Origin of the sequence: Streptomyces sp. SA15 (genome assembly GCF_002291145.1) — a bacterium.
Lineage (GTDB): Bacteria > Actinomycetota > Actinomycetes > Streptomycetales > Streptomycetaceae > Streptomyces.
Genome location: NZ_NTGE01000211.1, coordinates 56,878 through 114,548, shown reverse-complemented (window position 1 = coordinate 114,548; position 57,671 = coordinate 56,878). Strand labels below are relative to the sequence as shown.

The following is a 57,671-nucleotide window of genomic DNA, read 5'->3' as shown; positions in this document are numbered from 1 at the left end:
GGCGCGGCCGTTCTGGGCCTGGCCATCGGTTCCGTCGGCTACGTCGCCGCGAGCGACGGGGGGCAGGAGAGCGACTCCTCGTCGATCAGCACCCAGGGCGGCTCCGCGGTCGGAGTGCGGGGAGCCGCCGGCGACCGGCTGGCCGCGGTCGGCCTCACCGGCGACCAGCGTCTCGTCAGCTTCCGCGTCGACCGGCCGGACCGCGTCCTCCCGCTCGGCAGGGTCGGCGGCCTCAAGGGCGACACCAAGCTGGTCGGCATCGACTACCGCGTGCAGAACGGCAAGCTGTACGGCGTCGGCGACAAGGGCGGCATCTACACGATCCGCGAGATCGGCGCCAAGGCCACCAAGGTCTCGCAGCTGAGCGTGGCCCTACAGGGCGCGAACTTCGGCGTCGACTTCAACCCGGCCGCCAACCGGCTCCGTGTCATCAGCGACACCGGCCAGAACCTCCGCCACAACCTCGACGACCCGGCCGGCGCGCCCGCCGCCGGAACCACCGCGGTCGACGGCACCCTCACCAACCCGCCCGTGCCGCCCGCGACGACCGGTGCCACGGCGACCGGCGTGACGGGTGCGGCGTACACGAACAACGACCTCTCCGCGACCACCGCCACGACCCTCTTCGACGTGGACACGGTGAACGACCAGGTCTCCGTCCAGTCCCCGGCCAACGCGGGCAACCTCGCGCCCACCGGCAAGCTCGGCGTCGACGCCGGCCCGCGCGCGGGCTTCGACGTCTACACCTCACGGCGCACCGGCTCGAACACGGCGTACGGCGTCCTGACGGTCGGCGGCGCCCAGCGCCTCTACCGCGTGGATCTGCTGAACGGTTCGGTCACACGCACCGGCACTTTCGACGGCGGCCGGGCGGTCGTGGACATGGCGCTGCCCCTGAAGCAGGGCTGAGGGCCGCGTCAGCGAGCCAGGTCAGCAGCCGGTTCCCGGCGGGTGCTCCCTGGTGAGTCACGCCTCGGCCTTAAGGAAACAGCTCGGGCTGGAGGGCCGTTTTGCGGTGCGGCCGGCGACCGATGCTTGATCAACATCTGCCCGAACCGGGCATCGGCCGCCGGCCGGACACGCGCTGTCCTCTACACCCCCGCGGTCACCGTGCCCGGGGGCCGGAGTTGTCCTCCACGGTGCACTCGGTCTTGCGCTCGGTCCGGCCGAGGGGAAGGTCGATGACCGTGCCGAGGCTGCCGCAGGTCTGGTTCTGCCGGCCGTTCTGTGCGGTGTTGGTCTCGGATCCGACCACCAGGTCGGTGTCGGTGGAGGCCTGGCCTCGGCGGGTCGCTGCGGGACCGGAACGGCGGGAGTGGTCGGCGGCGACGCAGGTGGTGTGCCTTCGGACGGTGCCCAGGACGTTGATGGTGACCTTGTCGGCGGAGTTGCCGCAGTTGAGGTTCTGCCGGCCGGTCTGCGCGGTGTTGACCTGGGGGCCCAGGGTGACTCCGCCCTCCGTCCGGGCGCCGCCGACGTGTTCACCGCGGCCGTGTCCGCGGTCCCTGCCGGAGGCGTGCCGGCGGTCCTTGGCCACGCAGGTGGTCTCCTGGTTCATGGTGCCCAGGACGTTGACGGTGACCATGTCGGCGGAGTTGCCGCAGTTGAGGTTCTGCCGGCCGGTCTGCGCGGTGTTGACCTGGGGGCCCAGGGTGACTCCGCCCTCCGCCCGGGCGCCCCCCGGGGGGCCGCTGTACCGACGGGTACGACCGTCGGTGTCGACACAGACCCGCTTCCGGTTGACCGTCTCGACGAGGTTGACGCGTACCAGGCGGGCGGAGTTGCCGCAGTTCAGGTTCCGCTCCCCGTCCTGGTCGGTGTTCTGCTGCCCGTTGAGCGGAGCGCTGAGCGCGTCGGCGAAGGCGCTGCCGCCGACCGCGGACACCAGCGCACCGGCGGTGAGCACGACTGCCACCACCTTGCGGACCTTCTGCGCCGCTGTACTGTCCGCCGAGTTCCGTCGCCGGCGTCCCATCATCATGATCCCCTGCCGTTGAAGTCGAGTCCGCTGTGCCGCGGCCTAGCGATCTGCCGCGCGGTGGCGACCGTTGTCACGGTCGAGAACGCCCAGACGATCGAAAAGTGACGGTTTGCCGGAAATGGAAACGGCCCCATCCGGGGTGCCGGGTGGGGCCGATCAGGCGTGGGACCTTCGCGTCTTGTGCCGTGACTACCGGTGGACGGTGCCGATGTTCCTGGACTTGTCGACGGCGACACACTGGGCCTGGGCGCCGCCGGAGGTGATGACGGCCAAGCCGTTACGGCTGCCGCAGTTGTTGTTCTGTCGGCCTTCTTGGGCGGTGTTCTGTTGGACCAGGTGACCTACCAGGCCGGAGCCGCCGGTCGCCCTGGCGCCACCGCCCTCGCTCACGGTGTGCTCGTTGCGGGAGTGGTCGAGCGTCGCGCAACGGGCCTGCGCCTCAGTCGTCGTCGTGGTGATGAACGTGTCGTTGTGGTTGGTGCAGTTGTTGTTCTGCCGGCCTTCCTGGGCGGTGTTCTGCTGGACCAGGTGACTGACCAGGCCGGAGCCGCCGGTCGCCTTGGCGCCACCGCCCTTGCTCACGGTGTGCTTGTCGTGGGAACGGTCCTGGTTGATGCAGCGATCGTCCGGTCGGCCGTGGGCCAGAACGATGTCGGATTGGTTGGGGTTGGTGCAGTTGTTGTTCTGCCGGCCTTCCTGGGCGGTGTTCTGCTGGACCAGGTGACCGACCGCGCCGGAGCCGCCGGTCGCCTTGGCGCCACCGCCCTTGGTCGCGGAGTGCTCGTTGCGGGAGTGGTTCTGGTTGCTGCAGAAGCTGTCCGTCAGGCTGCCGCCCGTCGAGACAAGGGTGTCGTTGGGGTTGGCGCAGTTGTTGTTCTGCCGGCCCTTCTGGGCGGTGTTCTGCTGGACCAGTTGACTGACCGCGCCGGAGCCGCCGGTCGCCTTGGAGCCACCGCCCTTGGTCACGGTCCGCTTGTTGAATGAGGCATCGCCGGTCGCGCAGCGGGTCGCCGTAGGGCCTCCCGGCTGAACAATCACGGTGTTCGGGTTGGCGCAGTTGTTGTTCTGCCGGTGCTCTTGGGCGATGTTCTGCTGGAACAGATTCCCGATGGCCCCATGGCCGCCTGACGCGGTGGCGCCGTGGCCGTCGGCGGAGGCGATTCCAGGACCCCCGGACGTCAGGCAGCCCACCGCCAGAGCCATCAGTGTAGCCCTCCTGATTTTCTGCACCTGCACCCTTCCTCTAGGACGGACTCGAACTCTTCGGAACGCAATTGCCCCTTTCTTTTCAACGACGTCCCAGCCCACCCGGAAATGGCGTCACCCGGCTTTCCCCCGTACGGCCCACGAAAGGCCGCTCGCCGCACCCTCGGGGCCTCGCGCGATGAACAGCGCGGGCAAAAGACCCTTTCACGCGGCACGCGAGGCGAGGGGTGCCCTACCTCAGATGGATCGTCCGGCAGCGCGCACCGCGCCTGGTGCTGTTATGACTGAACATCAGATGGAAAGTTGAGCCGGCGAGCCTGAGGGGCCTTCACATGGCCTCATCAGTGCTATCGGCATCGAATATCGCCAACTGGTCCGCCTCGTCTACGGTAGGAGTTGCGCTTGCGTAACGTAGCAATCGTTGGCATGGGCTGTAGATTTCCAGGAGCCCGGAATCTCCCCGAGTATTGGCGGATGCTCCGGAAGGGTGAGCGCCAGTTTCGCGCAGTGCCTCCCGAACGCTGGGATCATGCACCCTTCCATACGCCGCAGGACAGGCGTGCCCGCGCCGGAACTTACACCGACACCATCGCTCCGCTCTCCGCCGTCGACCAGTTCGACGCCCGCTATTACCAGATGTCACCACGCCGCGTGCAAGGAATGGACCCGCAGCACCGTCTTCTGCTGGACGCGTCCCGCGAGGCGCTGCAGGATGCGGGCTGGGAGCGGCAGGGGTTCGACCGCCAGTCGGCCGGTGTGTTCTTCGGCCTGGGTGTCAACGATTACATGGAGCTCGTGCCCGACGTCCTCACCATGCATCCGCTCTCGCTTCCGGGGGCGCTGCTGAACATGGCGGCGGCGAATGTGAGCCGGTTCTTCGACCTGCAGGGCCCCAGTTTCACCGTCGACGCCGCGTGCTCCGCGACGTTGGTCGCCCTGCACCAGGCCCTGAGCCATCTGGCCACCGGCGAGTGCAGCGTGGCGCTGGTCGGCGGGGCCTATCTCACTTTGATGCCGCGCACGCTGCTGGCCTTCTCGAAGGTGAGTGCGCTCTCGGCAGCCGGCGTGTGCAGGCCTTTCGACCGGAACGCCGACGGTTTCGTACTGGGTGACGGCGTCGGGGTGGTCGTGCTGCGCCCGCTGCGGGACGCGCTGGCCACCGGCGACCGGGTCTACGCGGTGATCCAAGGCATCGGCATCAGTAACGACGGGGCGTCGGAGGGCCCGATGACGCCGAGCAGCGCGGGCCAGCTCACGACGCTGCGCCGGGCCTACGCGGATGCCGGATGCTCCCCCCGCTCGATCGGGGTCTTCGAGGCACACGGCACCGCCACGGTGGTCGGTGACGCCGCGGAGCTGGACGCGATCACCAAGCTCCGCGAGGAGGCCGACGGCGGGGACCGGGACGCCGTCGCCTGCCTGTCCTCGGTGAAGTCGCTGATCGGCCACTCCCTGGGGGCCTCCGGTGCCGCATCCCTGATCAAGACCGCGTTGGAGCTGCACCACCGCACCATCGTGCCCATGCCGGACACCGATCCCGCTCGTCCGGAGGACCTGGCCGCGTCGAAACTGCGGATTCCGCGGGCCGTTGAGCCCTGGGAGCACTCCGGGGACCAGCCGCGCCGCGCCGGGGTGAGCAACTTCGGCTTCGGCGGCACCAATGTGCACGCCGTACTGGAGGAGGCACCGGACCCCAGCGCGCTGCCACGCGGCGCCACGTCGCCGGCCGCCGGCCGCCGGGCCACCGTAGCCGCGCACGTGCGTGAGACGCCGCAGGCGCAGGACTGCGGGCCACAGCTCTTCCTCTTCTCCGCCGGCGATGTGAACCGGCTGGAGTCCCACCTCGTCCGCTTCCTGGAGACGCTGCAGGACACCCCCAGCATGCCGCTGACCGCCATCGCGCGGACCCTGGCGAGCAGGCGGCTGCTCACCGCCCGGCTCGCCCTTGTCGCCGGCAGCCACGCAGAGTTGCGTACGCGGGTACAGCAGGCCCGGTCCGCACTTGCCCAGGACAGAGTGGGCGCGCTGGGCGAGGGGGTGTACGCGGCGGTCGCGCCGCTGCCGGTGACGGACCGTAAGATCGCCTTCGTCTTCCCCGGGCAGGGCAGCCAGCATCCCGGGATGGCGCGGGACCTGTACGAGCGCTTTCCCGCCCTGCGCTCCACTGTCGACGCCTGGGACGCGCTTGCCGTCTCGGAGAACGGAGCGTCGCTGCTCGAGGCGGTGTACGGGCCCGCCAGCCATACCCCGGAAGGGCTGGAGCGGCTCACAGGCACCGACGTCTGCCAGCCGGTGCTCGGCGCGTTCGGTGTGGCGCTCGCACGCTTCGCGCAGTCACTCGGTGCGGTCCCCGCCGTCAGCTTCGGCCACAGCGTGGGAGAGTTCCCCGCCGCGGTCCTCGCCGGTGCCCTGGACGATTCCGAGTGCCTCCGGCTGCTCTTGGCACGCGGCGCCCGCATGCGCCGCGTCGAGTCGGTGCGGCGTGGCGGGATGCTCGCCGTGCGAGCCTCGCAGGACGAACTCGCTCCTGTGACCCAGGGGCTGGAAGAGGTATGGGCCGCCTGCTTCGACCACCCCCGCCAGCTGGTGTACAGCGGCACGGCCGGGGCGCTGAAGGAGCTGGCGCGGCGCTGCGCCCAGGCAGGCCTGACAACCGCACCGTTGCGGGTCTCCAACGGCTTCCACTCCCCGATGCTCCATCCCGCCCTCGAAGATCTTGTGGCGGACCTCGCGACCCGCAGGATCACCCGCCCCGGGAACGGATTCGTCTCGTCGGTGAGTGGTGCGGCCGAGGACGACCCCGCCGTGCTGCGGGAGCTGTGGGGCCGCCACGCCAGCGCCCCCGTCCGGTTCGGGGACGCCGCTCGCGCCGCGTATGAGGCCGGCGCGAGGGTGTTCGTGCAGGTCTGCGGGGGCAGCGGCCTGCTCGGTGCCGTACGGCACAGCGTTCCGGAGCCGGGCGCGGTCCGGTGCGTGTCGATGACCGACGGCGGTCCCGACCAGGCCCGTACCTTTCTCGCCGCGCTGGGCGAGCTCGCCGTGCTCGGCGTGGACATCGACGCCGCCGCGCTGGTGCCCGACGGGACGCCGCTGGTGACGCTGCCGCCCTCGCCGCTGACGACGAAGTCGTACTGGTACCCCCGCGTGGCCACCCGGTTCCCGGCCCCGCCCACGGTCCCTGGTCCGGGCGCCATGGAGGGGAATCACCAGCAGACCGCCACGGAACCCCGCCGGTCTCCGAACGGCCGGCCGACTGCTCCGGCCCCCCTGCCCGAGCGGCACACCTCAGGGGCGGTCCAGGCGCCCTCGGCTGCTCCCTCTGCCCCTCGTTCCTCCGATCAAAAGGATTTCTCGATGCATGACGTCGTGACGCTGTTGCGGGAGCAGCTGAGCCTGCTGCAGACCTTCGGCACGTCCGCCCCCGCAGCGGACCGCCCAGCGGCCTCGCCGCTCATCCCGCAGCGGGCCGTCGGCATGGATCTGCTCAGCCTGCCCGCGGACGAAGACCCTGCGGACGAAGACGGTGACGCCTGCGGGCCGGCCGCGGGGGCGGACTACGACCAAGTGCGCGCTCGCGTCTACGCCGAGCTGTCGGCCGTCAGCGCCTTCCCGGTGGAGCAGCTGACCGATGAGCTGCTCATCGTGCAGGAGTTGGGCTTCGACTCGCTGATGACCACCGAGCTGCTGGTGCGGCTTCGGCGGGCCTTCCCGGAGGTCGCCGAGCGCATCACCGGGGGACTCCTTCTCCGGCGGCCCACCATCGCCCAGGTCGTCGACGCGATGGCCGAGCTGCTCGAGGTGGATCGTACGGTCCCGGCCATGGCTGCCGTCGCGTCCGTCGCGGCGCTCCGGGCCCGAGCCGAGGGTGCTGTGAGTCCGTCGCCGAACGGCCACGGCCACGCCCGCGCCGCCGCCGAGGGCGCTGCGAGTACGTTTCCGAACGGCCACGCGGTCGAGGCCAGGGTGGTCACGGCCGAGCCGGTCCCAGCCGCGCCGGTGCGACCGGAAACCCGTATCGAGGACTTCCCCGAGTTGCTGGAGATGGAGCGACGCGGCGCGTCCCTCGGACGCAGCCCGTACTTCCTGCTGCACGAGGGCACGATGCGGGACACCACCCGGGTCGACGGCCGGGAGCTGATCTCCTTCTCCGGATACAACTACCTCGGCCTGTCCGGCCACCCCAAGGTCGCCGCCGCCGTCAAGGCGGCCGTCGATCAGTACGGTACGTCGGTTTCGGCGAGCCGCTTCCTGTCCGGCGACCGGCCGCTGCACCGTGAGCTGGAGTCGGAACTCGCCGCCCTGAACGGCTGCGAGGCGGCCATCGCCCTGGTCAGTGGACACGCCACCAACGTGACCGTGATCGGCCACCTGATGGGCCCGGAAGACCTGATCCTGCACGACGCCCTCGCGCACGACAGCATCCTGCAGGGCTGCAAGCTCTCCGGGGCGAGGCGCCGTCCCTTCCCGCACAACGACATGGCCGCGCTCGACACGATGCTCGGGCGGATCAGGCACCATTACCGCCGCGTTCTGATCGTGGTCGAGGGCGTCTACAGCATGGATGGCGACATCGTCGACCTGCCGGCCCTGATCGAGGTCAAGCAGCGGCACGGCGCCATGGTGATGATCGACGAGGCGCACAGCATCGGCGTCGTCGGCCCCCACGGCGGCGGAGTCGGCGACCACTTCGACGTGGACCGGACGGCAGTGGACCTGTGGTCGGGCACGTTGTCAAAGTCCCTTGCGGGGTGCGGTGGTTACGTGGCCGGCACGGCACGGGTCGTCGACTACCTCAAGGCCTCCGTGCCCGGGTTCGTCTACAGCGTGGGCATGACCCCGGCCAACGCCGCGGCCTCGCTCGCCGCGATCCGGGTCATGCGCGAGGAGCCGGAGCGGCTGCAGCGGTTGCGCGAGAACGCCGACCACTTCCTCCAGCTGGCCCGGCGGGCTGGGATCGACACAGGGGACAGCCTCGGTTCGCCGGTCGTACCAGCGATCGTCAAGGACTCGTCCAAGGCCCTGCGTCTGTCGGCGGCACTGTTCGACGAAGGGATCAGCGCCAACCCGATCCTGCACCCGGCGGTGGCCGAGAAGCTGACGCGGCTTCGGTTCTTCATCACCTGCGAGCACACCCCGCAGCAGATCGAGTCCAGCGTGTCCACGCTCGCCGCCCTCTGGCAGTCGCTCAACAGTTGAGTTCTCGGTGTCCCGGGCACGCGGACGCCCCCGACCGAGTAGTTCATACGAATCGAGGAACAGGCCCCGGTGAAGCCTCCCCCAGTAACATCCCCCGAGTCCACGACGGGGACAGCGAGCGACACGTCCGGCGAGGCGTCCGCCGGCCCACCACACCAGGACGGGCCGGTCCGGCTTCCGCTGCCGCTGCGCGGCCCCCGTACTGTCCTGACGGTCTGGCTGTTGCTCGTGGTCCTGGCCGGGATCGTGGCGAGCGGCACGCTCAACGTACTGAAATCCGGGGGATTCGACGATCCCTCATCGGATTCCGCGGCAGCCATGAGGTTGCTGCGGGAGAAGTTCCCCACCGCCCAGCCCAACCTGTTCGTGCTGGTACGGGACAAGGGCGGGGACGCGAGCAGTACAGCGGCCACCCGTGCCGGACAGTCCGTGCTCGAGGAGCTGTCCCGCGAGAGCGGCGTGCACATCGTGGCCTCCTATTACCGCACCCCCGACCCGGCGTTGCGCTCGGCCGACGGTGCGGGTCTGACCGCGATCAGCGTCACCGGCGACGAGGATGCCGCCACCCGCAAGGTCAAGGACCTGCACACCAAGCTCGCCGGAGAGCGAGACGGCGTCCAGGTGCGCTTCGGCGGCATCACCCAGATCAACAACGACCTCAACGACCGGACCGCGCAGGACCTCAAGCTCGCCGAGTCGGTGGCGATCCCGCTCACGTTGCTGCTGCTGATCCTGGTCTTCCGGGGCGTCGTCGCGGCGCTGCTGCCCCTGGCGGTCGGGATGTCGGCCATCGTCGGGGCGATGGCCGTGCTGTGGTGCCTGGGCCGGCTGACCTCGGTCTCGGTGTTCTCCACCAACCTGATCATCGCGCTCGGCCTTGGCCTCGCGGTGGACTACAGCCTGCTGATCGTCGCCCGCTACCGGCAGGAGCGTGCCGCCGGCGGCGACGACACGGCGGCGCTGCGGCGTACCCTGAGCACCGCCGGCCGCACGGTGATCTTCAGCGCCGTGATCGTGGCCAGCGTGCTGCTCACGTTGCTGGTCTTTCCTTTGTACTTCCTGCGGTCGTTCGCGTTCGCGGGCGTGGCGACGGTGGCGATCACCGTGCTGGGCGCGCTCGGGCCGCTGCCCGCCATGCTCCTGCTGCTGGGGAACCGGGTCGACAAGTGGCCCGTGCTGCGGGCCCGCGCCGAGCAGGCCGATCCCGAACGGCGGCTGTGGGGCCGCATCGCCGGCGGCTCCATGCGCCGCCCCGCGCTGTGGGGTTTGGTGGCGGTCGCCGGGCTGGTGGTGCTGGCCCTGCCGCTGGGCCACGCGCAGTTCGGCATCCCGGACGAGCGCGCCCTGCCCAAGGACACCGAAAGCCGGCAGGTGGCCGAAGCGCTGCGTACGGGCTTCGCCGACGGCGCCGGCGGTGACACGATCAGCGTGGTCGTGCCGGTATGGGACCGGGACCCCTCGGGGACCGCTCTGGCCACGTACGCCCAGGCGCTGTCCCGCGTGCCCGGCGTCGACCGGGTGAACAGCCCCTCCGGCGGATTCGCCCATGGCCGGCCGCAGAAGGCGACGACGGGGGCGGACAGCGCCGCGGCAGGCCTGCGCAACGGTCGGACCGTACGGCTCGACCTGCACACCCGCGTCGTGCCCTACTCGCCCGAGGGCAGCCGGCTGGCCGAACGGGTACGCGCGGTACCGGTGCCCGGCGACCGGCAGGTGCTCGTCGCCGGCCTGGCCGCGCAGCTCGTGGACACCACCAGCGCCTTGGCCGCCGGTCTGCCCTGGGCACTCGGCCTGACCGTGCTGATCACCCTTGTGCTGCTTCTGCTGGCCACCGGCAGCGTGCTCCTCCCGGTCAAGGCGGTCCTGCTCAACGCGCTCGGGCTGGCAGCAGTCGTCGGCGCGATGGTGTGGATCTTCAACGACGGCCACCTGTCCGGACTCCTCGGCTTCACCCCGTCGCCGCTGGCCATCACCATGCCGGTGCTCCTGGTGTGCGTCGCGTACGCACTGTCCATGGACTACGAGATCTTTCTCCTGTCCCGCATCAAGGAACGGCACATCGCCGGAGACCCCACCGAACTGTCGGTCCGTGCCGGGCTCGGCGAAAGCGGCCCCCTCATCAGCGCGGCCGCGGGACTGCTGGCCGTCTCCTTCTTCGCCATCGCACTGTCCGGGGTCTCCCTGGCCAAGTTCTTCGGCCTGGGCACCGGCATCGCGATCCTCCTGGACGCCGTGCTGATCCGCGGCGTGCTGGTCCCGGTGTTCTTCCGGTTGGCCGGTCCCCGGGCCTGGCAGGCGCCGGGTTCCGTGAAGGCGCTGACGCGAAGGATCGAGATGGCCGCCGACCACTGACCGTGACAGCTGACAGATATTGATATCTGTCAGCTGTCATGTCATGGTGGGTGTCATGACGATGCAAACTCGCACCCTCGGCAGCACCGGCCCCCAGGTCTCCGCCCTCGGCCTCGGCTGCATGGGCATGTCCGCCCTGTACGGCGAGGCCGACCGCGCCGAGTCGATCGCCACGATCCACGCCGCCCTGGAGGCGGGCGTGACGCTGCTCGACACCGGCGACTTCTACGGCGTGGGCCACAACGAACTGCTGATCGGCGAGGCGCTGCGGTCCGCGCCCGCCGCCCGGCGCGAACAGGCCCTGGTCAGCGTGAAGTTCGGGGCGCTGCGCGACCCCGACGGCGGCTGGTCCGGGTACGACGGCCGCCCGGCCGCCGTGAAGAACTTCGCCGCGTACTCGCTCCAGCGCCTCGGCGTCGACCACATCGACGTCTACCGGATCGCCCGGCTCGACCCGGACGTACCGATCGAGGAGACGGTCGGTGCGATCGCCGAACTGGTGGAGAAGGGGTACGTCCGTCACGTCGGCCTGAGTGAGGTCGGCGCCGAGACGATCCGCCGGGCCGCCGCCACCGCGCCGATCGCGGACCTCCAGATCGAGTACTCCCTCATCTCGCGCGGCATCGAGACGGAGATCCTGCCGACCACCCGTGAACTGGGCATCTCCGTCACGGCGTACGGCGTCCTCTCCCGGGGGCTGATCTCCGGCCACGTCACCTCCGACCGACCGCTCGCCGCGAACGACTTCCGCAACTTCTTGCCCCGCTTCCAGGGTAAGAACCTCCAGCACAACCTGAACCTGGTGGAGGCACTCCGGAAGATCGCCGAGCAGAAGGGCGCCTCGGTCGCGCAGATCGCCATCGCCTGGGTGCTGTCCCGGGGCGAGGACATCGTGCCGCTCGTCGGCGCGCGGACCCGGGAACGGCTGGGGGAGTCCCTGGGCGCACTGGACGTCACGCTGGACACGGCCGATCTCGCCGCCATCGAGGAGGCCGTACCGCCCGGTGCCGCCGCCGGCGAGCGCTACGGGGCGGCTCAGATGGCGCACGTCGAGCTCTGACACCGCGCGCCGGGTACTTTTCCCTCATGCCACCGACCAGCGAGACCCTGACCGCCGAGCGCATCCTCGAAGCCACCGAGGAGGTGCTGCGCCGTCACGGTCCGGCCAAGGCCACCGTGGTCGACGTGGCCCGCGCGCTCGGCGTCAGCCACGGCAGCGTCTACCGGCACTTCCGGACGAAGGCGGCGCTGCGCGAGGCGGTGACCAAGCGGTGGCTGGACCGCACCTCCGAGGCCCTGTCCGGGATCGTCGCCGACGAGGCCCGCGCCCCGGAGGCCCGCCTGCGCGACTGGCTCGCGGCCCTGTTCGAGGCCAAGCGCCGCAAGGCGGGTGACGATCCCGAGCTGTTCGCCACGTACTCGGTGCTGGTCGGCGAGACCGGCGAGGTGGTCGGAGAACACATCACCGACCTGACCACGCAGCTCACCCGGATCGTCCGGGCGGGCGTCGACAACGGCGCCTTCACCACCCCCGACCCGGCCGGCACCGCCCGCGCCCTGTTCCAGGCCACGGGCCGCTTCCACGACCCGTGCTACGCCCACGAGTGGGAACAGCCGGGGGTGGAGGAGGAGTTCGAGGCGGTCGTGGACCTGGTGCTGCGCGGGCTGCGGGCCTAAGGGGTCCTTGCGCTGTGAGCTCCGAACAGAGCTCTATGCCCCCACCGCCGTACACCGCCAGAAGTCCCGCATCACGTCCGGCGGTGTCGGGCTCTGCATCTCCACCTGGGTCAGGAGGATGGTGACCGTGTTCGTCGTCGGGATGACGTGGGCCGTCGTGCCCGTGCCGCCGACCCAGCCGTAGCGGCCGGGGACGTTCCAGGGGTCGATCGGGGTGACGTCGACCTGGCCGCCGTAGCCCCAGCCCTGGCCCTCCAGGAAGAGGAAGCTCAGCTCGCGCTGGCAGGCGGTGAGGTGGTTGCTGGTCATGCGGCTCACCGAGGTCGGGGTCAGCAGATGGTGGCCGCCCGCCGTGCCGCCCGCCAGCAGCATGCGGGCGAAAGCCAGCCAGTCGTCGGCGGTGGAGACCAGGCCGCCGCCGCCCGAGGGGAAGGCCGGGAGGGCGGCCCATGCGCCGTGCGGGGGGTCCGACAGTTCCAGGGCGCCCATGTCGGCCGGGCGGTAGAGGCTCGTGAAGCGGTCGCGTGCGGCCGGCGGGACCTCGAACGCCGTGTCCGTCATGCCCAGCGGCTCGAAGATCCGCTCCGCCAGGAACTCCGGGAGCGTCCGGCCCGAGGCCCGGGCGACCAGGATGCCTTGCAGGTCGGAGCACGTCTGGTACAGCCAGGCCTCGCCCGGCTGGTTCAGGAGCGGCACCCGGGCGAGGGTGGTCAGCCAGGTGTCCGGGTCCGGGTACGCCTGCGGGGCGCGGCCGTCCTTCTGGACCTCGAACAGCGCCCGCACCGCAGGCAGCGAGAAGTCCGACGGGAAACCCCAGCCCGCCCGGGAGCTGAGCAGGTCCTCGACCGTGATCGGGCGGTCCGCCGGGACCACGTCGTCGACGGAGGCGACCGGGGTGCGCACCACCATCGGCTTCGACAGCTCCGGCAGCCACTCGTCCACCGGGTCGTCCAGCCCGATCCGCCCGTCCTCCACCAGCATCAGCACCGCCGCCGCCGTGATCGGCTTGGTGATCGAGGCGATACGGAAGATCGAGTCCCGGGCCATCGGGGCGGTGCCGTCGGCGTCCTGGAAGCCGACCGTCACCACCTCGACGTCGTCGCCTCGGGCCACGAGGCCGACGGCTCCCGGAACCGTCCCGTCGGCGACATGCCGTCGCAGGGTGTCGTGCAGAGCGCTCATCGGTGGGCCTTCCGGTGCGTCGCGGTCCAGCGGTCGTAGGGATACGACTGCTGCCGCGGCCGAAAGTCATCGGTCCGGCGGACCGCTCACGCCCCGGCCGGGTCCACCGTCGCCTGGTGCGCCTCGGCGAGGTGCTCCTCCGCTTTCAGCCAGGGCAGGAACTGCGCGGCCTTCTGCCAGCCGCACGTGTCGCATCTGATCGTGCGCTGTATGCCGGTGCGCTGTACACGGACGACGTGTTCGCGCCCGTGCTGGTCCCAGCGGCTCACCTTGCTCGTGTTGATCTCCAACATGCTGCCTCCAGAGGCCGCGCCCTGTGAGTCGGTCGACGCAGCTGTCGACGCAGCTACGGAGTGTGCAGCAAGACCAACATCAACAGGGGATCCTTCACAGTGAGTTGGCCAAGCCGTGCTCAAGCTCTCAGTGGCTCTGCGCCGAGGTACTCGCCCGTCACTCGCCCGGAACTCGCCCGGACCTGGGATGACTCTCCGAAGTGCGGGAACTCGGGCCGTCCGGAAGGTGAGGTCCTGATCCGAGGAGAGTCGAGAAGACCATGGCTGAGCAGAGGGTTGAGGAGAGGGCCGAACAGAGGGCCGAACAAAGGATCCCGCGGCCGCTGCGGGCGGCGACCTCGGTGCTGAGCAAGGTGCCCGGCGCCGGGCTGGTGGGCCGGGCGGCCGAGGGCACGCTGGACAGGATCGGAGCGGTGTCGCCGCGCGGGCGGCGGATCGCGGTGTACACGGGCGCCGGGGTACTCGGCGTCGCGGGCGTCGTGGAGTGGCCGGTCGCGATCACGGGGGCGGCGGTGGCGTGGCTCACCCAGCCGCGGGGGAAGAACGCGGAGGAACAGAGCGGCGAGGCCACCGGCGATACCGCGTGGAGTGGTGGATCCGGGGGCGCATCCGGGGGCGCCGAGGGCGAGTCGCCCACGCCGCGCGTGATGCCGTCGCACCTCCCGTCCTCCGTCAGGTCGTCCGCAGGGACCTCCGGCAGGTCGTCCGCGGAGGAGGCGAAGGACGTGCAGGAGGCGGAGGAGACGCGGGATACGGCGTCACCACCTGTCACGCCCTCCGACAAGTTGCCCACGCACGCCCATACGAACGGCTGAGGGCGAATGATGAGCAGTGGACTTCTCACCCTTCCGTCGGCGGCGGCCGCAGGGGTCGTCCTGGCCGGCCCGCGCCTGCTCGCCCGCGGCACGGTACCCGCGGTGGGCGTGGCGGCCGGAGCGGCGGCGGGCACGGCCAGGGCCGGTGTCCGGACCGCGGACTTCGCGCTGCGTCTGGCCCGAGTGGCCCGTACGGCCCTCCCGGGTGCCCCCCACGACTGGCGCTCCGGCACTCGAGCCCACCTGGCCCTGCGGGAGGCCACAGCGGCGGAACCGCGCCCACCTCGCGAGCCGACCGCCATGGAACCCCCGCCCTCCGAACCCTCCGAACCCACACCCTCCGAATCCACCGCCCTCGAGCAAGCGGTCCCCCCGTCCCGTCGTACCGAACACCTCGCCCGGCGCGTCGCCGAAGCCCTCGCCGAGCACCCCGACGTGGCGTTCGCGTACTGGGACCGGGGGCTGGCCCGGCTGGTCGTGGTGGCCACCGAGGAGGCGGTCGGCGACCGGGTGATCGAGCGGGCCGCCGCGCTCGCCGAGCGGCATGGGCTCGTGCCGGACGAGGACAGCGTGGAGGAACTCGACCACCCCGGCGATCCGGCCTCCGTGCGGGCCGCCGCCACCACACTCGGCGCCGACGCGGTGGGGATCGTGGCGGCGCTGACCGGGTCCTTGCTACGGCTGCCGCCCTCGCCCCGCCTGGTGACCGCCGGCGTGACCCTGCTGCGCGAGAACCCCCGCTTCCGCTCCTGGCTGCGCGGACGGCTCGGCAACTCCCGTATGGACATGGCCCTCGCCATCGCCAACGCCGCCGCCCACGGCGCCGGCCACACCCCCACCTCGCTCCTCCTCGACGGAGCCCTGCGCACCTGCCAGCTCGCGGAGGCGTTGGTCCGTACGGCCACCTTCGAGACCGTGCACGACCAGCTGTGCGCGCCCGGCCGGGACAGCGTGCCCGCGGATCCCGCCGTACGCCCGCCGCTGCGGACCTCCCCGGCTCAGGAGTACGCCGCCCACGCCTCGGCCGGCAGCGTGCTGGGCGCCGCCGCCACCCTGCTCGTCAAGCACGACGTCCACGAGGCGGCCGAGGCGGTCCTCGCCGGCTCGCCGAAGGCCGCGCGCTACGGTCCCGCCGCCTTCCACGCCGTACTGAGCGGCGCACTGTCCCGGACCGGCGTCCTGGTGCGCGACCCGGACCGGCTGCGGCAACTGGAGATGGCCGGCACGGTCGTCCTTCATCCCAGCGCGCTCAGGACACCCGGCGCGGGCGCCGACCCGTGGACCGAGGCCGTACTGGACGCGGCCCGGCGCGCCGGACTGCGGGTAGTCGTCGTCGACGATCCCGCGCTCGCCGACTTCACCGGCCTCGCCGACCAAGTCGTCGGCACCGACCGGCCGTTGAGCCGAGTCGTGGACGAACTGCGCGACGAGGGAGGTGTCATCACCGTCGCCCGTCCCCGGCCGTACGACGACGCGGACGTCACCACCGGGCTCCTGCGCGGTGACGTGGCCGTCGCCCTCACCGACGGAGACGGCCAGGTGGTGTGGGGCGCCGACGTCCTCGCGTCGCACGGCCTGTCCGACGTCTGGCGGCTGCTGACCGCCGTACCGGTGGCCCGTGCCGTCGGCCACCGCTCCCAGACCCTGGCCCGGTCCGGCGCCGCGCTGTCCGGGCTCCTCGTGGCCGTCGGAGAGTCCCGCCGGGGCCGCCCCACGCCCCTGCCCGGTCTGCGGCACGCGCCCGTCGACGCGAGCGCGGCGGCCGCTCTGTTCAGCGGTGTGCGCGCCGCCCTCGGTGTGGCACTGGCCCGCGCCCCGCACCCCCGGCCCCGGGTGGCCTGGCACGCGCTGGACCCGGAGGACGTACGCGACCGGCTGGAGCACCAGGCGCCCCCGGAGACGACCCTCCTCGAGCGGGCGACCGACCGGGTGCACAAGGCCGCGGACACCGTCGTACGGCTGCCCGCGCTGGCCCCGGCGCGATCGTCGCTGCAACTCGGCCGGGCCGTACGGGGCGAACTGCACGATCCGCTCACCCCGGTGCTGGCGGTCGGTTCGGCCGCGTCGGCGATCCTCGGCTCCGTCGTGGACGCCCTGCTGGTCCTCGGTGCCCTCGACCTCAACGCCCTCGTCGGCGGCATCCAGCGGATGCGGGCCGAGCGCGCGCTGTCCGGGCTGTTCGCGCAGCAGAAGCAGAAGGCGCGGGTCGCGGACTCCCCCGAGAAAGCCCATGTCGTCGACGCCGCCAAGCTGAGCCCCGGCGACGTCATCGACCTCAAGGCCGACGACGTCGTGCCCGCCGACGCCCGCCTGCTGTGGGAGGACGGCCTGGAAGTGGACGAGTCCGCGCTGACCGGCGAGTCGCTGCCGGTGGACAAGGACATGGACGCGACTCCGCGGGCCCCCGTCGCCGAGCGGCACTGCATGGTCTTCGAGGGCACGACCGTGGTGGCCGGACGCGCCCAGGCCGTCGTCACGGACACCGGCGACCGTACCGAGGCCGCCCGGGCCGCCCACCTCGCCGCCCGCGTCCCGCCGGCCGCCGGAGTGCAGGCCCGACTTCAGGAACTCACCCGCGAGGAACTGCCGTTGACCCTGGCGGGCGGCGCCGTGGTGACCGGCCTTTCGCTGCTGCGCGGCACGCCCATCCGGCAGGCGGTGAGCGGCGGAGTGGCGGTCGCGGTGGCGGCCGTACCGGAGGGGCTGCCGCTGGTGGCGACGGTGGCGCAGCTGGCCGCCGCCCGCCGGCTCAGCAGCCGCGGTCTGCTCGTACGCACCCCGCGCACGCTGGAGGCGCTGGGCCGCATGGACACCATCTGCTTCGACAAGACCGGCACCCTCACCGAGAACCGGCTGCGCCTGGTGCGCGTGGCCGACGCCGACGGCACCGTCCACACCCTCGACAGGCCCGACGCGGACGGCCCGCTGCGGGTCGCCGCCCGCGCCTGCCCCCGCCTGAACGGCGACGGCGACTCCGCGCGCCCGGCCCACGCCACCGACGAGGCCGTCCTGGACGCCGCCGGACCCGACCCGGAGTGGACCCAGACCGAGGGCCTGCCCTTCGAGGCCGCCCGCGGCTACGCCGCCGCCGTCGGCCGGGCCGGGGACGGCTCACCGGTCCTGGTCGTCAAGGGCGCCCCGGAGACCGTCCTGCCGGCCTGCGCCGGCCTCCCGGCCCACATCTCCGACGCCGCGCAGTCGCTGGCCCGGGACGGACTCCGAGTCCTGGCCGTGGCCAGGCGCCCGCTGAAGGAGGACGACGAGGCGACGGACGTACTCGAAGAGTCGTTGCACGACCTGGAGTTCACCGGGCTCCTGGCCCTGGCCGACGTGCCCCGCGAGACGTCCCCCGCCCTGGTGCGGGGGCTGCGCGAGGCGGGCGTACGGCCGGTCGTGCTGACCGGCGACCATCCGCAGACCGCCCGTGCCATCGCCGCGGACCTCGGCTGGCCGGACGACGCCGGCGTGGTCACCGGCGACGAACTCGCCGCCGCCGACCGGTCGGCCCGCGCCCGGATGCTGCGGGACGCCGACGTCGTGGCCCGGGTCGCGCCCGAGCAGAAACTCCAGGTCGTCGAGGCCCTCAGGGACGCCGACCGGGTGGTCGGCATGGTCGGCGACGGCGCCAACGACGCCGCCGCCATCCGCGCCGCCGACATCGGCGTCGGCATCAGCGCCCGCGGCTCGGCAGCCGCCCGCAACGCCGCCGACCTCGTCGTCACCCGCGACGACCTGTCGGTGCTCATCGAGGCGGTCCACGAAGGCCGCGCCCTGTGGCACAGCGTCGCCGACGCCATCGCCATCCTGATCGGCGGCAACGCGGGCGAGGTGGGCTTCGGCATCGTCGGCACCCTGCTGTCGGGCTCCGCGCCGCTGTCCACCCGGCAGATGCTGCTGGTGAACCTGTTCACGGACCTGTTCCCGGCGATGGCGGTGGCGGTGACACCGGAACAGCAGGAGGAGGCCGCCGACACAGGGCCCGACGAGCCTCTTGGTACGTCCGTCCTGGGCGCCCCCCTGATCCGCCAGATCCGGCACCGCGCCCTGACCACCTGCCTCGGCGCGACCGCCGCCTGGCTGTTCGGCCGCTTCACCCCCGGCACGGCCCGCCGCTCGACGACCATGGCCCTGTGCGCGGTGGTCGGCACCCAGCTCGCCCAGACCCTGGCCGACCGCCGCGACAGCCCCCTGGTGCGCCTCACGTCCCTGGGCTCGGCGGCCGCGCTGGTCGCCCTGGTGGAGACACCGGGCGCGAGCCAGCTGTTCGGCTGCACACCGCTGGGTCCGGTCGCCTGGGCGGGGGTGGCGGCGGCGATCACGCTGGCGCTGGCGGGGCAGCGGGCGTTGCCGTATGTGGAGGAGGCCGTGCTCAAACGGTGGCCGAGCTTGGCCGCTTGATTCTGCCGACTGTTCTTTTCCCATCCCCATGTCACAGAAGTCCGGGGCTGTCTCGTCTCCGTGATGAGAGGCAGTTCCGGAATCGAATCAGTGAGGTGAGGGTTGTGCGGGTGTTCGTGGCAGGCGGAACCGGGGCCATCGGGAGGCGGCTGGTGCCGCAGCTCGTGGCCAGAGGCCACCAGGTGACGGCTACGACGAGGAGCGCGGCCAAGACGGGCCTGCTGAAACAGCTGGGCGCGGAGGCCGTCGTGATGGACGGGCTGGACGCCATGTCGGTCGGTGAGGCGGTGGCCGCGGCCCGGCCGGACGCGATCGTGCATGAGATGACCGCGATCTCCGGCAAGGCCGACATGCGGCACCCCGACCGGACTTTCGCCACCACCAACCGGCTGCGCATCGAGGGTACGGACCACCTGCTGGCCGCCGCCCAGGCGACCGGCGTACCCCACGTCGTCGTGCAGAGCTTCGCGCAGAGCTACGGGCCCGGCGCAGGGCTGCTGACCGAGGAGGACCCGATCGACCCGGGCACGGGGACCATGGCGCGCAGGCTCTCGGCGGGTGTCCTGCACATCCAGGACGTGGTGCCCAAGGCCGGCGGCACGGTCCTGCGATACGGCGGGTTCTACGGGCCGGGCGCCAGTGACGATGTGGTCGAGTTCGTGCGCAAGCGGAAGTTCCCCCTCGTCGGGGACGGCACCGGCTGGAACTCGTGGGTGCACCTCGACGACGCGGCGAGCGCCACCGTACTGGTCCTGGAGAAACAGGCGAGGGGCGTGTTCAACATCGTCGACGACGAGCCCGCCCAGGTCCGCGACTGGCTGCCGTATCTGGCCGAGTGCGCGGGGGCGAAGCGGCCGATGCGGGTTCCCAGATGGCTGGCCAGGCTGCTGGCCGGGGAGTTCGCGGTGACCCTGATGACGGAGGGCCGCGGCTTCTCCAACGCCAAGGCCAAGCGCGAGCTCGGCTGGGAGCTGCGTTATCCCTCGTGGCGCCAGGGCTTCAAGGAGGAGCTTGCGTGACCCGCACCGAGGACTTCGAGGAGCTACGGCCGCTGCTGTTCTCGATCGCCTACCGGATCCTCGGCAGCGTGGGCGAGGCGGAGGACGCGGTCCAGGAGACCTGGCTGCGCTACACGGCCTCCGCGACACAACCCACGTCGACCAAGGCGTTCCTCTCGGCCGTGGTCACCCGGATCTCGATCGACGTGCTGCGGTCGGCCCGCGTGCGGCGGGAGGAGTACGTCGGGCAGTGGCTCCCCGAGCCACTGCTGACCGACCCCTACGAGGACCCGGAGCGCTCGGCGGAGCTCGCCGACTCGTTGTCGATGGCGGCCCTGTTGCTGCTCGAGCGCCTCAGCCCGCTCGAGCGGGCGGTCTTCGTGCTGCGGGAGGTGTTCGGGTTCGGCTTCCCCGAGGTCGCGTCGGCGGTGGGCAGGTCGGAGGCGGCGTGCCGCCAGCTCGCGGTGCGGGCGCGGCGCCACATGGACGCGGGGCGCCCTCGGTTCGAGGCGGACCGCCGGGAGCGGGAGGAACTGGCGGCGCGCTTCTTCGACGCGCTCCGGGAGGGCGACGTCGAGGGCCTGCGGGAACTGCTCGCCGCCGACGTCCAGCTGGTCGGGGACGGCGGCGGCAAGGTCCCGCAGCTGGCCAGGGACATCATCGGCGCCGAGAAGGTGGCCCGGTTGCTTGCCTCGGTCTTCCCCTCGGTCGTCCGGATCGGGGTGGAGTTCGAGCCACGCGAGGTGAACGGCCAGCCGGGCGCGATCCTCCGTGACCGGGACGGCAAGGTGATCAACACCTTCACGCTCGACGTACTCGACGGGCGGATCCAGATGATCCGCTCGGTGAGCAACCCCGACAAGCTGGCCCACGTGGGTCCGGTGGCGGACGCCTGGGCACTCACCCGCGAGGTGAAGGAGGCTCGCCGGCCACGGACGACTGACCGGAGGGGCTGACTTCGCTCCAGACCACAGCTATGGCGGTCACACGCGGACGCCCGCGGCGTCCCGCACCTCCACCGACTCCAGTCGCTCGGCCGTCCGCTCCGCCGTCCGCCGGGCCCAGCGCCCGCTCGTCAGGACGCCCAGGACGAGCACCGCGACACCGCACCCGACGAGGATCCACCACCCCGGCGCGGCGGCGGAAACGAAGACGTCCCGGTACGACGACGCCCCCAACCCCGCCGCCAGCACCGCCCCGATCACCGCGACGCCGAGGGTCTGCCCCAGCTGCCGGCTGGTGGAGGCGACGGCCGCGGCCACCCCGGCCTGGCTGCGCGGCATCCCGGAGACCGCCGTGTTGGTGATCGGCGCGTTGACGAATCCGAAGCCGACGCCGAACAGGACGTACCCGATGAACAGCGTGACGTTCGACGTCTCGGCCTCGAAGGCGGCGAAGAGCACGGCGCTCGCGGTCATCGCGACGCCCGCGACCAGCAGCGGCACGCGCGGTCCGAGGGTGCCGACCAGGCGGCCGGACAACGGCGCGCACAGGAACGTCGGGACGGCCATCGGCAGCATCCACAGCCCCGCGTGCAGGGCGTCGAGCCCCCGTACGTTCTGCAGGTACAGCGTCGACAGGAACAGGAAGCCACCCAGCGCCGCGAAAGAGCTCACCGCGATCACCGTGGCCCCACTGAACGGCGCCGAGCGGAAGAACCGCAGGTCGATGAGGGGGTCGGCACGCCGAGGCTCGTACCGGAGCAGGCCGGCCAGCGCGGCCAGGGCGAGCAGGGCGAACGGCAGCACCGCGACGACGCCCGAGTTCGGCGCCTCGATGATCGCGTACGTCAGTGAGCCGAACAGCGCGATCACCAGGACCTGCCCGACCGGGTCGGGGCGCCGAGCCTCGGGCGCACGGGACTCGGGAACGTACCGCAGGGTGAGCACGAGCGCGGCCAGCCCCACCGGCAGGTTGATCCAGAAGATCGACCGCCAGCCGACCGACTCCACGAGCAGCCCGCCGACCAGCGGCCCGGCCGCCATCGAGATGCCGACCACCGCACCCCACGCCCCGATCGCCCGGGCCCGCTCGCGGGGGTCGGTGAAGGTGTTGGTGATGATCGACATGGCGACCGGGTTGAGCATCGAACCGCCCACCGCCTGCACCATCCGGAAGGCGACCAGCGCATCCAGGTTCGGGGCGACGGAGCACAGCGCCGAGCCGATCGTGAAGACGATCAGGCCGGCCATGAAGACGCGCTTGCGGCCGATCCGGTCGGCCGTGGATCCGGCGAGCATCAGCAGGGAGGCCAGTACGAGCGTGTACGCGTCGATCGTCCACTGCAGGCCGGACGTACTCGCGTGTAATTCGCGCTGCATGGACGGCAGGGCCACGTTGAGGACGGTGTTGTCCAGGCTCACGATCAGCAGGCTCATACAGCAGATCGCGAGCACCAGCATGCGTCGGCGTTGGCTGAGCTCGGGCATGCGCTCCATCGTACGCCGATTTCGATAGTGCGTCTAACTAATGAATTTTGCCAGGTCATCGCGCGGCACAATGGAGGAATGTCCACGCCCCTGCAGATCGGTCCGCACCCCGTCCAGCCGCCCGTCGTCCTGGCCCCCATGGCCGGGATCACCAACGCGCCCTTCCGCACCCTGTGCCGAGGGTTCAGCGGTGGCAAGGGCCTGTTCGTGAGCGAGATGATCACGACCCGGGCGCTGGTCGAGCGCAACGAGAAGACCATGCAGCTCATCCACTTCGACGCGACCGAGAAGCCGCGTTCGATCCAGCTGTACGGCGTCGACCCGGCGACCGTCGGCAAGGCCGTCCGCATGATCGCGGAGGAGGACCTGGCCGACCACATCGACCTGAACTTCGGCTGCCCGGTCCCGAAGGTGACGCGGAAGGGCGGCGGCTCGGCGCTGCCGTACAAGCGGAACCTGCTGCGGGCGATCCTGCGGGAGGCGGTCAGCGGGGCCGGGGACCTGCCTGTGACCATGAAGATGCGCAAGGGCATCGACGACGACCACATCACGTACCTGGACGCCGGGCGGATCGCCGTCGAGGAGGGCGTGACCGCCATCGCCCTGCACGGCCGTACCGCCGCCCAGCACTACGGCGGCACGGCCGACTGGGACGCCATCGCCCGGCTGAAGGAGCACGTGCCGGAGATTCCCGTGCTCGGCAACGGGGACATCTGGTCGGCTCAGGACGCGCTGCGGATGGTGCGGGAGACCGGGTGCGACGGGGTGGTCGTCGGGCGCGGGTGCCTGGGGCGGCCGTGGCTGTTCGCGGATCTGGTGGCGGCGTTCGAAGGGCGCCACCAGGACTTCCGTGAGCCGTCGCTGCGGGAGGTCGCCGACGTCATGGTCCGCCACGCCGGCCTGCTCGGCGAGTGGATCGGCGACGAGGCGCGCGGGGTCATCGACTTCCGCAAGCACGTGGCCTGGTACCTGAAGGGCTTCGCGGTCGGCAGCGAGATGCGCAAGCGGCTCGCCATCACCTCCTCACTGGAGGAACTCCGCGGCGGGCTGGACGAGTTGGACCTCGACCAGCCCTGGCCCGCCGGCGCCGACGGGCCCCGCGGCCGTACGTCCGGCAACAACCGGGTGGTGCTGCCGGACGGCTGGCTGAAGGACCCTTACGACTGTGTGGGCGTGAGCGAGGACGCGGAGCTGGACACGTCCGGGGGCTGAATCCGTAAAAAGGGTCAGTCAGTCCTTGGACGGATGGGGCGTCGAGCCGTACGCCGTCAGGAATCGGTCGCGGAACGAACTCATCTTCCACACCGGGGCGTCGGTGGCGGGCTTGATGCCGTCCGTCCAGTTCCAGTCCGCGACCTTGTCGAGGACCTTCGGGTCCTTGGCGACGATCGAGACGGGCACGTCACGGCTGGCGTTGTTGCCGCTGACCCGGGTGATGGGCTGGTGGTCGCCGAGGAAGACGAGGACGGTGTCGTCGGTGCCGTAGCGCTCCATCCACTGGGTGAGGCTGGTGACGGAGTAACTGATGGACTTGCCGTACTCCTGCTTGGAGAGATCTGAGTCGGTGAGGACGTCCGAGGAGTTGAGGCCGGCCTTCGCGATGGGCCCGAAGATCGAGCCGTCGCCGAGCTCGTCCCAGCCGACCATCTTCGGGATCGGCGCCCAGGGCTGATGACTGGACGTCAGGATGACCTCAGCCATCAGCGGCTTGTCGCGCTTCTTGCCGTGCACCTGGCGCTGGAAGGCCTCCAGCGCGTACTGGTCCGGCATGGTCGACCAGCTGAACTTCGGCCCCCGGTAGCCCAGGTCGAAGGCGTCGTAGAGCTTGTCGAGGCCGTACCACTTCTGCTCCGGCCAGCCCTTCTGCACGCCCGGCATGACGCCGACCGTGTCCCAGGCGCCGGTCTTCTGGAAGACCTTGGTGAGGGTGAGGTGGTCGCCGGCGGTCACCGTGCGGTAGCGCTGCTGGTTGTCGATCCACAGGCCGGACATGGTGGTGGAGTGGCCGAGCCAGCTGCTGCCGCCGAACGTCGCCGACGTCAGCCAGCCGCTCTTGGCGTGGAAACCGGCCTTCTCCAGGGCCTTGTTGCTGACGTCGAGGGTCTGGTTGACGCCGGGAGCGATGTCCGGGTCCTCGATCGCGCTGCGGCCGTAGCTCTCGATGAAGGTGAACAGCACGTCCTTGCCGCGCAGGTCGGGGACGAGCTGGGCGGCCGGGGTGTTGCCGAAGGTGTCGGCCTTGGCCTCCCTCGCGAAGGCGGCCTCGTCCCGGAGGGTGTCCTGCACCCGCCGGGCCTGGGACTCCAGCGCGCCGGCGGCGCGGTTGGAGGCGATCGGCATGCCGTTGTACTGGAGACCGAGGGTGGAGCAGGTGATCCAGACGGTGCCGGCGATCAGGGTGGCGCGGGTGGAGACCTGGGTGTCGCGAACGAGCAGGTTGCTGAGCCGGACGGTCGCGAGAGCCATGACGACGAGCAGCAGGACGATGAGGAGGCCCGCGCCGATGGTGGCGCCGACGGCCATCGCCCGGCCCATGGAATCCTCGACATACGCTTGGGCGTCGTCCAACAACCCCCAGTCGAGGACGAGATTGAAGCCCCGGCCGAGATACTCGGTAAACCCCATGTCGAGCACATTCACCACGGTCAACGCCCCGAGCACCACCCCGAACAACGCCGCCACCCCCAACCGCACCCGCCGCGGCAACGCGATCAACAGGGCAGCCCCCACGATCGCCTCCGCCGGCAACCGCGTGAACCGGTTGGTCTGCAGCGCGACAAGGGTGTTGGGCAGCAACAACGCCCCGAAGACGAGGAGGACGGCCAGGGCGGTGGTGGTCCAGTAGAGGGTGCGGGCGGCCATGGGGTAACGGGTCCGCCAGGCGCGCCAGTGGGCGAGGCGGGATCTGGGGGTGGGGTGGGAGGGGGTGTTGTCTTCGGCGGTTTCGGCGGTTTCGGCTGGTTGAGCGGCTGCGGGTGGTTGGGCCTCAGCCTCCCCGGCGGGCGCCCCCGGCTCGGTTCCCTCGTCAGGCACCGCCCCTTCGGGCCTCTCCTCCGATACGGCTTCCGTCGGCACCTCTGTTTGCTCCTCGGTTGGCGTCATGACAGACGTAGTGTCGTCGGTCGTGTCCGTCGGCCGATGGAAGCGCGTGAAGACAGGCACCCGAAGGTCCTTCCGTACGAAGCCCGGTGGAGCGGCGGATCCGATGTGAGGGGATCGGATCCGCCATAGTCCCGTACGGTTCGCCTCCGTCCGGTGTTCAGCCCTTTTGCCCACTCCTCGGCAAACACCCGGCAAACGCCTCGCCAATCATCCCGCTGATCACCCCGCTGATCACCCGGCTACGCACCCCCGACCGCCGTCAGCAGCGCCAAGGGCGCCGACGCCGAACGGGACTCCCGTACGCACGCGTGCGGATACGGCACCGGCTCCGCGTGGCTGTCCCGGCCGTACCCCGCGAGGACCTCCGGCAGCCGATGGCCGGTCGCCGTCGCCGCGTCGACCAGGGCGTGCGCGACCGAGCGGGCCTCGTCGTGCAGGCCGTAACGGGCCAGTCCCAGCGTGATCAGCGCGTTGTCGTGCGGCCACACCGAACCGCGGTGGTACGAGAGGGGGTGGTACGCCGGTTGCCCGGCCGCCAGCGTACGGACGCCCCACCCGGAGAAGAAGTCCGGTTCCAGCAACCGCCGGCCGACCAGCTCGCCGTACTCCTTGTCCAGCAGCCCCGACCACAGCAGATGCCCGGCGTCGGAGGCCAGCGCGTCCACCTGGCGGCCCTCCCCGTCCAGCGCGAGCGCGGGGAAGGAGTGCTCCGGCATCCAGAAGTCCCGCTGGAAGCGGTCGCGCAGATCGCCGGCCGCCTGTTCCAGCAGGGCCGCGTACTTCTGGTCGTCCCACGCCGTACGCGCCAACCACGCCGTGCGGCGCAGCGCGTCGTACGCGTACCCCTGCGCCCCCGCCGCCATCACCGGCCCGGTCGGCCGCGTGCCGTCGGCCGAGCAGATGGCGCCGGGGGAGTCCTTCCAGTTCTGGTTGGCCAGGCCGCCCTGGTCGGCGCGGTAGACCAGATAGCCGCGCGAGGTCAGCCCGCCGTGGTCCAGCATCCAGCCGATCGCCGCGCGGGCGTGGGACTCCAGGCGCCGGGCCATCGCCACATCGCCGGTCTGCTCCACGTACGCGCCGAGCAGGACGAGGAAGAGTGGGGTGGCGTCGACCGAGCCGTAATACCGCCCGTACGGCACCTGCCCGAAGTGCGCCAGCTCCCCGTGCCGTACCTCGTGCACGATCTTGCCCGGCTGGGCGACCGAGTCGACGCCGGTCTCCGTCGCCTGCGTCGCGGCGAGCGCGGGGAGCGTGGCGGCGGCCAGGCGCGGCCGGTAGGGGAGCGCGAACAGCGAGGTGAGCAGGGCGTCCCGGCCCAGCAGGGTCAGGAACCACGGCGCCCCGGCGGCGGGTACCCGCAGCTCCTCGCCGTCAGGCCCGGTCGCCGGCACCTGGAGCGAGGCCAGGTCGGCGAGGCCGCGCGCACAGGCCGCGGCCAGCTCCGGCCAGCCGGTCGGGAAGGCCACGCCCTCCACGTACTCGCCCTCCAGGGAGAGGAGTTGTTCGTTCACGGCGGCGGGGGAGCGCGGCACCCGCAGGGCCCGCTTGTCGCCGTGCGGCCGCGCCATGACCCGCAAGGTCAGCTCCGCCGTCCCGTGCGGCTCCAGATCCAGCGCCCAGACGAGCCGGCGCGCACCGGTACCGGTCTCCTCGACGCCGTCCGGAGCGGGGTCGGCCTTCACGGTCGTACAAGAGCGCCACTCGCCGCGCTGGTAGGTGAACTCCACACCGTCGTCGAGGACGTGGCGGGAGCGCGTGGCTCCTATCTTCGCGTACGTGCGGTGGTCGGAGCGCAGTTCGAACTGGTCGGTGAAGTCGGCGTCGGCGGTGACCGCGAGGCGGACCGTGGTCGGCACCGGACGGTTGCTGGTCACGCGCAGCGACTCCACGAACGAGCCGTCGCCGACAGCCTGTTCACGGAAGAGGGTGTACGCGGGCGGCTCGCTGCGTCCGCCGCGCGGCACGAGTACACAGCGCGCGGTGTCCCCGTCGGCGACCGGCGACAGCTCCTCCGGCACGGCACCGTCGACGGTGAGCTGCCACCGGCTCAGGTGCCGGGCGTCACGTACGAACAACCCGTCCGGGGAGCTGCCGCCCCGTACGCCGCTGATGTCCCCGCTGTCGCCCACGGCGGCGAACGTCCCGCCGTACACGAGCAGATGATGCCGGTCCGTCATCCCCGGTCCCCTCCCTTGATCGCCGAGACGTTCGTGATTTCCGTGACTTGGGTTACTTGGGTTGCTTGGGTTGCTTCGGTTACTTCGGTGGCTGATGTGTCGCTGTGCAGCAGGTCGAGCGTCAGCGCGGCGGTCCAGCTGAAGTCGGCCGCACCGCAGGCCTCGCCGGTGTACGGGTCGACGTACTCCGCGAATCCGGACGAGTCGGCGACGGTGAGCACCGCCTCCCGCAGCGCGTCGGCGCGTTCCCGCTCGCCTTGCACCCTGAGTCCCCGTTCCAGCAGCCAGCTCGTGTTGAACCAGGCCGGCCCCCGCCAGTAGCGGTGCGGGTCGAAGGCCTCGCCGAGGAGGTCGTACGACGGCACGAGGCGGGTCGTGGTCCCCAGCCCGAAGTGCGGGCCGCTCACCGTACGGACGAGCGCGGCGGCGACCTCGCGCGGGAGGCCGGGCAGCAGGAGCGGCACGAGACCCGAGACGCTGCGCTCGGGAATCAACTCCCCACGCGGCCCGCCGGCCTGCGCCCCGGCCGGCTCCCCGCCCCGCACGTCCCGGCAGAAGAACATCCCCTCCGCCGGATCCCACAACCGCTCGATCAGCGCCGCCGTCAGCCGCTCCGCGCGCGCCTGCCGGGCCGTGCCGCTCGCGCCCAACTCCTCGGCGATCCGGGCCAGCGCGAGCTCGGACGCGATGAGCAGCGCATTGAAGGCGGGGTCCTCCACAGCGAACTCGCCCGATCCATCGGCGTATCCACCGTCCCGGTAGTCCGTCGCCAGCCGCACATACCGCCCGTAGTCCAGATCCGTCGGCCGGTCCTCCGCCGCCCCGTGGTCGAGGTCGGCGCGCCGGAAGGAGCGGGCAGGGGCGGGCGTGATCCGGCTCAGCGGGGCGTCCCAGCAGGGGCTGTTGTCCATACCCTGTTCCCAGGGATGCACGACGGACGCCAGACCGCCCCCGCCCAGGTCCCGCCGGTGCAGCAGATACCGGTGCCAGGCCGCCAGCCGCGGATACACCCGGGCGAGGAAGCCACGCGCCCGCGACAGCCCGGGATCGGCGCGGTGCACCAGCCAGGCCGCCAGCGCGTGCACGGGTGGCTGCACGATCCCGGAGGTCTGTACGGTGCGCGGGGCGCCCGCAGCGCGCCCCGCGGTCGAGGAGCGCCAGAAGTCGGGGCTCGGGAAGTACGCGTCGAGCGGGACGGAGGGGTTGAAGACGATGTGCGGGATCCGCCCGTCGCCCCACTGGGCGTCCAGCAGCGTCTCCAGCTCCGTCTGTGCCCGTAACGGCGACAGGTGGCGCAGGCCGATCGCGATGAACGCCGAGTCCCAGGACCACTGGTGCGGATACAGGCCGCGCGAGGGGACCGTGGAGGCGCCCCTCCAGTTGCCCTCCAGCACCTGCGCCGCCCGTACGTGCAGCGAATGTTTCGGCGCGGCTGGATCGTATGCGATGCCCGCGGAGCCCGTTACCTCACCATGGCCGGAAAAGGGTGGTGAGGAAATGGTGCTTACGGGATCCAAGTGCCCACTGTTGCGGGCGGTGAGCTGCGTTGCGCGATCCACTCAGGGCTCCCCGAAGACGTACGGCGGACCAGTTCGGCAGTGGCTACCGTAGGGTTACGTCTATTTAACACGCAAAACTCAATATGTAATGCAGGCTTGAGAAACACAAGGGGGTGCGCATGACGGGACGAGGCCAGGCTCGGGGTCAGGCTCGGGCCGGTGATCTGCTGGAACTGGTGCGCAGTGGCCGCGCCACGACCCGTGGCGCCCTGCAACAGGTCACCGGACTGTCCCGCGCCACCGTCGGCCAGCGCCTCGACCGCCTCTTCCGCGCCGGCTGGCTGCGCGAGGGCGCCGGCGGCCCGGTCGACTCGCCCCTCGGCGGCCGCCCCTCCATCACCCTCGAGTTCGACGACTCCCACGCCGTCGTCCTCGCCGCCGACCTCGACACCCGGCACGCCCGCGCGGCCGTCCTGTCGCTCAGCGGCGAGATCCTGGCCGAGCACGGCGGCACGCTGGTGATCGAGGACGGCCCCGACGCCGTACTCGGCGAACTCGGCCGCTGGTTCGCCGAACTCCTGGAGAAGGCGGGCCACCGCGCGGACGAGGCCTGCGGCATCGGCCTCGCCGTGCCCGGCCCCGTCGACAACGACACCGGCCGGGTCGTCCAGCCGCCGATCATGCCGGGCTGGGACGGCTACGACATACGGGGCCGCCTGGCCAGGGCCTTCAGCGAGCACACGGGCGCGGGCGCGGTGCCGGTCCTCGTCGACAACGACGCCAACCTGATGGCGTACGGCGAACAGCGCACGGCGTATCCCGACTGCTCGGCGTTCGTGCTGGTCAAGGTGTCGACGGGCATCGGCGCGGGAGTCGTGGTCGACGGCTCGATCTACCGGGGCATCGACGGCGGCGCCGGCGACCTCGGCCACATCCGGGTCCCGGAGGGCGCCGAGGCGCTGTGCCGATGCGGTTCCTACGGCTGTCTGGCCGCCGTCGCGAGCGGGGGTGCCGTGGCCCGGCGGCTGGCGGAGACCGGGGTGCCGGCGGCGTCCGGATCGGATGTGCGGGACCTGCTCGCGTCCGGGCATCCGGGGGCGGCGGCGCTGGCGCGGGAGGCCGGGCGGCTGGTCGGGGACGTCCTGGCGACGGTCGTCACCCTGCTGAACCCCGGCGTGCTGATGATCGCGGGGGATTTGGCCGGAACCCCCTTCCTGACGGGCGTACGGGAGCTGCTGTACCAGCGGGCGCTGCCGCGTTCCACCGCTCATCTGGACGTCGTCACCTCGCGGCTCGGGGACCGGGCGGGGCTGGTGGGGGCCGGGGCGTTGGTCGTTGAGTACCTGTATGCGCCGGAGCGGGTGGAGGAGCGGTTGCTGGCGCTGGGGGTGTGAGGCCTTCCGCGTCGTGTTGTGTCGTCCTGTGTCGTCGGTGTTTCTGTTCCGGCCGGCCGTCCGCATGGTGAAATCCCGGCGCCTGTGGCAGCGTGATTCTCGCCACCCTTGATAGGGGTTGCGCTCAGATGAGCGGATCTTGAGCGACTGCACTTCTCCAAAGGGTGGCACTGAGTGCCATGCTTTGATCGTTCATCGAGCGAAATCAGACGTGCCGAGAGCCGCTCATGTGAGCGAAATTCGGCATCTACGGGAGTTGATTCGTTCAAGAAGTGAAAACATAAGCGGTTGATTGCTTGCCGAGCCTTGACTTTCGATCCGCTGGCGGACGAGTGGTTACAGGCGTATGACGCGCAAGTGGACGTACCCAGGCGCCTTCGATCTGGGTATGTTCCTCGCCGTCAGGGCAGCCACCGCGTCCTCGAGGAGTCGAGACCCGTGTCGGAAAACAAAGATCCCCACGTAGCTGAGCAGGCGGCGAGCGTTGAGGGCGTGAAGTTCGTTTACGACTTCACCGAGGGCAACAAGGACCTCAAGGACCTCCTCGGCGGCAAGGGCGCGAACCTCGCCGAGATGACCAACCTGGGCCTTCCGGTGCCTCCCGGCTTCACGATCACCACCGAGGCCTGCAAGGTCTACCTCGACAGCGGCGACGAGCCGGCGGCACTGCGTGACGAGGTGAGTGCGCACCTCGACGCCCTGGAGCAGCGCATGGGCAAGAAGCTGGGCCAGCCCGACGACCCGCTGCTGGTCTCGGTCCGCTCCGGCGCGAAGTTCTCCATGCCGGGCATGATGGACACGGTCCTGAACATCGGTCTGTCGGACAAGTCCGTCCAGGGCCTGGCCAAGCAGGCCGGCGACGAGCGCTTCGCCTGGGACTCCTACCGCCGCCTCATCCAGATGTTCGGCAAGACCGTCCTCGGCGTCGACGGCGACCTCTTCGAGGACGCGCTGGAGAAGGCCAAGGAGGCCAAGAAGGTCACGGTGGACACCGAGCTGGAGGCCGCGGACCTGAAGAAGCTGGTCACCCGCTTCAAGAAGATCGTCAAGACCGAGGCCGGCCGGGACTTCCCGCAGGACCCGCGCGAGCAGATGGACCTCGCCATCCACGCGGTCTTCGACTCCTGGAACACCGACCGCGCCAAGCTGTACCGCCGCCAGGAGCGCATCCCGCATGACCTCGGCACGGCGGTGAACGTCTGCTCGATGGTCTTCGGCAACCTCGGCCCGGACTCCGGCACGGGTGTGGCCTTCACCCGCGACCCTGCCTCCGGCCACCAGGGCGTGTACGGCGACTACCTGCAGAACGCCCAGGGCGAGGACGTGGTCGCGGGCATCCGTAACACGGTCCCGCTGGCGGAGCTGGAGACGATCGACAAGAAGTCGTACGACCAGCTGATGCAGATCATGGCGACCCTGGAGAACCACTACAAGGACCTCTGCGACATCGAGTTCACGATCGAGCGCGGGCAGCTGTGGATGCTGCAGACGCGCGTCGGCAAGCGGACGGCCGGGGCGGCCTTCCGTATCGCGACTCAGTTGGTCGACCAGGGGCTCATCGACGAGGCGGAGGCACTCCAGCGCGTGTCGGGCGCCCAGCTGGCCCAGTTGATGTTCCCGCGCTTCGACGAGGACACGAAGGTCGAGACGGTCGGCCGGGGCATCGCGGCGTCGCCGGGTGCGGCGGTCGGCAAGGCGGTCTTCGACTCGTACACGGCGGTGAAGTGGTCGCGTTCGGGCGAGAAGGTGATCCTGGTCCGCCGCGAGACGAACCCGGACGACCTGGACGGCATGATCGCGGCCGAGGGCATCCTGACTTCGCGCGGCGGCAAGACCTCCCACGCGGCCGTGGTCGCGCGCGGCATGGGCAAGACGTGCGTGTGCGGTGCGGAGGAGCTGGAGGTCGACACGAAGCGCCGCCGGATGACGGTGCCGGGCGGCCACGTGGTGGAGGAAGGGGACCTGATCTCCATCGACGGGTCGAGCGGCAAGGTGTACCTCGGTGAGGTGCCCGTGGTCCCGTCCCCGGTCGTGGAGTACTTCGAGGGCCGGATGCACGCGGGCGCCCAGGACGCCGACGAACTCGTCGAGGCCGTACACCGGATCATGGCGTTCGCCGACCGCAAGCGTCGCCTGCGGGTGCGCGCCAACGCGGACAACGCCGAGGACGCGCTGCGCGCCCGTCGTTTCGGCGCACAGGGCATCGGCCTGTGCCGCACGGAGCACATGTTCCTCGGTGACCGTCGCGAGCTGGTCGAGCGCCTCATCCTGGCCGACACGGAGGCCGAGCGCGAGGAGTCGCTGAAGGAGCTGCTCCCGCTCCAGAAGCAGGACTTCGTGGAGCTCTTCTCGGCGATGGACGGCCTGCCGGTGACGATCCGTCTCCTCGACCCGCCGCTGCACGAGTTCCTGCCCGACATCACAGAGCTCTCGGTCCGGGTCGCCCTGGCGGAGTCCCGCCAGGAGCCCCACGAGAACGAACTCCGTCTCCTCCAGGCGGTGCACCGGCTGCACGAGCAGAACCCGATGCTGGGGCTCAGGGGTGTGAGGTTGGGCCTGGTCATCCCCGGCCTGTTCACGATGCAGGTACGGGCGATCGCCGAGGCCGCGGCGGAGCGCAAGTCGGCGAAGGGCGACCCGCGGGCCGAGATCATGATCCCGCTGGTCGGCACGGTCCAGGAGCTGGAGATCGTCCGCGAGGAGGCCGATCAGGTCGTCGCGGAGGTCGAGGCGGCGACAGGCACGGAGCTGAAGCTGGCGATCGGCACGATGATCGAACTGCCGCGCGCCGCCCTGACGGCCGGTCAAATCGCCGAGGCGGCGGAGTTCTTCTCCTTCGGCACGAACGACCTGACGCAGACGGTGTGGGGCTTCAGCCGGGACGATGTGGAGGCCTCGTTCTTCACGGCGTACCTGGAGAAGGGCATCTTCGGCGTCTCCCCGTTCGAGACGATCGACAAGGACGGCGTGGGCTCCCTGGTGAAGCTCGCCGCCGAGGCCGGCCGCGCCACCCGCCCCGACCTGAAGCTGGGCGTCTGCGGCGAACACGGCGGCGACCCGGAGTCGGTCCACTTCTTCCACGAGGTGGGACTGGACTACGTCTCCTGCTCGCCGTTCCGGATTCCGGTGGCGCGACTGGAGGCGGGGCGGGCGGCTTCGCAGTCGTCGGGGAGTGACCACCGGTAGGCCTCACGGCCTCCACTGAACGCCGGAGACGCCGCCTTTGTCCCCGACCCTCACCGACGGGGCGGCGATTCCGGATCACGAAGAGAGGGCGGCACCCTTGTGCGGGGGTGCCGCCCTCTTGCTTGTGGGGCGGCGGGCCGTCCCATGCAGGAGAGCACATTCAAAAGAGCCAGAGCCTCGGCGCCAGGGGATCCCGGCGGTGCGCTGTAGAGCACGAGGCGCTGGTCGCGGTCCGTGAGCGTGAGGGTGTCGCAGTCGACGGTGATCTCCCCGACGACCGGGTGGCGGAAGGTCTTCGTGAGCATCGGCGCGGCCTGCACGTCGTGCCGCTCCCAGAGCCGGGCGAACTCGGGGCTGGCGTCGCGGAGTTCGTCGACGAGGCCGGTCACCGCGGGATCCGTCGGGTAGCGGGCGAGGGTGACACGGAGCTCCATGACGACGTGGTGCCGGAACTCGGCGGCGTCGGAGATCCCGTACAGCGTCGTGTCAGGTCGCGCCGGCCCGAGGAATGCCCGGCGCGCGAGATTGCGGTCCTTCGGGGCGACCTCGGTGAAGTCCTCCATGAGCGCGGCCGCGAGGTCGTTCCACGCGAGCACCTCGAGCGCGGCGGAAATCACGAAAGCGGCCGTCTGCGGCAGCCGCTCGAGGAGCGTGAGGATGCTCGGGCGGACGTCGCGCCGGTGCACCCGGGTACGGGTCGGCGCCGTACCCGCGAGGACGTGAAGGTGGTCGGACTCGGCGTCGGTGAGCCGCAGCGCGCCTGCGATCCCGGCGAGGACCTCGCCCGACGGCCGCGGTGCCCTGCCCTGCTCGAGCCGGACGTAGTACTCCGTGGAGATGTGCGCGAGGACCGCGGCCTCCTCGCGGCGCAGACCCGGTGTCCGGCGTCGCGGTCCGGAGGGGAGGCCGACGTCCTCCGGCCGGAGCCGCTCGCGACGGCTACGGAGGAACGCCCCGAGCTCCTGCTTGTTCATACCCCAAGTCTGCACGCTGCGCGGCGACGGATCCTGGTACCGCCTGTGCCTGCATCCGGCCTGGAGGCCGGGCTGACACTGCCGTCATGACGAACAACATTGACATCGCACCCATCGGCCTGCTCACCGGCAAGGTTGTGTTCATCACCGGCGCCAGCCGCGGCATCGGGGCGGCCGCGGCCCGGCTCTTCGCCTCCGAGGGCGCCGCCGTCGTGCTCGCCGCCCGCAGCACGGACGCCCTCGACCGCATCGTCACCGAGGTCCGCGCCGACGGAGGCGTCGCCGACGCCGTCATCCTGGACCTCGCCGACCGTGCGAGCATCCGCGCGGCTGTCGACCGCGTCGAGGAACTGCACGGACGGCTCGACGGCGCCTTCAACAACGGCGCGGCGATCCAGCAGCCCGGCCCGCTCGACACCACGAGCGACGAGGACATCGACGAGCAGTTCGCCGTGAACTTCCGCTCGCACTGGACCGCCATGACCGCCGAGGCCGCACTAATGCGACGGAGCGGTGGCGGGGCGATCGTCAACACCTCGAGCATCGGCAGCCGCCGCGCGAATCCCGCCCTCCCCGCATACGGCGCCATGAAGCGCGCGCTCAACAGCATCACCGAGACCGCGGCCGTGACCTGGGGCCGTCAGGGCATCCGAGTGAACGGCATCACCCCCGGCGGCACCGCCACGGAGATGATCGACGCCTGGGAGGCCGTATCCCCGGGCATCATCGAGCGCAATAACGCGGCGACCCCACTCGGCCGCATGGCCGAGCCCCGCGAGGTGGCCGAGGTGGCCGCGTGGCTGCTCAGCGACCGTGCCTCGATGGTGACCGGCGCGATCGTGCCGGTCGACGGCGGCGCCGGCGCCTGAAAGGGAGAGCTCGCAGATCAGGTGGTGTCCGCTGCCTGTCGGGCGGTGGCCAGTTCGACTTCCTGGACCAGGATCGGCTTGCCGCCCAAGAGGGGATTCCCGCCGCAGTGGTCGAAGTGAAGGTGGCAGTTCACGACCAGAGAGATGTCGCCGAGGGTGACTCCAGCCGCCGACAGGGCCGCCTGCAGCGCACGGCGTTGGGGTCGGTAGTGCGCTTCGGTCTCGGCGTCAGCGCTGCCGATGCCGGTGTCGAAGAGAATCAGTCCCTCGTCGTGTTGCACCAGATACGCGAGCACGGGTTCAACTCGCGGTTGCGGGCCGCCTGTTTCCGAAGCCGGCCTGATGAAGTAGCCGAGGTCGAGCCGACGCACCGCGGTGTTCTTCGCCATGCGGCTGTCCTGGCAGGCTGCGGTGTGCCGTCCAGCCGTTCTGCCGACAGCAGATCGCGGCGTGCAGGCGATCGCCTGAGCGGCGCCCGAACAGCTCTGCGCCATTCCGGCTTACGTGAAGGCCCAGCCGCTCCACCGCTCGACCCGAACGGCGACCACGGGACCCTTGGGAGGGGAGTCCTTGTACTGCGCGTACTTGCCGCACAGCAACTCCACCGCGCGCTGCCGTTCCCGTCCGTCCTCCAGCACCTCCCCGCGGCCGTCGGCGCGGGCCCACCACAGCGTGGACCAGTCCTCGGCGTAGTGGTCGACCAGGACCGTCACCGAGGGGTTCTCCTTGATGTTGCGCAACCGGCGCAGATCCCACGTGCTCTTGGGCTTGTGGTCGATCGCGAAGTACAGGACGTCGTCCTGGACGACGAAGGTGACCGGGACCGCGTGGGGCACCCCGTGGGCGTCGGCTGTCGCCAGCCTGGCGACGGGGCGCGCAACGAACCGTTCCCGGGCGGCGAGGGGCGAGAGCCTCATGTGTTCCACCGTAGTGAGGGGCTGAGGGCGCCCGGCTCCCCGTGGCGAGGGCGCCGGGCGCGCTGTCGTCAGGAGTCGAGTCCGTACGTCCGCCGGTTCCTGACAGCCCCCGTCAGCGAGACGTGCGACGTCTCCGGGCCGCCAGGAGCAGGCCGCCGCCGGCGAGCAGTACGGCCGTGCCGCCGGCCGCCACGTACGGGGTGGTGTCGTCGCCTCCGGTCGCGGCCAGGTCGGTGTCGTCCTGCCGGCCGGAGGTTTCGGAGGCTTGGGACTCGGTGTCCTCGACGCCTCCGGCGCTGTCGTTCTCGTCCTCGGCGGGTACGAAGCCGGCGGGCGGGTTGTCGCAGCCGATGCCGTCTCCGTCGCGGTCGAGGTGGTCGCCGTAGTGCTCGTCGCCCTCGGCGATGTTGGAGTACCCGTTCTCGTACGCCTCGGTGCAGTTCTCGAACGGGTGGTTGCCGTCATGGGCCTCGGCGGTGGCCGGCAGGGCGGCCAGCGTGAGCGCGGCGACGGCCGCGGTGGCGGATTTGCGGAACAGGTGCACGGAGAGCCCCCAGAGTCGGTTCATAGGCAGATCCGTACCGTGATCACGATGTGGTGATCGGTCGGATTTGAGGTGATGAACGTACTGAGGGCCTCTCGATGCTGCTGCGGATTGGCGGACCCGTGATGCGAACGTGACGTGACTGGAAAGTAGCTCTCCGTATGCACGTCGTCAGGGGTGCCGCGCTACGAGCGGAATCGGCCCCTCATCTCGTGCGGAGTTCTTCTCCTTCGGGACGAACCAATGGGAACAGCGCCGACGGCGCTACGCTGCTGTGTCATGCAGGAGACGCGCCTCGACACTGCTCGGATCAGGGCGGCTCGCCGGGTGATCGACCCTGTTTTTCTCGACACTCCGCTGTACCGCTGCGAGGCGCTGGAGCCCGACCTCGGGTGCGCGGTGAGTATCAAGCTCGAAACGGCGAACCCGGTCCGCAGCTTCAAGGCCCGCGGTACCGAGGTCGTCGCGAACCTGCTCGCCGACAGCGGCCCGCGAGCCGTGGTGTGCGCCAGCGCGGGCAACCTCGGCCAAGCCCTCGCCTGGTCCGGTCGTGGCCGGGGGCTCGACGTCACCGTCGTGGCCTCCCGCTTCGCGACTGCGGCCAAGCTTGATCGCATCCGTGCGTTGGACGCCAGGTTGGAGCTGGTGGACGGCGACCACGAGATGGCTCGCGAGCGGGCGGCGGCCATCGCGCGCTGCGACGGCATCCGGCTGGTCGAAGACAGCCTGGACCTCGAGACCTGCGAGGGCGCGGCGACCATCGGCCTGGAGCTGGTGGACATGGTGCCGTCGTTCGACGCCGTCCTGATCGCTCTCGGCGGCGGGGCGCTGGCCACCGGTGTGGGGCATGTGGTGAAGGCCTTGGCGCCCGAAGTCGAGGTGATCTGCGTCCAGCCGTTGGGCGCACCCGCGATGACACACTCGTGGCGCCGGCGGCGCGTCGTCACCACCGACTCGACCGACACCATCGCCGACGGCGTCGCCGGCCGGTGTCCCATCCCGGCCGTCCTGGACGACCTCCTCCTGGTCGCCGACGACGCCGTCCTGGTCCAGGAGGCGTCGATCATCGCCGGTATGCGGATGCTCCTCGACCACGCCGGCCTCGTCGTCGAACCGTCGGCCGCGCTCGGCATCGCGGCGATCCTCGAAGACCGTGACCGCTTCGCCGGCCGACACGTAGTCACCATTGTGTGCGGCAGCAACGTCGACGTCGACGCCTATCGCCGCTGGGTCGGTGCGGCTCCCCACCACAGGCCTTGACGTAGTCACAGGGGCTGTCCCTCGCGCAGGCACACGACCGTTCCGGAGCGGGCGGCGGTGTGCAGGGCGGTGAGTGTCGGCGGGTGGGACGTGAGGGGCGTGGTCGGCAGCTCGTTCAGGGTGAAGAGGCCGTTCTTGTCGTGTTCCGGGCTGCGACTGATGGTCTGACCGGCTGCGAGGGTGCCGCCGTAGAAGAAGAAGTCGATCACCGGACCCGTTCCCTTCACGTCGGCCCGGTGGTCGTAGCCGAGAAAGCGAGGAGGGTGGTCGAGGACGATCCCGGTCTCCTCGTGCAGTTCGCGTTGCGCGGCGCTGAGCGGGTCTTCGCCGTGATCGAGCATTCCGCCGGGCAGCCCCCAGGTTCCGGCGCTCGGCTGGCCCTCGGCGTAGCGGAGCAGCAGAATCCGGTCCTCGTGGTCGAGGAGCAGCACGCAGGACCCGACGATGGCCTGCGGAAGGGTCTTGACCCACTCCGCGCGGGGCAGTACTCGCTCCACCTCAGGCCTCCCGAGTGGCGAGGGTGCGGGCCGCGGCCTGCTTCAGGTGCTCGGTGAACGCGGTCTCGGGGTCAGGAACGCCGAGTCGGTGCAGCGCCACCATCGACGTGACGATGACGTCACAGATCTCCGCCGTCACGTCGTCCCAGGTGTGGCTCATTCCCTTCCGCGGGTTCGTGCCCGTCGCCCCGATGACGGCCTGGGCGGCCTCCCCGAACTCTTCCCCGATCTTCAGCACTTGGAGTAGGCGCCGCTGTGCGGTGGGCAGATCCGCGGTGGCCTGATCGAAGAACGCGGCGAGTTCGGCCGTAGTCTTCCACGCGGTGGTGTTCACGAGGGTGTTCCTTCCGTCGAGTGGGCGGAGTGGAGCAAAGTCGCCTACCCGGAGGAACGGGCGGCCGTGCGGATAGTCACCGGTGCGGTCACGTCAAGCGTTTCGGTCACGGGGCATCCTCACCACCAGCGCTGTTCGAGCGACGTCGAAGGACGTGGTCCGATGCCGTGTGCCTTGGAACCATCAGGGCGTGTGAGGCCACTTCGGCCCGGTCAGGCCCGTTCGGCGCGGTTCGGTGCCTTCAGGCCGGCAGTGCCGGGGCCTCCCGGCGTCGCGCGCCCGGTCTGCCGACCGGGTGGCCGGGTGGGGGCGGTTCGGCCGAGCGCAGGCGGACCACCGCGTCCAGCCCGCCCGTGGCCGCCGCGCGCAGGCTCGCCTCGCCGCCGCTCGCGTGCGCCAGGCGTTGGACCAGCGCGAGCCCGAGGCCGGACGCCGAGTCCGCCGAGGGCGAGCAACATCCATACGTGGTGTACGCGTTCGTGCACCATCTGCGTCGGGACCGTGAGCCATACGGCACCTTCCGGGCGGGCGCCCTGGCCGACCGGCGCGCGGAGACCGACAGGTACTGCACCGTTCTCAAAGGCTGAGCGGGAGTGAGTCCTGCTGCCAGGACGCATGCTCAGCCGCGTGCCCCGAACGGTGTTGGGCACGCTGGTCGCCCGCGTTCGCTCCGCGTCCGGGCGGCAGGCATCTGGTGCGTGGTCCGGGTACGTGGGGGCGGGATCCCTCACGCCGCCGGGTCTCCGGTCCGGCCTGGGCGGTCCGATGCCCGCAACGATCTCTCTGGTCGTTACGGGGCGGTGCCGTCCGTCGCCGGATCGGATGCCCGAGGGCGCGCCTTCCGATCGCCACGGCTGCCGCGTCGTGGCGAGTGGTCTTACGGTTCTTGCTGGTCAGGGGCTGCTGCCAGTGCTGGGCGCCCCACTTCGAGGTGTAGGCCGGGTCGACCGCGACGAGCGTAACGCCCTGCTCGGCGGCCATCGACACCAGCCGGGCCTTCAGCCGCGCGGTGGGGAAGCGGGAGATCAGACGACGGAAGGGCTTGTTGCGGCCGTACCTCTCCCGGGACTTTCCGTCGGTGAAGTCGAGGTCCTCGACGGCGATGGCGGCGGCACCGCTGCGACGGGTGTGGTGCAGCAGGCGGGTCAGCGCATGCCGGATCTGGGCGTCCCGCTGCGAGGCACTGCCCGACAGGTCGTAGAAGAAACGCCGGGGCTCGCCGACCGGGTTGCCGTGGATGTCGAGCTGCCAGGCGGCGAGGTGGTCGTCGTTCATGTCCACCGCCACCACCCCCTGGGCGAGGGCCGCTTCCAGCGGCAGCACGGCAGCGGTGATGCGCTGCCAGCAGGCGGTCACATACCAGCGCCCGCGCACCGTGTCGTGGTGGATGCGGTAGGCCACCGCCCGGCTGTTCGTGATCCGATCCAGCCACTCCTCGCCCCGGTGCCTGAACACCGCAGTGGCGTCCAGGACGTACCGTGCGGGGCGTTGGCCAGGTGGGCGAGCGCGGCCGGGAGTCTGATGGAGATCTGGCCGTCCTCGGTGATGCGGATGGTCTCGTTGCCCAAGTGCTTGCCGGACTCCCCGTCGGCTGCCAGGAACATCCGTGCAGCCTGCCACCGCTGCCGCCACATCTGCTCGTCCAGCCCGGCCTGGTCCAGGTGGTGGCGCAGATGAGCGAGTTGCTTGCCGCCGCGTACCACGTGCACCCGGCCCGCCGCCCAGTCCTCCTCCAGCGCCGCCAGCCGCTCCCGCAACGCGTGCAGGCGGCGGGACTTGGCGTGCCACTCCGCCCGCGAGCCGTACCCGCGTACCAGCCCTGCCCGCTTGTCGGCTTTGGCGTGCAGTGGACGGGCCAGCCGAGCTTCGATCGTGGCGATCTGCCCGCGCAGCCACGCCATGTGGGTGGCCTGGCCGCGCCGGGCCAGCGCCCACTGGTCGTGCGTGGCCTTGGTGATGCTGCCCGCCCACCGCGCCGACGAGACACCGGAAAGCTCCCGCTTCCGGCCCGCCCATGCGGCGGCATCATGGTCCCGTCCCTGCCGGGAGCGCACCGCTAGATCCCGCGCTGCCAGCGCACCGAGGAACGCACCGACCTCCTGCAGCACGGTCGCGTCGGTCTCCGAGACTCGCAGCCGCGCCCGGATCGCCACACCCGAGGGGCCGGGCACCACAAACGATGCCGCCACCTTCCGCAGCCCGCCCACCCCTCACCCCCGGCCCGACGTCCAAGATCCGTCACCCCACCCAACGAGCCCCCTCCCCAAAGGTCACGCATTCGATAGGCAAACTCCCGTTCACCTCCCTGCGAAGCCCGTCCGCGCACCTTCGCCGACAGCACCGGCACTCAGTCACACTCGCCTAATGCGCGCTTGTGCACGGTCAAGCGGCAGCAGTTCGAACCCCGCCGATGCTGGACGTACCACGTCCGCCGTGGCGGTGCCCCGGAGCGCGGCCACGATGCCCGGGCGGGAGGCCAGCGCGCGGGACGCGTCGGCGGTCAGCGGGTGGGAGGTGGCGAGCGGCGCGCCCGAGTCGTCCACGACGACCAACTTGCCGCCGATCCGTGCGGCGCAGTGCGCCACCCGCCCGGGCAGGTTCCGCTCGGCCCGCCCGCGGCGAGGGACAGCGCGGCGTACGCGGAGACGGACTCGGCCTCGTCCGCCGCCGCGTTGACCACACGCTCCCGTTCGCCGCGCGAGTAGACGAAGCCCAGCGGGATCTCCAGGCAGAGCAGCACGAGCACGGCCAGGCTGAGATAGCTGAGCAGCAGGCGGCGGGTCATGCGCGCGCTTCCGGCCCGGTGTGCACCGCCAGCCGGAAGCCGACACCGCGCAGGGTCCGGATCCAACGCCGGATGCCCCAACTTCCGCCGCAGGGCGGCCACATGGACGTCCAGAGTCTTGGTCGGACCCTGGGACACCACGCTCGACCGGCCGTCGGACACGACCCCCGACCACCCGTCACACACCCCGCCCGACCGCCCCTGGAGCACCACCCCCACCGACCCCTCAACGCCCACCCCCACCCAGCCGACGGAGTCCCCCGGCCCCGACGCCGAGTGGTTCTACCTGGACACGCGGCCCATGCCGGACGATTACGCGCGGCGCTGACCGCTCGTAGGCTGGAACCCATCCCGTAACCGGAGGGAGTTCGGTCATGTCCGGCTGGAGTGAGAAGGACATTCCCGACCAGAGCGGCCGCGTCGCCGTCGTCACCGGGGCCAACAGCGGCATCGGGTACGTCGCCGCGCGAGAGTTGGCACGCAAAGGTGCCCGAGTCGTCCTCGCGTGCCGGAGTGAGGCGCGGGGCGCGGCGGCAAGGGGCCGGATGGTCGTCGAGGTTCGGGGTGCCGAGGTCGACTTGGCATTGTTGGACCTCGGTGACCTGGGCTCCGTACGGCAGTTCGCGGCCACCTTCCCGGAAGGGCGGCTCGACCTGCTCGTCAACAACGCGGGTGTCATGGCACTGCCGTACGGGACGACCGCCGACGGCTTCGAGACGCAGTTCGGCGTCAACCACCTCGGGCACTTCGCGCTCACCGGGCTGTTGCTGCCCACGCTGCTGGCCACCCCCGGTGCGCGCGTCGTGACCGTCTCCAGCACCATGCACTCGATGTCCAACATCGACATCAACGACCTCAACAGCGAGCGGAGCTACCGGCGTTGGACCGCCTACGCCCGCTCCAAGACCGCCAACCTGCTCTTCACGCACGAGCTGGCGCGCAGGCTGGCGGCGCACGGTTCGGACGTGGTCGCGGCGGCGGCACACCCGGGGTACGCCGCCACCAACCTGCAGACCGCCGGGCCCCGCATGGCCGACCGCAAGCTCAGTGAGTGGTTCATGCGGATCGGTAACCGGTTCTTCGCCCAGTCGGCGGACGCCGGTGCGCTGCCCACCCTCTACGCCGCCACCGCGCCCGACGTACGCCCCGACTCCTTCACCGGGCCCTCCTTGGCCGGCTGGCGCGGGTCGCCCGCGTCGTCCTGGCGGGCGCCGTGGACCCTCAACGACCAGGCGGCGGGACGGCTTTGGGACGCCTCCGAACAGCTCACCGGGGTGACGTACGACGCCCTGAAGGCGTGAGGCCGGTCACTCGCCGCCGGTCACTCCGTGCCGCCGGTCATTCCGTGCCGAGCGGTCAGTCCTTTCGGCCGCTCACAGCCACCGTCACGCCCAGCCCGATCATGGTGAGCCCACCGACCCCGCCCACCGCCGACAGCCGCCGCGGCGAGCGCGCGAACCAGCCCCGCGCGGTCGCCGCCACCAGTCCCCACACGCTGTCGGACGCCACCGCGATGAGGTTGAAGACCAGGCCGAGCAGCAGCATCTGCACCGCGACATGCCCCTGCCCGCGGTCGACGAACTGCGGCAGTACGGCGGCGAAGAACACGATGGTCTTGGGGTTGCTCACCCCGACGGCGAACCCCTCCCAGAACGTGCGCACGCTCCCCTGCGCGACCGCCGCGTCACCGGCGAACGCGGCGCGCAGCGCACCGCGTTCGCGCCACGCCTTGACGCCGAGGTACACGAGGTAGGCCGCCCCGGCCAGCTTGAGCGCGGTGAAGACCAGGACCGAGCGTTCCACGACCGACCCGACCCCGAGCGCCACGGCCACGACGAGCACGCAGGCGCCGACCGTGTTCCCCACCACCGTGGTCAGGGCGGCACGACGCCCCTGGGCGAGCGCCCGGCCGATCACGAAGAGCACGCTGGGCCCGGGGACCACGATCAGCAGGAACGACATCGCCGCGAAGGCGAGCAGACGGTCGGCAGACACCATGCCTGCCATGCAAGCACGGGGACTTCCGCCCCACCACGGAATTTCCGGGCCGGCGGATTCTCAGGCCGTCGCCCCGCTGTCCACCACCAGGTCGGTGCCCACCATCGACGCGGCCGCGTCCGACGCCAGATACAGGACGGCGGCGGCCACCTCGTCCGTGGCCGATATACGGCCGAGGGGGAGCTCGGCCCGCACGCGCTCGGCGCGGTCGGCCTCCGTCTCGCCGGCATCCAGCGACATCGGGGTGTCCGTGGCGCCGGGGCTGACCGCGTTGATACGGACGCCGTCGCGGATGTGGTCGAGGGCGGCACCCCTGGTCAGCACGGAGACGGCGGCCTTGGTGGCCGCGTACGCGGCGGCACCGGGGTGACGGGAGTGCACGCCGAAGGTGGAGGCGATGTTCACGATCGCGCCGCCGGCCGGCTGGGTGCGCATCTGGCGGATCTCGGCCTGGAGGGCGAGGAAGACGCCGGTGACGTTGATGTCGAGCTGCGTGTGCCAGTCGTCCTCGGACAACTCGGCCAGGGGCTCGCCGCCGCGGAAGACGCCCGCGTTGTTCACCGCCACGTCGAGCGATCCGAATCGGTCCACGGCGGCGTCGACGAGGGCCTGTACGTCGGCTGCCCGGGCGACGTCGGCCGTGACCGCGAGCGCCTTGCCGCCCTGCGCCTCGATCAGCCGGACGGTCTCGTCGAGCGGTTCCCGCCGACGCCCGGCGACGACGACGTGCGCGCCCTCGGCGGCGAACGCGAGGGCGGTGGTACGGCCGATGCCGGATCCGGCACCGGTGACGAGTGCGGTCCTGCCGGTGAAGCGGTTGGCAGTGTTCCGGATGGTCATGATCTCCCCTTTTCTTGACCGATCGGTTCAGTATGCGGGTGTAAGAAAAGGCCCCATGAGGGCCTTGTTTCACTGAATTCAGTCGAGCAGCGCCAACGCCTGCTCCGCCGCGTCCCGGACGCGCGCCGGATCCGCCGACGCCTTGCCGACGACCTTGAGCCCCTGCAGCAACACCAGCAGCATCCGGGCAAGGGTGAGCGGATCCCGGTCGGCGGGCAGCTCGCCCTGGGCCCGGGCGCGGACCAGGGCGGAGTGGAGGACCGTCTCCATCTGGTCCCAGTTGCGCTCGACCTGCCGCGCCGCGGCCGGATCGTGCGGGGCGAGCTCGGCAGCCGTATTGGTGATGAAGCAGCCGCAACGGCGCTGTTCCTCGCCGGCCGCCTCGTCCGCATAGCGCCGCACGAGTGCTCGTACGGCGGGCAGTACCGGGCCCGGCTGGGACAGCTCCCGCAGTAGATCCGGGAGTTGTGCCTGGTAGCGGTCCAGTGCCTTCAAGTACAGCTCGTGCTTGCTGCCGAAGGTCGCGTAGATGCTCGCCCGTCCGATGCCCAGGTGCTCGACGAGGTCGGACATCGACGTCGCCTCGTAGCCGCGCTGCCAGAACAGCTCGAGGGCTGACTGCAGCGCGGCGTCGGGATCGAACTCCTTGGTCCTGGCCACGTAGCGCAGCCTAGGCTCAACCAGAACGATCGGTCAAGAAAGTTTCCTACGGCGCTTACGGGCTTACGAGGTCCGGATCTCGTACGTCGCCACCCTCACCGTCTCGTCGTCCAGGCACTGCCCGCTCTCCAGGTCGAAGCGCTGCTTCAGCAGGGGCGAGGCGACGAACGGCCGCCCCTGGTGGCTGCCGGTCAGGCCGCGGGAGAGGACCGCCGCGCCGCAGAACGGGTCGCGGTTGTCGATGGCGTACAGCTTGCCGGCGCGGTCGCGGAAGAGGGCGACCTGGCGGCCGTCGGGCAGCAGGGCCGCCACTCCACGGCCCGGCAGCAGCGCACTCAGGTTACAGACCGTGAACCAGTCGTCGGCCTGGTCGTCCAGGCGCAGTTGGATCTTCAGGTCGGTCGTCTCGGGTGCCAGGGTCATCGCTGGGCACTTCCTTCCAGGACGTCTGCCGGGTTGTCGGCGGGCCGCATGCCGATGCTCAGCAGCGGCAGGTCGGGCTTGATCTGGTCGCGCTCGGGGACGAAGCCGACGACCGGGTCGGGGGTGTCGGGCGCGTTCACGAAGGAGACGAACCGGGACAGCTTCTCCGGGTCGTTGATGGTCTGAGCCCACTCGTCGCGGTAGTTCGCGACATGCGCGGCCATCAGGGACTCCAGCTCCTCGCAGATGCCGAGGGAGTCCTCCACCACCACGTCCCGGATGTGGTCCAAGCCGCCCGGGATCCGCTCCAGCCAGGTGGAGGTGCGCTCCAGGCGGTCGGCCGTACGGATGTAGAACATCAGGAAGCGGTCGATCAGGCGGATGAGCTCGGCGTCGGACAGGTCCTGGGCCAGCAGGTCCGCGTGGCGGGGGGTGGCGCCGCCGTTGCCGCCGACGTACAGGTTCCAGCCGTTGGCCGTGGCGATCACGCCGAAGTCCTTCGACTGGGCCTCCGCGCACTCGCGCTGGCAGCCGGAGACCGCCGACTTCAGCTTGTGCGGGGAACGCAGACCCCGGTAGCGCAGCTCCAGGTCGATCGCCATGCGGACGGAGTCCTGGACGCCGTAGCGGCACCAGGTCTGGCCCACGCAGGACTTCACCGTGCGCAGCGCCTTGCCGTACGCGTGGCCGGACTCGAAGCCCGCGTCCACCAACCGCGCCCAGATGAGGGGGAGCTGCTCGACGCGCGCGCCGAACATGTCGATTCGCTGACCGCCGGTGATCTTCGTGTAGAGCCCGAAGTCGCGGGCCACCTCGCCGATCACGATCAGCTTCTCGGGGGTGATCTCGCCGCCCGGGATGCGCGGCACGATCGAGTACGAGCCGTTCTTCTGCAGGTTGGCCAGGAAGTGGTCGTTGCTGTCCTGCAGGGACGCCTGCTCGCCCTCCAGGACGTAACCGCTCGCGCCGATCGTCGGGGCGAGGGAGGCGATGATCGAGCCGACCGCCGGCTTGCAGATCTCGCAGCCGTCGCCGCCCCGGGCGCCCTCGCGGCCGTAACGGTCCAGCAGGTCCTGGTAGGTGTTGATGCGCAGGGCGAGGACGATCTCGTACAGCTCCTCGCGGGTCTGCGAGAAGCAGCCGCACAGGCCCTTGTCGACCTCGACGCCGCTGGCCTCCAGTTCGGCGTTGACGAGCTGGCCGAGGACCTTGACGCAACTGCCGCAGGTCGTACCGGCCTTGGTGCACTTCTTCACCTCGGGCACGGTCGTGCACTGGTGGTCGGTGACCGCGCCGCGGATCGTGCCCTTGGTGACGTTGTTGCAGGAGCAGATGATCGCGTCGTCCGGGAGCGCGGTCGGGCCGAGCTGGGTCGGGGCGCCGGCACCGGCGGGCAGCACCAGCGACTCCGGCGAGATGGGCGGGACCGAGCCGGTAAAGGCGCGCAGCGTGCCGTACGCCTCCGCGTCGCCGACGAGGATGCCGCCGAGCAGCGTGCCGTCGCGGCCGATGACCAGCTTCTTGTACAGGCCCGCTCGGGAGTCGGAGTAGACGACGTCGAGGCAGTCCTCGGTGGCTCCGTGCGCGTCGCCGAAGGACGCCACGTCCACGCCGAGCAGCTTCAGCTTGGTGGACAGGTCGGCGCCGGTGAAGGCGGCCTCCTCGTCGGCGGCGATGGTCGCGGCGGCCGTCTCGGCCTGCTCGTAGCCGGGGGCCACCAGGCCGTACACCCGGCCGTCGGCGGCCAGCGCGCACTCGCCGATCGCGAACACGTGCGGGTCGGAGACCGTACGGCACTTCTCGTCGACCGTGATGCCGCCACGCTCGCCGACCGTCAGGCCGCAGTCGCGGGCCAGCTGGTCGCGGGGTCGGACACCGGCGGAGAACACCACCATGTCGGTGGCGAGTTCGGAGCCGTCGGACAGCTTCATGCCGGTGACGGCGCCCTCGGAGTCGACCACGATTTCCTGCGTGCCGACGCCCGTGTGGACGCTGAGGCCCATCTCCTCGATGGTGCGCAGCAGCGCGGCGCCGCCGCCCTCGTCGACCTGTACCGGCATCAGGCGCGGCGCGAACTCCACGATGTGGCTGGTGAGTCCGAGGCCCTTGAGCGCACCCGCGGCCTCCAGGCCGAGCAGACCGCCGCCCACCACGGCACCGGTCGTGCGGGTCTTGGCGTACTCCTCGATGGCGAGGAGGTCCTCGATCGTGCGGTAGACGAAGCAGCCCTTCGCGTCCTTGTTGGGGACCGGCGGCACGAACGGGTAGGAGCCCGTGGCCAGGACGAGGATGTCGTAGTCGAAGACCTGACCGGACCTGGCCGTGACCTTCTTCGTCTCGCGGTCGATCGTCTCCGCCGGGTCACCGACGTACAGCTCGATGCCCTCCTTCTCGATGAACTCCATGTCGGTCATCGAGAGGTCCTCGGGCGTCTTGCCCGAGAAGTACGAGGTGAGCGCCACGCGGTCGTACGCCGGACGCGGCTCCTCGCACAGCACGACCACGCGGTGCGTGGCGGTCATGCCGCGCTCGGCGAGCGCTTCGAGGAAGCGCTGGCCGACCATGCCATGGCCGACGAGCACGATCGTGGGGGTGTCCGTGGACATCAGGAGCCTCCATCGTTGGTAAGCAGGTGGAGCAGAGGACCGCCGTCGGACGGGAGCGGCTCTGCTCCCTCCCAGGCGCGCGCGAGCGCGCCGACGGTGCCGAGTTCGCCGACGAGGACCCCGCCGACCAGGCGGTCGTCGCGGACGACGACCTTGCGGTAGGTGCCGCGCGTGGCGTCGGCGAGCTGGACCACGTCGTCGCCGGGGAGGGCCTCCGTCTCACCGAACGCGGCGAGGTCGAAGGCGGACTGCCCGGCGAGGGTGAGGCGGGTCAGCGAACGGGTGCCGGTGTACCGGGCGTCGGCGTCGCCCGCCAGCGACTCGGCCAGGACGTCCGCCTGTTCGAGCGCCGGGGTCGCGAGCCCGTACAACGTGCCGTCGTGCTGCGCGCAGTCGCCGATGGCCCGGATGTGCGGGTCGGAGGTGCGCAGTTCGTCGTCGACGACGACGCCCTTGCGGACGTCGAGGCCGGCGATCTGGGCGAGACCCACACGCGGGTGGACCCCGCACGCCAGGACCACGAGGTCGGCGTCGAGGGCGTAACCGTCGGCCATCTCGACCGAGCGGACCGCGCCGCCGACGCAGCGCACGTCGCGCACCCGGCACTCGGTGTGGATCTCGACGCCGAGGTCGGTGAGGTGCCGGCGGACCAGCTTGGAGGCCGCCGGGTCGAGCTGGCTTTCCATGAGCCGCTCGGACTGCTGGGCGAGGACGACCTGCGCGCCGCGCAGGGCGAGCGCGCGGGCCGCGGACACCCCGAGGAGCCCGCCGCCGATCACGACCGCCCGCACGCCCGGCCGTACCGCCTTGGACAGGCCCAGGCAGTCGTCCATGGTGCGGAACGCGTGCACGCCCTCGGGCAGCACGTGATCGGGGGTGAACAGTCCGCGCAGCGGCGGGAGCACCGGGTTGGAGCCGGTGGCCAGGACCAGCGTGTCGTATGCGATCTTCGAGCCGTCCGCGCACTCGACGTTCCGCCCGGCCCGGTCGATGCCGGTGACCCGGGCACGGGTCAGCTCCGCAGGCGCCGGGAGGGCGATCACGTCGGGGCTGTAGCGGCCGGCCAGCACCTCGGCGAGCAGCACCCTGTTGTACGGCCGGTGCTCCTCCTCGCCGATCACCAGCGCGGGCACGCGGAGCTCACCGAGCCGCCGGGCGAGACGGACGCCCGCGAGGCCGGCGCCGATCACCACCACACGCGTATTCGAGGTCATGTTCAGGAGCGTGCGTTGCCGGTGTTACCCGACCGCATCACGTCTGTTTCCCGCGGGGAACGCTGCGCTCAGCGAGGGCCGGGCGCGGGTGTGAGGGTTCGCGGAGCGCGGCGGGGGCGGGCTGTGAGGAGCTGGCGGGAGTGGCCGGACCTCCGGGTTCCGGTGCAGCCACCATCGTCTACGACCGGGAGCGGCGCGAGCCCGGGTTTCACCAGCTCACGCGCGGAGGGGGAGCCGCTCCGAGACGCAACCTCAGAAGATCCTCATCTCGATGGACGGGGCACCTATCCCCTCCATAGGGTCCCGATCATGCCCGATATATCGCTGACCATGGTCGTCGTCCTCTGCCTCGCGGCCCTGGCGGCCGGCTGGATCGACGCCGTGGTCGGCGGAGGCGGGCTCCTGCTGCTGCCGGTCCTGCTGCTCGGCCTGCCGTCGAGCACCCCGGCCGCGTACGCCCTCGGCACCAACAAGGCGGTCGCCATCGTCGGCACGACGGGCGCGGCCGTGACGTACGCCCGCAAGGCCCCGGTCGACGTCGGCACCGCCGTACGCATCGGCCTCGCGGCCCTCGCCGGATCCTCGGCCGGGGCCTTCTTCGCGGCCGGGATGAGCACGGAGGTCCTCAAGCCGGTGATCATGGTGGTGCTGCTCGCCGTGGCCGCCTTCGTGATCCTGCGCCCCGCCTTCGGAACCGCCCCCGCGACCGGCCCGGCCACCCGCCGCCAGATCTTCGCCGCGATCGGCCTGGCGGGCCTCGGCATCGGCTTCTACGACGGCCTCATCGGCCCCGGCACCGGCACGTTCCTCGTCCTGGCCCTCACCGCGGTCCTCCACCTCGACCTGGTCACCGCCTCCGCCACCGCCAAGATCGTCAACTGCTGCACCAACGCCGGCGCCCTCGCCACGTTCGCCTGGCAGGGCACGGTCCTGTGGCAACTGGCCGCCCTCATGGCCGTGTTCAACCTCGCGGGCGGCACGCTGGGCGCGCACACCGCCCTGAAGCAGGGCAGCGGCTTCGTCCGGATCGTGCTGCTGACGGTGGTGTTCGCGCTGGTGGCGAACCTGGCGTACGAGCAGTGGGTGGCCTGAATTGGCCTGAATTGGCCTGAATCGGCCCTGAAAAACGAGTGGGGCGACTTCGCGCGGCCCCCTACTGTGACCCGCGTGACAACTCAGGTGATCGTGCTCAACGGCGGCTCCAGCTCGGGCAAGTCCGGGATCGTGCGGTGTCTGCAGGAAGTGCTGCCGGAGCCCTGGCTGGCCTTCGGGGTCGACTCGCTGCTCGAGGCGATGCCCGGTGCGGGCACGGGGATCGAGTTCGCCCCGGACGGCGGGGTGAGCGTCGGCGGGGATTTCATGGCCCTGGAAGCGGCGTGGGCGACGGGAATCGCCGCGATGGTCCACGCCGGCGCCCGGGTGATCATCGACGATGTCTTCCTCGGCGCGGCGGCCACCCAGGAACGGTGGCGCGAGGTCCTCGACGGACTGGACGTGCTCTGGGTCGGCGTCCGCTGCGAGGCGTCGGTGGCCGCGGGCCGGGAGATCGCCCGGGGCGACCGGGTGCGGGGGATGGCCGAGAAGCAGGCGGAGCTGGTCCACCGGGGCGTCGTCTACGACGTGGAGGTGGACACCACCCGCTCGGAGTCACTGGAGTGCGCGCGGACCATCGCCGCACACGTGAGCTGAGCGTCGCGGCACACCTGAGCTGAGCTAGGGCTTCCGCAGAAGCAGTTCCACCACCCCCGTCGTGTCCTCCTCCCCGTTCCCCAGGGCGAGCCGCCGCTCCATCAGGTCCATGTACGGCCTCAGCAGCTCCGCGCTCACGCCCTGTTCCTCGGCCGTCCGCAGCAGCGTGGCGTTGCCCGCGACCTGCATCGCCAGGCTGGAGACGACGTCCTTGCCGTAGTCGCCGCTCTCCAGCTGGTCGGCGGCCTTGTGCGCGGAGTGCGCCATCGCGGTGAGCCAGGACACCAGCAGCGGCGCGAAGTCCTTCGGTGCGATGTCCTCCCGGCGGATCAGCGCGAAGGCGTGCGTGATGCCCGCGAACATCCCGTTCATCGCGCTCAGCAGCGCCACGTCGTGCAGCGCGGCGAACCCGGGGTCCGCGCCGACGTAGGTGGTCCCGGCCGGTACGGCGAGCGTGTCCCGGTGCTCCTCGAAGAGCGCGGCGGAACCGCTGTAGAAGACGTACGCCCCGGAGTCGGGCGCCCCGATCATCGGCGGTACGGCCATGATCCCGCCGTCCAGGAAACGGGCGCCGCGCGCCTTCGCCCACGCGGCCCGTGAACGCCCCTGGCCAGGGGTGCCGGTAGTGATGTTCACCAGGTCCCGCCCGGTCAGGTCGGCCCCGTCGAGGGCCTCGCCGACCGAGGCGTCGTCGAGCAGACAGACGACCACGAGCCGGTTCGCGGCCACCGCCTCGGCGGCGCTCGCGGCGACGGTCGCGCCCTCGGCGGCCAGGGCCTCGGCGCGGGCGGGGGTGCGGTTCCAGACGGTGACGGGATGCCCGGCGGCGAGCCAGGCGCGGGCGAGGGCGGTGCCCATGGCTCCGGTGCCGAGGAGGGTGAGCGGGGTGGACGGACCGGGCTGAGCAAGTGCGTTGTCAGTCATGGCGATTAGGCTCGTCGCAGGGGAGCGGCCTGCTCAAGTACGCACTTCGGAGTGGGTGGTTACCGCCGGGAAAGAGTCCAGGCAGGAGGAGGGGCGGGCATGACGACGGCACGACGGCCGGGATCGTACGTCTGCGGGATCGACGCGGCGATGGACGTGATCGGCGGTAAATGGAAGGTGCTCATCCTCTGGGAGCTGTCCGTGCGCCCCTGCCGGTTCGGCGAGTTGCGCCGGGGCCTGCCGGGCGTGACGGAGAAGGTGCTCGCCGCGCACCTGCGGGAGCTGGAGGCGGACGGCATCGTGCACCGGGAGGCCTACGACGAGGTGCCGCCGCGGGTGGAGTACTCGCTGACGCGCCGGGGGGCTTCTCTGAACGAGGCGCTGGCGCCGCTGGGCGCGTGGGGACGCGAGAACGTCCTCGTCGGTGCACCGCAGCCGCACGGCTCAGCGGCCGCTGCCCGTCAGATGCGCGAAGACGACGACGTTCCCCTGATAGCCGGTGCTCCGTGAATAGTCCCCACCGCATGTGATCACCCGCAGCTCGGGCCGCGCGGCCGCCCCGTACACCTTCTCGTCGGGGAAGTGCTTCGCGGCGTACACCTCGACCGCGTCCACGGCGAACACCGCGACGCCCCCGTCGCGCCGGTCCACCTCGATGGCGGCGCCCTTCTTCAGGGCGCCGAGGTCGTAGAAGACGGCGGGGCCGTCGGCGTTGTCGACGTGCCCGGCGACGATCGCGGTCCCCCTCTCACCGGGCGTGGTGCCGGCCTCGTACCAGCCGGCGAGGTTCTTCTTCGCGGCGGGCGGGACCTCCAGGCTGCCGGTCGGGGTGAGGCCGAGGCCCATCAGGGGTGCGTTCACGCGGATGGAGGGGATGCGGATCCGGTCGGGCGGGGAGGGCGGCAGGGCGGGCGCGGCGGACGGCTCGGGGCGAGCCCGGTCGGCGTGGGCTTCCGTACGGCCTCCCGCAGGGGCATCCGCACGGCCTTCGTGGCCTTCGCGGGCTTCGTGGCCTTCATCGGCTTCATCGACTTCATGGGCTTCCGCCGCGGACGGCTGCGGTGGGGCATGCGTCGCCGCGCCACTGCCCAACAGCCACGCGCCCGAGCAGAGGGCGACCGCGGTGACGGCCGCTATCGCGGCGTTTCCGAGCCTGCGCACAGCGGACAACCCCTCTCCTGGCTGAGCCCCACCCCCTCCGGGCCGCGAGGGGCGTCGGACCCGGAGGGGGAGGGGACGTGCGGTACCGGCGGACGGACAGCGGAGGGTGTCCGTCAGATCCCGTCGCCTCTCGCCCGGCGATGCAGGAGCCAGGTACCGCCCGCGGCGGCGACGGCGAGAGCCGCCACGCCGGCCGCGGTCCGCACGGGATCGGGGCCCAGTGTGCCGCCGACCCCCGTCTTCACACTTCCCCGGGGATGCACCTGCCCGCGCTCCGACGTCAGCGTGACGACCAGGTCACCCGTGACCCGTCGGCCGCCCTCCGCGCAGACCGCGACGATCTCGTACGTCCCCGGCTGCGCGCTCGGCGGCACCGGGAACTGCCCGATCGCCAGGCTCTCGGTGGCACTGGGCGCCAGCGGGAAGGAACCGGCCCCCACCGCGCCGGCGTCACCCTCCGCCGAACCGCCGTCCCCGCAGGCGGCCGTGTTCACGGTGACCAGCTCGCCCGGCACGACCGAGGAGGGCGAGACGTCCAGGCTGTCGGTGCTTCCGCCGTACGCGGGCGCGGCGCCGAGGCCTGCCACGGCGACGGCGAACGCGGTACCGGTGAGCAGGCGGGCGGTGCGTCGCATCGGTGCTCCTTCGACCTCTTCGGGTTCTGCCCGTGGGGGCTGCCCTTTCGAGGTAAGTGGCAGAGGGCCGAGACCGCTTGTCGAGGGAGCGCCAGAAATGGGGTGAATGGGTGTCAGACGGGCCCCATCCGAAGTCTTCTGCCCGACATTTCAGCAGGTCACCGAAGCGAGGCGGCTGCGCGAAGAAAAGAACCCGAAGGATGCGGAGCACGACTGTGAACGGGTGACCGCCTGGGCCTCTGCCCAAATGGTCGCATTCGGTGATGGGCAGATCTGTTCCACCCCCGCGAGGGAAAACCGCAGGTCACGTGACCCTGCCGGTGGAACAGATCTGCCCAACACTGATCGGGTACGCCGCTCAGGACGCGTACTCGGCCAGGACTCGGCTCACCGTGCGGCGGCCCACCGCGGCCAGCGCCGGGTTCTTTCCGCCGCGGTAGTAGTGGTCCGCCATGAGGCCGAAGCACAGGGCCCAGCCCCGGCCCCTGGCCCACGTCATGTCGTCGACGTCCACGGCCTCGCGGAACAGGGGGCGGGTCTCGGCGCCGAAGAGGCTCCACGCGGGCATCACGTCCGCCGCCGGATCCCCGACGCCGAGCCCGCCGAAGTCGATGACGGCGGTGAGCCGGCCGTCCTCGGCCACCAGGTTCCCGGGCAGCAGATCGGCGTGGAGCCAGACAGGCTCGCCGTCCCACTGGGGCAGCCTGAGGATGTCCTCCCAAGCCGCCGTCGCGAGGGTGGCGTCCACTATGCCGTCGGCACTCAGATCACGGATCGCTGTACGGACGTACTCATCGCGACCGCCCCCGCCGACCGGCCCGCCCCGGAAGGACGGCCTCCCACCCGTGGCGTCGACCCGCCGCAGCGCCGCGACGAACCGCCCCAACCGGACGGCGGCATCCGCGACTTCGACGATCGGCACGTCGTAGGCATTGTCACCGTCCAGCCAGCGATACACGCCCCACCTCAGCCCGTACCCCCGCCCCGGCTCACCCTTCGCGAGCGGCACCGGTACGGCGAGAGGCAGATGCGGGGCGAGAAGGGGCAGCCACCGATGCTCCTCATCGATCTGCCGCGCCCCACCGGGCAACCGCGGCAGCCGTACGACCATGTCCTCGCCCAGCCGGTACATGGCGTTGTCGGTCCCGGCGGACTCGACCAGCCGTACCGGCAGCTCGGCCCACTCCGGAAACTGGTCCGCCACCAGTCGCCCGACCAACGCCGCGTCGAGGTAGAGCTCGTCGGCGTGCATCTTGGTGGTGGACGGCATGGGGCTCCCTGGGCGTTGGGCGGGTGGGCGGCAGCGGAGCGTATCCGGCGGGTGAGTGTCGCCGCCACAGCTTTTGTCTTCCGGCGGTGGACAAAAGCGGTGGACAGAGATCACGTGAGCGGCAGACTTGCCACATGACGCCATCGGATCCCAAGGCTGACCTTCACTTCTACCTGCAGTCCGCCCGCGATGCCCTGCTGTGGAAGCTGGAAGGGCTCTCGGAGTACGACATCCGCCGCCCGCGGACGCCGACCGGCACCAACCTCCTGGGCCTGGTGAAACACGCGACCGGCGCGGAGCTGGGCTACCTCGGCGACACGTTCGGACGGCCGTCCGGCGAACCGCTGCCCTGGCTCGACGACGGTGCTGAGCCCAACGCGGACATGTGGGCCACCGCCGCCGAGTCACGCAAGCACATCGTGGAGCTCTACCACCGGGCGTGGGCGCACGCGGACGCGACGATCGACGCGCTGGCGCTGGACACGATCGGCCGGGTGCCGTGGTGGCCGAGCGGCAGGGACGAGGTGACGTTGCATCATGCCGTAGTGCGCGTGATCGCCGATACGCACCGGCACGCCGGGCACGCCGACATCATCCGGGAACTCATGGACGGTGCCGTGGGGATGAACAAGGGCAACGACAGCATGGCGCCGGGCGACTCGACGTGGTGGGAGAACCATCGAAGCCGGCTGGAGCGTGCGGCTCGGGAAGCCGACCGGGACACGTGACCGGTCGAGTCCGGCACGTTCATGGCCGCCCCGGCCTCACGACCGAGGCGGCCGCCTCACGCCCCCCGGCGCGGGATCACCCGACGCCCACCCCCCTCCAAGCCGCCCCCACAGCCCCGTACTCCGCACTCCCCGCCCCGTACAGATCCCGCGCCGCGTTCAGCGTCGCCGTACGCGCACCCGCGTAATCCGTCGACGACGTCATGTAGACCGTCAGCGCCCGGTACCAGATCTTGCCCACCTTGTCGCGGCCGATCCCCGTCACCGAAGACCCGTCGCACGTCGGCGAGTCGTAGCTGACACCGTTCACCGTCTTCCTGCCGCTGCCCTCCGCCAGCAAGTACGCGAAGTGGTTCCCGACCCCCGACGAGTAGTGGACGTCAAGAGTCCCCACCGTCGGGCTCCAGCAGTCCACCGACACCCCGTCCTTCGACGGCTTGTCCATGTACCGCAGGGCCTCCCGGCCGAAGCCGGAGCGGACGACCTTCTCGCCGATCAGGTAGTCGCCGGCGTCGGAGGAATTCCCCGCGTGGAACTCCACCAGTGCGCCGAAGACGTCCGATGTGGCCTCGTTCAACCCACCCGACTCGCCCGAGTACGTCAGCGCCGCCGTCTTCGACGTCACGCCGTGGGTCATCTCGTGGCCGGCGATGTCCAACGACACCAGGGGGCCGAGCTGGGTCCCGTCACCGTCGCCGTACGTCATGCAGAAGCAGGTGTCGTCCCAGAAGGCGTTGTTGTACCGGGTGCCGTAGTGCACACGGCTGTACGAGCCCTTGCCGTCGCCCGCGATGCCGTTGCGGCCGTGGACGTTCTTGTAGTAGTCCCAGGTCACGTCCGTGCCGTACTGGGCGTCCACCGCCGCCGTCGCCCGGTCGGACGTCGTGCCCGTGCCCCAGTGGTTGTCCGCGTCCGTGAAGACCGCCGAGGGGGCCCGGCTGAGGCAGATCGCCAGGACGCACAGGTCGGTCTGGCTCGCCGCGTCGCCGGTGTACGTGTTTCCGCGCGTGGCGTCCTTGAGTTGGTACGTCGATCCCGACAGCGTCGTGTTCAGCGGGACCTTGCCGCTGTACAGCGACTCGCCGTCGCCCGACGCCGACTCGACACTGTCCCAGGCGTCGATCCGGGCGCCCGTGCGGGCGTCGGTCAGCGTCGTCCGCGCGACCGGGTTGCCGAGGGAGTCCTGCGCCACGGCGTCGGTCTGCCACGCGAGCTTCGGGGCCCCGTGCAGGGCGTCGACGACCAGACGGGGCTTGGCCGTCACCTTCCTCAGCGTCTCGCCGAGGTGCGCGGCGCGCAGTGCGTTCACCGCGAGGTCGGTGGCCTGGCGCAGGGACAGGGCGGGGGTCACGCTGGCCAGGGATATCGCGCTCCGCGTCGCCCGTGAGGCGCTGCGGTACGAGCCGTCGCGAGCGAGGTGGACCACGAAGTCGCCGCCCAGGACGGGGAGTTGACGGT

Annotated in this window: 46 protein-coding genes and 4 pseudogenes (2 of these 50 only partly in view); 21 read left to right on the top strand and 29 right to left on the bottom strand. The window is 71.1% G+C overall.

What is annotated here, in order from left to right; all coding sequences use genetic code 11:
* Positions 1-909 carry the 3' portion of a DUF4394 domain-containing protein gene (locus tag CLM62_RS45285; protein ID WP_095755732.1) on the top strand. The gene continues 21 nt to the left of window position 1, outside the view, so only the last 909 of its 930 coding nucleotides appear in the window; its start codon lies beyond the left edge, outside the window; the stop codon is at positions 907-909.
* Positions 910-1,105: 196 nt separating this feature from the next.
* Here the strand turns inward: CLM62_RS45285 and CLM62_RS45280 are convergent, their stop codons facing one another.
* Both CLM62_RS45280 and CLM62_RS45275 read right to left on the bottom strand, forming a co-directional pair.
* Entirely contained in the window at positions 1,106-1,918 is an 813-nt protein-coding gene (locus CLM62_RS45280; RefSeq protein WP_257004472.1) for a hypothetical protein, read from the bottom strand.
* 252 nt (positions 1,919-2,170) lie between these two features.
* Positions 2,171-3,184: a hypothetical protein gene (locus tag CLM62_RS45275; protein ID WP_095755730.1), complete on the bottom strand. Its 1,014-nt coding sequence runs from the start codon at positions 3,182-3,184 to the stop codon at positions 2,171-2,173.
* Positions 3,185-3,583: 399 nt separating this feature from the next.
* Between CLM62_RS45275 and CLM62_RS45270 the strand changes: the two genes are divergently transcribed.
* From CLM62_RS45270 to CLM62_RS45255, 4 genes are all read left to right on the top strand, one after another.
* Positions 3,584-8,383 (top strand): aminotransferase class I/II-fold pyridoxal phosphate-dependent enzyme, encoded by a 4,800-nt coding sequence (locus tag CLM62_RS45270; protein ID WP_306457977.1) that lies wholly within the window; start codon positions 3,584-3,586, stop codon positions 8,381-8,383.
* Between the two features lie 69 nt (positions 8,384-8,452).
* Positions 8,453-10,735 carry an MMPL family transporter gene (locus CLM62_RS45265; RefSeq protein WP_143659272.1) on the top strand — a complete coding sequence of 761 codons (2,283 nt, stop codon included), beginning with the start codon at positions 8,453-8,455 and terminating at the stop codon, positions 10,733-10,735.
* Between the two features lie 55 nt (positions 10,736-10,790).
* Entirely contained in the window at positions 10,791-11,795 is a 1,005-nt protein-coding gene (locus CLM62_RS45260) for an aldo/keto reductase (protein WP_095755796.1), read from the top strand.
* A gap of 26 nt (positions 11,796-11,821) precedes the next feature.
* Positions 11,822-12,412, top strand: coding sequence for a TetR family transcriptional regulator (locus tag CLM62_RS45255; protein ID WP_095755727.1), 591 nt, complete (start codon positions 11,822-11,824; stop codon positions 12,410-12,412).
* Between the two features lie 33 nt (positions 12,413-12,445).
* Here the strand turns inward: CLM62_RS45255 and CLM62_RS45250 are convergent, their stop codons facing one another.
* Both CLM62_RS45250 and CLM62_RS45245 read right to left on the bottom strand, forming a co-directional pair.
* Positions 12,446-13,594, bottom strand: a complete 1,149-nt coding sequence (locus tag CLM62_RS45250) for a serine hydrolase (RefSeq protein WP_095755726.1) — start codon at positions 13,592-13,594, stop codon at positions 12,446-12,448.
* A gap of 86 nt (positions 13,595-13,680) precedes the next feature.
* Complete coding sequence (locus CLM62_RS45245) at positions 13,681-13,887, bottom strand: hypothetical protein (protein WP_095755725.1); 207 nt, start codon at positions 13,885-13,887, stop codon at positions 13,681-13,683.
* A gap of 260 nt (positions 13,888-14,147) precedes the next feature.
* Here CLM62_RS45245 and CLM62_RS52515 point away from each other — a divergent pair, with 260 nt between their 5' ends.
* The 4 genes from CLM62_RS52515 (at position 14,148) to CLM62_RS45225 (ending at position 21,054) form a co-directional block, all read left to right on the top strand.
* Positions 14,148-14,702, top strand: a complete 555-nt coding sequence (locus CLM62_RS52515; RefSeq protein WP_257004470.1) for a hypothetical protein — start codon at positions 14,148-14,150, stop codon at positions 14,700-14,702.
* A gap of 9 nt (positions 14,703-14,711) precedes the next feature.
* Complete coding sequence (locus CLM62_RS45235; protein ID WP_095755795.1) at positions 14,712-19,100, top strand: cation-translocating P-type ATPase; 4,389 nt, start codon at positions 14,712-14,714, stop codon at positions 19,098-19,100.
* A 95-nt stretch (positions 19,101-19,195) separates the two neighbouring features.
* Positions 19,196-20,119: an NAD(P)-dependent oxidoreductase gene (locus tag CLM62_RS45230; RefSeq protein WP_095755724.1), complete on the top strand. Its 924-nt coding sequence runs from the start codon at positions 19,196-19,198 to the stop codon at positions 20,117-20,119.
* Positions 20,116-21,054 (top strand): RNA polymerase sigma-70 factor, encoded by a 939-nt coding sequence (locus CLM62_RS45225; protein WP_095755723.1) that lies wholly within the window; start codon positions 20,116-20,118, stop codon positions 21,052-21,054. Before CLM62_RS45230 ends, CLM62_RS45225 begins: the two co-directional genes overlap by 4 nt.
* Before the next feature lie 27 nt (positions 21,055-21,081).
* Here the strand turns inward: CLM62_RS45225 and CLM62_RS45220 are convergent, their stop codons facing one another.
* The gene (locus tag CLM62_RS45220; protein WP_095755722.1) at positions 21,082-22,527 is read right to left on the bottom strand and encodes an MFS transporter; all 1,446 of its coding nucleotides are present in this window, start codon (positions 22,525-22,527) and stop codon (positions 21,082-21,084) included.
* A gap of 78 nt (positions 22,528-22,605) precedes the next feature.
* Here CLM62_RS45220 and dusB point away from each other — a divergent pair, with 78 nt between their 5' ends.
* Complete coding sequence (gene dusB / locus CLM62_RS45215; RefSeq protein ID WP_095755721.1) at positions 22,606-23,739, top strand: tRNA dihydrouridine synthase DusB; 1,134 nt, start codon at positions 22,606-22,608, stop codon at positions 23,737-23,739.
* 18 nt (positions 23,740-23,757) lie between these two features.
* On the opposite strand, the gene CLM62_RS45210 is transcribed toward dusB, so the two are convergent.
* From CLM62_RS45210 to CLM62_RS45200, 3 genes are all read right to left on the bottom strand, one after another.
* Positions 23,758-25,629 carry a CDP-alcohol phosphatidyltransferase gene (locus CLM62_RS45210; RefSeq protein ID WP_257004468.1) on the bottom strand — a complete coding sequence of 624 codons (1,872 nt, stop codon included), beginning with the start codon at positions 25,627-25,629 and terminating at the stop codon, positions 23,758-23,760.
* 239 nt (positions 25,630-25,868) lie between these two features.
* Positions 25,869-27,806: a glycogen debranching N-terminal domain-containing protein gene (locus CLM62_RS45205; protein WP_095755719.1), complete on the bottom strand. Its 1,938-nt coding sequence runs from the start codon at positions 27,804-27,806 to the stop codon at positions 25,869-25,871.
* Positions 27,803-29,365: a hypothetical protein gene (locus tag CLM62_RS45200; RefSeq protein ID WP_373559246.1), complete on the bottom strand. Its 1,563-nt coding sequence runs from the start codon at positions 29,363-29,365 to the stop codon at positions 27,803-27,805. Before CLM62_RS45200 ends, CLM62_RS45205 begins: the two co-directional genes overlap by 4 nt.
* A 119-nt stretch (positions 29,366-29,484) precedes the next feature.
* Here CLM62_RS45200 and CLM62_RS45195 point away from each other — a divergent pair, with 119 nt between their 5' ends.
* Both CLM62_RS45195 and ppdK read left to right on the top strand, forming a co-directional pair.
* On the top strand, positions 29,485-30,699 hold the full coding sequence (locus CLM62_RS45195) for an ROK family protein (RefSeq protein ID WP_095755718.1): 1,215 nt from the start codon (positions 29,485-29,487) through the stop codon (positions 30,697-30,699).
* A 438-nt stretch (positions 30,700-31,137) separates the two neighbouring features.
* Complete coding sequence (ppdK, locus tag CLM62_RS45190; protein ID WP_095755717.1) at positions 31,138-33,885, top strand: pyruvate, phosphate dikinase; 2,748 nt, start codon at positions 31,138-31,140, stop codon at positions 33,883-33,885.
* Between the two features lie 50 nt (positions 33,886-33,935).
* Here the strand turns inward: ppdK and CLM62_RS45185 are convergent, their stop codons facing one another.
* Entirely contained in the window at positions 33,936-34,859 is a 924-nt protein-coding gene (locus CLM62_RS45185; RefSeq protein WP_257004467.1) for a helix-turn-helix transcriptional regulator, read from the bottom strand.
* Positions 34,860-34,945: 86 nt separating this feature from the next.
* On the opposite strand from CLM62_RS45185, the gene CLM62_RS45180 reads away from it, so the two are divergent.
* The gene (locus CLM62_RS45180) at positions 34,946-35,728 is read left to right on the top strand and encodes an SDR family NAD(P)-dependent oxidoreductase (RefSeq protein ID WP_095755716.1); all 783 of its coding nucleotides are present in this window, start codon (positions 34,946-34,948) and stop codon (positions 35,726-35,728) included.
* 23 nt (positions 35,729-35,751) lie between these two features.
* Here CLM62_RS45180 and CLM62_RS45175 read toward each other — a convergent pair.
* From CLM62_RS45175 to CLM62_RS45165, 3 genes and pseudogenes are all read right to left on the bottom strand, one after another.
* Positions 35,752-36,117: pseudogene (locus CLM62_RS45175) on the bottom strand (MBL fold metallo-hydrolase); the annotation flags it as partial.
* A gap of 111 nt (positions 36,118-36,228) precedes the next feature.
* On the bottom strand, positions 36,229-36,645 hold the full coding sequence (locus tag CLM62_RS45170; RefSeq protein ID WP_095755715.1) for a TIGR03668 family PPOX class F420-dependent oxidoreductase: 417 nt from the start codon (positions 36,643-36,645) through the stop codon (positions 36,229-36,231).
* Positions 36,646-36,757: 112 nt separating this feature from the next.
* Complete coding sequence (locus CLM62_RS45165) at positions 36,758-37,213, bottom strand: excalibur calcium-binding domain-containing protein (protein WP_095755714.1); 456 nt, start codon at positions 37,211-37,213, stop codon at positions 36,758-36,760.
* A gap of 255 nt (positions 37,214-37,468) precedes the next feature.
* On the opposite strand from CLM62_RS45165, the gene CLM62_RS45160 reads away from it, so the two are divergent.
* Positions 37,469-38,449 carry a threonine/serine dehydratase gene (locus tag CLM62_RS45160; RefSeq protein ID WP_095755713.1) on the top strand — a complete coding sequence of 327 codons (981 nt, stop codon included), beginning with the start codon at positions 37,469-37,471 and terminating at the stop codon, positions 38,447-38,449.
* 5 nt (positions 38,450-38,454) lie between these two features.
* On the opposite strand, the gene CLM62_RS45155 is transcribed toward CLM62_RS45160, so the two are convergent.
* The 3 genes and pseudogenes from CLM62_RS45155 to CLM62_RS53360 form a co-directional block, all read right to left on the bottom strand.
* The gene (locus tag CLM62_RS45155; protein ID WP_095755712.1) at positions 38,455-38,946 is read right to left on the bottom strand and encodes an NUDIX hydrolase; all 492 of its coding nucleotides are present in this window, start codon (positions 38,944-38,946) and stop codon (positions 38,455-38,457) included.
* Between the two features lies 1 nt (position 38,947).
* The gene (locus tag CLM62_RS45150) at positions 38,948-39,280 is read right to left on the bottom strand and encodes a MazG-like family protein (protein ID WP_095755711.1); all 333 of its coding nucleotides are present in this window, start codon (positions 39,278-39,280) and stop codon (positions 38,948-38,950) included.
* Positions 39,281-39,521: 241 nt separating this feature from the next.
* Positions 39,522-39,710: pseudogene (locus CLM62_RS53360) on the bottom strand (sensor histidine kinase); the annotation flags it as partial.
* Between CLM62_RS53360 and CLM62_RS50535 the strand changes: the two are divergent.
* Entirely contained in the window at positions 39,634-39,867 is a 234-nt protein-coding gene (locus CLM62_RS50535; RefSeq protein WP_179382494.1) for a hypothetical protein, read from the top strand. The pseudogene CLM62_RS53360 and the gene CLM62_RS50535 overlap by 77 nt on opposite strands.
* Here CLM62_RS50535 and CLM62_RS45140 read toward each other — a convergent pair.
* From CLM62_RS45140 to CLM62_RS52510, 3 genes and pseudogenes are all read right to left on the bottom strand, one after another.
* Positions 39,857-41,487, bottom strand: a pseudogene (locus CLM62_RS45140) (IS200/IS605 family accessory protein TnpB-related protein). The gene CLM62_RS50535 and the pseudogene CLM62_RS45140 overlap by 11 nt on opposite strands.
* A 293-nt stretch (positions 41,488-41,780) precedes the next feature.
* Complete coding sequence (locus tag CLM62_RS45135) at positions 41,781-42,065, bottom strand: hypothetical protein (protein ID WP_373559245.1); 285 nt, start codon at positions 42,063-42,065, stop codon at positions 41,781-41,783.
* Positions 42,062-42,194, bottom strand: a pseudogene (locus tag CLM62_RS52510) (helix-turn-helix domain-containing protein); the annotation flags it as partial. The gene CLM62_RS45135 and the pseudogene CLM62_RS52510, both read right to left, overlap by 4 nt.
* On the opposite strand from CLM62_RS52510, the gene CLM62_RS45125 reads away from it, so the two are divergent.
* Positions 42,184-42,393 carry a hypothetical protein gene (locus CLM62_RS45125; RefSeq protein ID WP_095755710.1) on the top strand — a complete coding sequence of 70 codons (210 nt, stop codon included), beginning with the start codon at positions 42,184-42,186 and terminating at the stop codon, positions 42,391-42,393. The pseudogene CLM62_RS52510 and the gene CLM62_RS45125 overlap by 11 nt on opposite strands.
* Before the next feature lie 46 nt (positions 42,394-42,439).
* The gene (locus tag CLM62_RS45120) at positions 42,440-43,366 is read left to right on the top strand and encodes an oxidoreductase (protein WP_095755709.1); all 927 of its coding nucleotides are present in this window, start codon (positions 42,440-42,442) and stop codon (positions 43,364-43,366) included.
* Positions 43,367-43,421: 55 nt separating this feature from the next.
* On the opposite strand, the gene CLM62_RS45115 is transcribed toward CLM62_RS45120, so the two are convergent.
* From CLM62_RS45115 to CLM62_RS45090, 6 genes are all read right to left on the bottom strand, one after another.
* Positions 43,422-44,063 (bottom strand): LysE family translocator, encoded by a 642-nt coding sequence (locus tag CLM62_RS45115; protein ID WP_095755708.1) that lies wholly within the window; start codon positions 44,061-44,063, stop codon positions 43,422-43,424.
* 60 nt (positions 44,064-44,123) lie between these two features.
* Positions 44,124-44,903: an SDR family NAD(P)-dependent oxidoreductase gene (locus tag CLM62_RS45110; RefSeq protein ID WP_095755707.1), complete on the bottom strand. Its 780-nt coding sequence runs from the start codon at positions 44,901-44,903 to the stop codon at positions 44,124-44,126.
* A 78-nt stretch (positions 44,904-44,981) separates the two neighbouring features.
* Positions 44,982-45,563, bottom strand: a complete 582-nt coding sequence (locus tag CLM62_RS45105) for a TetR/AcrR family transcriptional regulator (RefSeq protein ID WP_095755706.1) — start codon at positions 45,561-45,563, stop codon at positions 44,982-44,984.
* Between the two features lie 63 nt (positions 45,564-45,626).
* Positions 45,627-45,986 (bottom strand): nitrite reductase small subunit NirD, encoded by a 360-nt coding sequence (gene nirD, locus CLM62_RS45100; RefSeq protein ID WP_095755705.1) that lies wholly within the window; start codon positions 45,984-45,986, stop codon positions 45,627-45,629.
* Positions 45,983-48,592: a nitrite reductase large subunit NirB gene (gene nirB, locus CLM62_RS45095; RefSeq protein WP_095755704.1), complete on the bottom strand. Its 2,610-nt coding sequence runs from the start codon at positions 48,590-48,592 to the stop codon at positions 45,983-45,985. The genes nirD and nirB overlap by 4 nt, the downstream gene beginning before the upstream one ends.
* Positions 48,592-49,806, bottom strand: a complete 1,215-nt coding sequence (locus CLM62_RS45090; protein WP_095755703.1) for an NAD(P)/FAD-dependent oxidoreductase — start codon at positions 49,804-49,806, stop codon at positions 48,592-48,594. Before CLM62_RS45090 ends, nirB begins: the two co-directional genes overlap by 1 nt.
* 309 nt (positions 49,807-50,115) lie before the next feature.
* Between CLM62_RS45090 and CLM62_RS45085 the strand changes: the two genes are divergently transcribed.
* Together CLM62_RS45085 and cpt are read left to right on the top strand one after the other, a co-directional pair.
* Positions 50,116-50,898: a TSUP family transporter gene (locus tag CLM62_RS45085; RefSeq protein ID WP_095755702.1), complete on the top strand. Its 783-nt coding sequence runs from the start codon at positions 50,116-50,118 to the stop codon at positions 50,896-50,898.
* A gap of 75 nt (positions 50,899-50,973) precedes the next feature.
* Positions 50,974-51,495, top strand: a complete 522-nt coding sequence (cpt, locus tag CLM62_RS45080; RefSeq protein ID WP_095755793.1) for a chloramphenicol phosphotransferase CPT — start codon at positions 50,974-50,976, stop codon at positions 51,493-51,495.
* Positions 51,496-51,519: 24 nt separating this feature from the next.
* Here the strand turns inward: cpt and CLM62_RS45075 are convergent, their stop codons facing one another.
* Positions 51,520-52,419, bottom strand: a complete 900-nt coding sequence (locus tag CLM62_RS45075; RefSeq protein WP_095755701.1) for an NAD(P)-dependent oxidoreductase — start codon at positions 52,417-52,419, stop codon at positions 51,520-51,522.
* A 99-nt stretch (positions 52,420-52,518) separates the two neighbouring features.
* Between CLM62_RS45075 and CLM62_RS45070 the strand changes: the two genes are divergently transcribed.
* Complete coding sequence (locus CLM62_RS45070; RefSeq protein ID WP_095755700.1) at positions 52,519-52,929, top strand: helix-turn-helix domain-containing protein; 411 nt, start codon at positions 52,519-52,521, stop codon at positions 52,927-52,929.
* On the opposite strand, the gene CLM62_RS45065 is transcribed toward CLM62_RS45070, so the two are convergent.
* The 3 genes from CLM62_RS45065 to CLM62_RS45055 all read right to left on the bottom strand — a co-directional run bounded on the left by CLM62_RS45065 (position 52,864) and on the right by CLM62_RS45055 (position 55,485).
* A complete protein-coding gene (locus tag CLM62_RS45065) occupies positions 52,864-53,580 on the bottom strand; it encodes a class F sortase (RefSeq protein WP_095755699.1) in 717 nt (238 codons plus the stop codon). The genes CLM62_RS45070 and CLM62_RS45065 overlap by 66 nt on opposite strands.
* A gap of 113 nt (positions 53,581-53,693) precedes the next feature.
* A complete protein-coding gene (locus tag CLM62_RS45060) occupies positions 53,694-54,215 on the bottom strand; it encodes a hypothetical protein (protein WP_095755698.1) in 522 nt (173 codons plus the stop codon).
* A gap of 358 nt (positions 54,216-54,573) precedes the next feature.
* Entirely contained in the window at positions 54,574-55,485 is a 912-nt protein-coding gene (locus tag CLM62_RS45055) for an aminoglycoside phosphotransferase family protein (protein WP_095755697.1), read from the bottom strand.
* 134 nt (positions 55,486-55,619) lie between these two features.
* Here CLM62_RS45055 and CLM62_RS45050 point away from each other — a divergent pair, with 134 nt between their 5' ends.
* Positions 55,620-56,213, top strand: a complete 594-nt coding sequence (locus CLM62_RS45050; protein WP_095755696.1) for a DinB family protein — start codon at positions 55,620-55,622, stop codon at positions 56,211-56,213.
* A 76-nt stretch (positions 56,214-56,289) separates the two neighbouring features.
* On the opposite strand, the gene CLM62_RS45045 is transcribed toward CLM62_RS45050, so the two are convergent.
* Positions 56,290-57,671, bottom strand: partial view of a M4 family metallopeptidase gene (locus CLM62_RS45045; protein WP_095755695.1) — the 3' portion only. Its footprint extends 268 nt past the window's final position; only the last 1,382 of its 1,650 coding nucleotides appear in the window; its start codon lies beyond the right edge, outside the window — the gene reads right to left on this strand; it ends in the stop codon at positions 56,290-56,292.

Coding starts and splice junctions, on each gene's coding strand:
- CLM62_RS45210 (WP_257004468.1), bottom strand. CDS start 25,629: ATGACGCCAACCGAGGAGCAAACAGAGGTGCCGACGGAAGCCGTATCG.
- CLM62_RS45165 (WP_095755714.1), bottom strand. CDS start 37,213: ATGAACCGACTCTGGGGGCTCTCCGTGCACCTGTTCCGCAAATCCGCC.
- nirD (WP_095755705.1), bottom strand. CDS start 45,986: ATGACCCTGGCACCCGAGACGACCGACCTGAAGATCCAACTGCGCCTG.
- CLM62_RS52515 (WP_257004470.1), top strand. CDS start 14,148: ATGGCTGAGCAGAGGGTTGAGGAGAGGGCCGAACAGAGGGCCGAACAA.
- CLM62_RS45055 (WP_095755697.1), bottom strand. CDS start 55,485: ATGCCGTCCACCACCAAGATGCACGCCGACGAGCTCTACCTCGACGCG.
- CLM62_RS45075 (WP_095755701.1), bottom strand. CDS start 52,419: ATGACTGACAACGCACTTGCTCAGCCCGGTCCGTCCACCCCGCTCACC.
- CLM62_RS45060 (WP_095755698.1), bottom strand. CDS start 54,215: ATGCGACGCACCGCCCGCCTGCTCACCGGTACCGCGTTCGCCGTCGCC.
- CLM62_RS45235 (WP_095755795.1), top strand. CDS start 14,712: ATGAGCAGTGGACTTCTCACCCTTCCGTCGGCGGCGGCCGCAGGGGTC.
- dusB (WP_095755721.1), top strand. CDS start 22,606: ATGTCCACGCCCCTGCAGATCGGTCCGCACCCCGTCCAGCCGCCCGTC.
- CLM62_RS45090 (WP_095755703.1), bottom strand. CDS start 49,806: ATGACCTCGAATACGCGTGTGGTGGTGATCGGCGCCGGCCTCGCGGGC.
- CLM62_RS45170 (WP_095755715.1), bottom strand. CDS start 36,645: ATGAGGCTCTCGCCCCTCGCCGCCCGGGAACGGTTCGTTGCGCGCCCC.
- CLM62_RS45050 (WP_095755696.1), top strand. CDS start 55,620: ATGACGCCATCGGATCCCAAGGCTGACCTTCACTTCTACCTGCAGTCC.
- CLM62_RS45135 (WP_373559245.1), bottom strand. CDS start 42,065: ATGACCCGCCGCCTGCTGCTCAGCTATCTCAGCCTGGCCGTGCTCGTG.
- CLM62_RS45275 (WP_095755730.1), bottom strand. CDS start 3,184: ATGGCTCTGGCGGTGGGCTGCCTGACGTCCGGGGGTCCTGGAATCGCC.
- CLM62_RS45195 (WP_095755718.1), top strand. CDS start 29,485: ATGACGGGACGAGGCCAGGCTCGGGGTCAGGCTCGGGCCGGTGATCTG.
- CLM62_RS45255 (WP_095755727.1), top strand. CDS start 11,822: ATGCCACCGACCAGCGAGACCCTGACCGCCGAGCGCATCCTCGAAGCC.
- CLM62_RS45185 (WP_257004467.1), bottom strand. CDS start 34,859: ATGAACAAGCAGGAGCTCGGGGCGTTCCTCCGTAGCCGTCGCGAGCGG.
- CLM62_RS45110 (WP_095755707.1), bottom strand. CDS start 44,903: ATGACCATCCGGAACACTGCCAACCGCTTCACCGGCAGGACCGCACTC.
- nirB (WP_095755704.1), bottom strand. CDS start 48,592: ATGTCCACGGACACCCCCACGATCGTGCTCGTCGGCCATGGCATGGTC.
- CLM62_RS45245 (WP_095755725.1), bottom strand. CDS start 13,887: ATGTTGGAGATCAACACGAGCAAGGTGAGCCGCTGGGACCAGCACGGG.
- CLM62_RS45115 (WP_095755708.1), bottom strand. CDS start 44,063: ATGGTGTCTGCCGACCGTCTGCTCGCCTTCGCGGCGATGTCGTTCCTG.
- CLM62_RS45205 (WP_095755719.1), bottom strand. CDS start 27,806: ATGACGGACCGGCATCATCTGCTCGTGTACGGCGGGACGTTCGCCGCC.
- CLM62_RS45120 (WP_095755709.1), top strand. CDS start 42,440: ATGTCCGGCTGGAGTGAGAAGGACATTCCCGACCAGAGCGGCCGCGTC.
- CLM62_RS45160 (WP_095755713.1), top strand. CDS start 37,469: ATGCAGGAGACGCGCCTCGACACTGCTCGGATCAGGGCGGCTCGCCGG.
- CLM62_RS45250 (WP_095755726.1), bottom strand. CDS start 13,594: ATGAGCGCTCTGCACGACACCCTGCGACGGCATGTCGCCGACGGGACG.
- CLM62_RS45085 (WP_095755702.1), top strand. CDS start 50,116: ATGCCCGATATATCGCTGACCATGGTCGTCGTCCTCTGCCTCGCGGCC.
- CLM62_RS45220 (WP_095755722.1), bottom strand. CDS start 22,527: ATGCCCGAGCTCAGCCAACGCCGACGCATGCTGGTGCTCGCGATCTGC.
- CLM62_RS45070 (WP_095755700.1), top strand. CDS start 52,519: ATGACGACGGCACGACGGCCGGGATCGTACGTCTGCGGGATCGACGCG.
- CLM62_RS45260 (WP_095755796.1), top strand. CDS start 10,791: ATGACGATGCAAACTCGCACCCTCGGCAGCACCGGCCCCCAGGTCTCC.
- CLM62_RS45180 (WP_095755716.1), top strand. CDS start 34,946: ATGACGAACAACATTGACATCGCACCCATCGGCCTGCTCACCGGCAAG.